54 protein-coding genes, 1 pseudogene and 1 riboswitch (2 of these 56 cut by a window edge) are annotated in these 57,671 nt (G+C 48.0%); of the genes and pseudogenes, 4 read left to right on the forward strand and 51 right to left on the reverse strand.

Translation table 11 applies throughout. From position 1 onward, the window contains the following. The 10 genes from brxC to BBD42_RS03785 form a co-directional block, all read right to left on the reverse strand. On the reverse strand, window positions 1–1,656 hold the beginning of the coding sequence (gene brxC / locus BBD42_RS03740) for a BREX system P-loop protein BrxC (protein ID WP_099517056.1). The gene continues 1,935 nt to the left of window position 1, outside the view; the window shows 1,656 of its 3,591 coding nt (coding positions 1–1,656); the start codon lies at window positions 1,654–1,656; its stop codon lies beyond the left edge, outside the window. Between the two features lie 12 nt (window positions 1,657–1,668). Continuing rightward, window positions 1,669–2,250: a DUF1788 domain-containing protein gene (locus BBD42_RS03745; RefSeq protein WP_099517057.1), complete on the reverse strand. Its 582-nt coding sequence runs from the start codon at window positions 2,248–2,250 to the stop codon at window positions 1,669–1,671. A 4-nt stretch (window positions 2,251–2,254) separates the two neighbouring features. Continuing rightward, the gene (locus BBD42_RS03750) at window positions 2,255–2,857 is read right to left on the reverse strand and encodes a DUF1819 family protein (RefSeq protein ID WP_099517058.1); all 603 of its coding nucleotides are present in this window, start codon (window positions 2,855–2,857) and stop codon (window positions 2,255–2,257) included. An 11-nt stretch (window positions 2,858–2,868) separates the two neighbouring features. Continuing rightward, on the reverse strand, window positions 2,869–3,087 hold the full coding sequence (locus tag BBD42_RS03755; protein ID WP_099517059.1) for a helix-turn-helix domain-containing protein: 219 nt from the start codon (window positions 3,085–3,087) through the stop codon (window positions 2,869–2,871). A gap of 205 nt (window positions 3,088–3,292) precedes the next feature. Beyond that, entirely contained in the window at window positions 3,293–3,421 is a 129-nt protein-coding gene (locus BBD42_RS32535; RefSeq protein WP_257790763.1) for a hypothetical protein, read from the reverse strand. A gap of 140 nt (window positions 3,422–3,561) precedes the next feature. Beyond that, window positions 3,562–4,881 (reverse strand): hypothetical protein, encoded by a 1,320-nt coding sequence (locus BBD42_RS03765; RefSeq protein WP_099517060.1) that lies wholly within the window; start codon window positions 4,879–4,881, stop codon window positions 3,562–3,564. 374 nt (window positions 4,882–5,255) lie between these two features. Beyond that, on the reverse strand, window positions 5,256–6,797 hold the full coding sequence (gene rlmD, locus BBD42_RS03770; RefSeq protein WP_099517061.1) for a 23S rRNA (uracil(1939)-C(5))-methyltransferase RlmD: 1,542 nt from the start codon (window positions 6,795–6,797) through the stop codon (window positions 5,256–5,258). A 153-nt stretch (window positions 6,798–6,950) separates the two neighbouring features. Then, entirely contained in the window at window positions 6,951–7,868 is a 918-nt protein-coding gene (locus BBD42_RS03775) for a diacylglycerol kinase (protein ID WP_099517062.1), read from the reverse strand. A 172-nt stretch (window positions 7,869–8,040) separates the two neighbouring features. Then, window positions 8,041–8,826: a sirohydrochlorin chelatase gene (locus BBD42_RS03780; RefSeq protein WP_099517063.1), complete on the reverse strand. Its 786-nt coding sequence runs from the start codon at window positions 8,824–8,826 to the stop codon at window positions 8,041–8,043. Between the two features lie 13 nt (window positions 8,827–8,839). Continuing rightward, window positions 8,840–9,130: a YerC/YecD family TrpR-related protein gene (locus BBD42_RS03785; protein ID WP_046231556.1), complete on the reverse strand. Its 291-nt coding sequence runs from the start codon at window positions 9,128–9,130 to the stop codon at window positions 8,840–8,842. Between the two features lie 353 nt (window positions 9,131–9,483). Between BBD42_RS03785 and BBD42_RS03790 the strand changes: the two genes are divergently transcribed. Then, entirely contained in the window at window positions 9,484–10,053 is a 570-nt protein-coding gene (locus tag BBD42_RS03790) for a hypothetical protein (RefSeq protein ID WP_150131504.1), read from the forward strand. Window positions 10,054–10,249: 196 nt separating this feature from the next. Here the strand turns inward: BBD42_RS03790 and BBD42_RS03795 are convergent, their stop codons facing one another. The 9 genes from BBD42_RS03795 to BBD42_RS03835 all read right to left on the reverse strand — a co-directional run bounded on the left by BBD42_RS03795 (window position 10,250) and on the right by BBD42_RS03835 (window position 20,171). Next, window positions 10,250–11,245, reverse strand: a complete 996-nt coding sequence (locus BBD42_RS03795) for an inorganic phosphate transporter (protein WP_099517065.1) — start codon at window positions 11,243–11,245, stop codon at window positions 10,250–10,252. Window positions 11,246–11,269: 24 nt separating this feature from the next. Continuing rightward, the gene (locus BBD42_RS03800) at window positions 11,270–11,881 is read right to left on the reverse strand and encodes a DUF47 domain-containing protein (RefSeq protein WP_056032854.1); all 612 of its coding nucleotides are present in this window, start codon (window positions 11,879–11,881) and stop codon (window positions 11,270–11,272) included. A 280-nt stretch (window positions 11,882–12,161) separates the two neighbouring features. Then, window positions 12,162–13,220, reverse strand: coding sequence for a DUF3048 domain-containing protein (locus tag BBD42_RS03805; RefSeq protein ID WP_099517066.1), 1,059 nt, complete (start codon window positions 13,218–13,220; stop codon window positions 12,162–12,164). Window positions 13,221–13,576: 356 nt separating this feature from the next. After that, a complete protein-coding gene (locus tag BBD42_RS03810) occupies window positions 13,577–14,398 on the reverse strand; it encodes an alpha/beta hydrolase (RefSeq protein WP_099517067.1) in 822 nt (273 codons plus the stop codon). A 119-nt stretch (window positions 14,399–14,517) separates the two neighbouring features. After that, complete coding sequence (locus BBD42_RS03815) at window positions 14,518–15,099, reverse strand: thioredoxin family protein (RefSeq protein WP_099517068.1); 582 nt, start codon at window positions 15,097–15,099, stop codon at window positions 14,518–14,520. Window positions 15,100–15,417: 318 nt separating this feature from the next. Further along, window positions 15,418–16,827: a sensor histidine kinase gene (locus BBD42_RS03820; protein WP_099517069.1), complete on the reverse strand. Its 1,410-nt coding sequence runs from the start codon at window positions 16,825–16,827 to the stop codon at window positions 15,418–15,420. After that, a complete protein-coding gene (locus BBD42_RS03825; protein ID WP_099517070.1) occupies window positions 16,824–17,573 on the reverse strand; it encodes a response regulator transcription factor in 750 nt (249 codons plus the stop codon). Before BBD42_RS03825 ends, BBD42_RS03820 begins: the two co-directional genes overlap by 4 nt. 20 nt (window positions 17,574–17,593) lie before the next feature. Continuing rightward, the gene (locus BBD42_RS03830) at window positions 17,594–19,012 is read right to left on the reverse strand and encodes an FG-GAP repeat domain-containing protein (RefSeq protein WP_099517071.1); all 1,419 of its coding nucleotides are present in this window, start codon (window positions 19,010–19,012) and stop codon (window positions 17,594–17,596) included. 52 nt (window positions 19,013–19,064) lie between these two features. Beyond that, window positions 19,065–20,171: a polysaccharide deacetylase family protein gene (locus tag BBD42_RS03835; RefSeq protein ID WP_237163361.1), complete on the reverse strand. Its 1,107-nt coding sequence runs from the start codon at window positions 20,169–20,171 to the stop codon at window positions 19,065–19,067. A 344-nt stretch (window positions 20,172–20,515) separates the two neighbouring features. Here BBD42_RS03835 and BBD42_RS32540 point away from each other — a divergent pair, with 344 nt between their 5' ends. After that, a complete protein-coding gene (locus BBD42_RS32540) occupies window positions 20,516–20,638 on the forward strand; it encodes a hypothetical protein (protein WP_257790764.1) in 123 nt (40 codons plus the stop codon). A 377-nt stretch (window positions 20,639–21,015) separates the two neighbouring features. Here BBD42_RS32540 and purD read toward each other — a convergent pair whose 3' ends face one another. The 12 genes from purD to purE form a co-directional block, all read right to left on the reverse strand. Beyond that, window positions 21,016–22,281 carry a phosphoribosylamine--glycine ligase gene (purD, locus tag BBD42_RS03845; protein WP_099517073.1) on the reverse strand — a complete coding sequence of 422 codons (1,266 nt, stop codon included), beginning with the start codon at window positions 22,279–22,281 and terminating at the stop codon, window positions 21,016–21,018. Window positions 22,282–22,296: 15 nt separating this feature from the next. After that, window positions 22,297–23,847 (reverse strand): bifunctional phosphoribosylaminoimidazolecarboxamide formyltransferase/IMP cyclohydrolase, encoded by a 1,551-nt coding sequence (gene purH / locus BBD42_RS03850; protein ID WP_099517074.1) that lies wholly within the window; start codon window positions 23,845–23,847, stop codon window positions 22,297–22,299. Window positions 23,848–23,916: 69 nt separating this feature from the next. Next, entirely contained in the window at window positions 23,917–24,543 is a 627-nt protein-coding gene (purN, locus tag BBD42_RS03855) for a phosphoribosylglycinamide formyltransferase (protein ID WP_099517075.1), read from the reverse strand. Then, a complete protein-coding gene (purM, locus tag BBD42_RS03860) occupies window positions 24,543–25,586 on the reverse strand; it encodes a phosphoribosylformylglycinamidine cyclo-ligase (protein WP_099517076.1) in 1,044 nt (347 codons plus the stop codon). The genes purN and purM overlap by 1 nt, the downstream gene beginning before the upstream one ends. 123 nt (window positions 25,587–25,709) lie before the next feature. Beyond that, entirely contained in the window at window positions 25,710–27,188 is a 1,479-nt protein-coding gene (purF, locus tag BBD42_RS03865) for an amidophosphoribosyltransferase (RefSeq protein WP_099517077.1), read from the reverse strand. Continuing rightward, window positions 27,173–29,416 carry a phosphoribosylformylglycinamidine synthase subunit PurL gene (gene purL / locus BBD42_RS03870; protein WP_099517078.1) on the reverse strand — a complete coding sequence of 748 codons (2,244 nt, stop codon included), beginning with the start codon at window positions 29,414–29,416 and terminating at the stop codon, window positions 27,173–27,175. The genes purF and purL overlap by 16 nt, the downstream gene beginning before the upstream one ends. Continuing rightward, the gene (purQ, locus tag BBD42_RS03875; RefSeq protein ID WP_099517079.1) at window positions 29,394–30,089 is read right to left on the reverse strand and encodes a phosphoribosylformylglycinamidine synthase subunit PurQ; all 696 of its coding nucleotides are present in this window, start codon (window positions 30,087–30,089) and stop codon (window positions 29,394–29,396) included. The genes purL and purQ overlap by 23 nt, the downstream gene beginning before the upstream one ends. Window positions 30,090–30,092: 3 nt before the next feature. Beyond that, window positions 30,093–30,335: a phosphoribosylformylglycinamidine synthase subunit PurS gene (gene purS, locus BBD42_RS03880; RefSeq protein WP_056030616.1), complete on the reverse strand. Its 243-nt coding sequence runs from the start codon at window positions 30,333–30,335 to the stop codon at window positions 30,093–30,095. 191 nt (window positions 30,336–30,526) lie between these two features. Further along, window positions 30,527–31,426 (reverse strand): phosphoribosylaminoimidazolesuccinocarboxamide synthase, encoded by a 900-nt coding sequence (locus tag BBD42_RS03885; protein ID WP_099517080.1) that lies wholly within the window; start codon window positions 31,424–31,426, stop codon window positions 30,527–30,529. A gap of 16 nt (window positions 31,427–31,442) precedes the next feature. Next, window positions 31,443–32,738, reverse strand: coding sequence for an adenylosuccinate lyase (gene purB, locus BBD42_RS03890; RefSeq protein WP_056030629.1), 1,296 nt, complete (start codon window positions 32,736–32,738; stop codon window positions 31,443–31,445). Between the two features lie 4 nt (window positions 32,739–32,742). Further along, complete coding sequence (gene purK, locus BBD42_RS03895; RefSeq protein ID WP_099521438.1) at window positions 32,743–33,927, reverse strand: 5-(carboxyamino)imidazole ribonucleotide synthase; 1,185 nt, start codon at window positions 33,925–33,927, stop codon at window positions 32,743–32,745. Next, the gene (gene purE / locus BBD42_RS03900) at window positions 33,927–34,412 is read right to left on the reverse strand and encodes a 5-(carboxyamino)imidazole ribonucleotide mutase (RefSeq protein ID WP_046231578.1); all 486 of its coding nucleotides are present in this window, start codon (window positions 34,410–34,412) and stop codon (window positions 33,927–33,929) included. The genes purK and purE overlap by 1 nt, the downstream gene beginning before the upstream one ends. A 213-nt stretch (window positions 34,413–34,625) precedes the next feature. Further along, window positions 34,626–34,725: riboswitch (purine riboswitch) on the reverse strand. A 314-nt stretch (window positions 34,726–35,039) separates the two neighbouring features. Between purE and BBD42_RS03905 the strand changes: the two genes are divergently transcribed. Both BBD42_RS03905 and BBD42_RS03910 read left to right on the forward strand, forming a co-directional pair. Then, on the forward strand, window positions 35,040–35,309 hold the full coding sequence (locus BBD42_RS03905) for a hypothetical protein (protein ID WP_150131505.1): 270 nt from the start codon (window positions 35,040–35,042) through the stop codon (window positions 35,307–35,309). 28 nt (window positions 35,310–35,337) lie between these two features. Then, window positions 35,338–35,943 carry a DJ-1/PfpI family protein gene (locus tag BBD42_RS03910; RefSeq protein WP_099517082.1) on the forward strand — a complete coding sequence of 202 codons (606 nt, stop codon included), beginning with the start codon at window positions 35,338–35,340 and terminating at the stop codon, window positions 35,941–35,943. 249 nt (window positions 35,944–36,192) lie between these two features. Here the strand turns inward: BBD42_RS03910 and BBD42_RS03915 are convergent, their stop codons facing one another. The 20 genes and pseudogenes from BBD42_RS03915 to BBD42_RS04010 form a co-directional block, all read right to left on the reverse strand. Continuing rightward, window positions 36,193–36,690: an SMI1/KNR4 family protein gene (locus BBD42_RS03915; RefSeq protein WP_099517083.1), complete on the reverse strand. Its 498-nt coding sequence runs from the start codon at window positions 36,688–36,690 to the stop codon at window positions 36,193–36,195. Continuing rightward, the gene (locus tag BBD42_RS32130) at window positions 36,687–38,984 is read right to left on the reverse strand and encodes an HNH endonuclease (RefSeq protein ID WP_237163362.1); all 2,298 of its coding nucleotides are present in this window, start codon (window positions 38,982–38,984) and stop codon (window positions 36,687–36,689) included. The genes BBD42_RS03915 and BBD42_RS32130 overlap by 4 nt, the downstream gene beginning before the upstream one ends. A 148-nt stretch (window positions 38,985–39,132) precedes the next feature. Further along, window positions 39,133–39,573, reverse strand: a complete 441-nt coding sequence (locus BBD42_RS03925) for a hypothetical protein (RefSeq protein ID WP_099517084.1) — start codon at window positions 39,571–39,573, stop codon at window positions 39,133–39,135. Window positions 39,574–39,658: 85 nt separating this feature from the next. Further along, the gene (locus tag BBD42_RS32135; protein WP_237163363.1) at window positions 39,659–41,719 is read right to left on the reverse strand and encodes a hypothetical protein; all 2,061 of its coding nucleotides are present in this window, start codon (window positions 41,717–41,719) and stop codon (window positions 39,659–39,661) included. 24 nt (window positions 41,720–41,743) lie between these two features. Next, complete coding sequence (locus BBD42_RS03935; RefSeq protein ID WP_099517085.1) at window positions 41,744–45,118, reverse strand: DUF5704 domain-containing protein; 3,375 nt, start codon at window positions 45,116–45,118, stop codon at window positions 41,744–41,746. A gap of 7 nt (window positions 45,119–45,125) precedes the next feature. Beyond that, window positions 45,126–46,418: an S-layer homology domain-containing protein gene (locus BBD42_RS03940; protein WP_099517086.1), complete on the reverse strand. Its 1,293-nt coding sequence runs from the start codon at window positions 46,416–46,418 to the stop codon at window positions 45,126–45,128. A gap of 148 nt (window positions 46,419–46,566) precedes the next feature. Continuing rightward, window positions 46,567–46,851: a hypothetical protein gene (locus BBD42_RS03945; RefSeq protein ID WP_099517087.1), complete on the reverse strand. Its 285-nt coding sequence runs from the start codon at window positions 46,849–46,851 to the stop codon at window positions 46,567–46,569. 359 nt (window positions 46,852–47,210) lie between these two features. Beyond that, the gene (locus tag BBD42_RS03950; RefSeq protein ID WP_099517088.1) at window positions 47,211–47,627 is read right to left on the reverse strand and encodes a hypothetical protein; all 417 of its coding nucleotides are present in this window, start codon (window positions 47,625–47,627) and stop codon (window positions 47,211–47,213) included. Window positions 47,628–48,033: 406 nt separating this feature from the next. After that, complete coding sequence (locus BBD42_RS31690; protein ID WP_172455380.1) at window positions 48,034–48,195, reverse strand: hypothetical protein; 162 nt, start codon at window positions 48,193–48,195, stop codon at window positions 48,034–48,036. 112 nt (window positions 48,196–48,307) lie between these two features. Next, a pseudogene (locus BBD42_RS32785) lies at window positions 48,308–48,502 on the reverse strand (CdiA C-terminal domain-containing protein); the annotation flags it as partial. A 507-nt stretch (window positions 48,503–49,009) separates the two neighbouring features. Further along, a complete protein-coding gene (locus BBD42_RS03965) occupies window positions 49,010–49,612 on the reverse strand; it encodes a pentapeptide repeat-containing protein (RefSeq protein ID WP_099517090.1) in 603 nt (200 codons plus the stop codon). A gap of 11 nt (window positions 49,613–49,623) precedes the next feature. Then, entirely contained in the window at window positions 49,624–51,846 is a 2,223-nt protein-coding gene (locus BBD42_RS03970; protein ID WP_099517091.1) for a hypothetical protein, read from the reverse strand. Between the two features lie 111 nt (window positions 51,847–51,957). Next, entirely contained in the window at window positions 51,958–52,248 is a 291-nt protein-coding gene (locus BBD42_RS03975) for a WXG100 family type VII secretion target (protein WP_099517092.1), read from the reverse strand. Between the two features lie 114 nt (window positions 52,249–52,362). Continuing rightward, window positions 52,363–53,337, reverse strand: a complete 975-nt coding sequence (locus BBD42_RS03980) for a hypothetical protein (protein ID WP_150131506.1) — start codon at window positions 53,335–53,337, stop codon at window positions 52,363–52,365. Further along, window positions 53,324–53,869 (reverse strand): hypothetical protein, encoded by a 546-nt coding sequence (locus BBD42_RS03985; RefSeq protein ID WP_099517094.1) that lies wholly within the window; start codon window positions 53,867–53,869, stop codon window positions 53,324–53,326. The genes BBD42_RS03980 and BBD42_RS03985 overlap by 14 nt, the downstream gene beginning before the upstream one ends. Window positions 53,870–53,887: 18 nt before the next feature. Next, the gene (locus BBD42_RS03990) at window positions 53,888–54,256 is read right to left on the reverse strand and encodes a hypothetical protein (RefSeq protein WP_099517095.1); all 369 of its coding nucleotides are present in this window, start codon (window positions 54,254–54,256) and stop codon (window positions 53,888–53,890) included. A gap of 8 nt (window positions 54,257–54,264) precedes the next feature. Next, on the reverse strand, window positions 54,265–54,774 hold the full coding sequence (locus BBD42_RS03995) for a hypothetical protein (protein ID WP_099517096.1): 510 nt from the start codon (window positions 54,772–54,774) through the stop codon (window positions 54,265–54,267). A 68-nt stretch (window positions 54,775–54,842) separates the two neighbouring features. Beyond that, window positions 54,843–55,343, reverse strand: coding sequence for a hypothetical protein (locus BBD42_RS04000; protein ID WP_099517097.1), 501 nt, complete (start codon window positions 55,341–55,343; stop codon window positions 54,843–54,845). Window positions 55,344–55,356: 13 nt separating this feature from the next. After that, window positions 55,357–57,438 (reverse strand): hypothetical protein, encoded by a 2,082-nt coding sequence (locus tag BBD42_RS04005; RefSeq protein ID WP_099517098.1) that lies wholly within the window; start codon window positions 57,436–57,438, stop codon window positions 55,357–55,359. After that, window positions 57,435–57,671, reverse strand: the 3' end of a protein-coding gene (locus BBD42_RS04010) for an ATPase, T2SS/T4P/T4SS family (RefSeq protein WP_099517099.1). It continues 1,611 nt past the right edge of the window; the window shows 237 of its 1,848 coding nt (coding positions 1,612–1,848); its start codon lies off the right edge, out of view; its stop codon occupies window positions 57,435–57,437. The genes BBD42_RS04005 and BBD42_RS04010 overlap by 4 nt, the downstream gene beginning before the upstream one ends.

The following is a 57,671-nucleotide window of genomic DNA, read 5'->3' on the forward strand; positions in this document are numbered from 1 at the left end:
GGTCAAGAAGATAAACTGATCGCCGTTTTTGATGATCAGCTTTTGTTGCTCCAGGCGGCGTAGGGAGGCATCCACTTTCTTCTTTGCTTCGATTTTATCCTGATCAATGTTCTGTAACATAATGGTTGTGATATTTTCCAGATTAGCCGGCAGCACATTGGGGATGTACTTGACCATAAACAGTACTTTCAGAACTTCTACATCGTAAGGCTGGAGCGCACCATCATTGCGTTCTGCGCTGTCTACAGCATCGGAAATCACCTTGCGGATATTGTGGTCAAGAAAGGTTTCGACCGTTTTATAAAACGCATCGAAAGGAATCAGAGTACCATCCTCGAAGTTCCTGTACTGCATGGCAGCTTCCTGAAACGCATTGAGCAGAGAGCGTTCTCCCTCAGATAAATGTTTGCCGGACGCACCATGGGTACGGATACCGCTGAACACCGCCTGCAGGAGATTGAACTGATACGGGATAAACGGATAAACATCAATGAAATCTCCCTCTGTGGAGTACAGACGTTTCTCTGGTGTATCCTGCGAAAACGTGATCAGATTTTTGAGAATGGCTGACTTATCAGCATACAAAAGCCGCAGCTTTTCAGCTGCTGCTACCGTTTTGGAAAGCAGCCTTTTCTTGATCACTTCGTCCACGTTTGCGGATGACAGGGAAAGGCGAGTGTCAAACCGACCGATGATCTTAGAAAAGTTATCCCGGTCAACCTTTGTGATGGAGTCAATATCCTGTTGGCTAGTAGCAACCACCCATGCCTGCCCACCGCATTCGTTCCCAAGGCTCTCTACTACCGATTGCAGGTTCAGCATAAGGCCGCTGTCGCTGCCAATATATTGTCCGATTTCATCGCACAGAAAAATAACAAAGTGTTTTTTACCTAGATTCTTTGACTTAGCCTCTATGTATTCCCTCACTTTACGAGCAAAGGCGCTAATATCGATGGAGTAATTTTTTTCTGCCTTGTCATACCAGCTCCGAGCCGCATCCTCACTCATTCTAGTGCTGTCGGCCAGCGCTTTCACGATGTTGTCTTCTTCAAAGTAGAAGTCTTCACGGGCATCAACCCAGTCATTGCCGGACAGTTCTTTGAATCGAGCACTGAAGGCATCGTACACACCATCTTTTATCATTTGGCGTTCCAGATCGGCAATCCACGGCATGCTGCCGCAGAAGCCCTGCATCTTGTTAAACACCTTCATAAACACCTTAACTATGGCATCTTTATTGATTTTTGAGTCGGCATCCGCTTCCGCATCAATGTTGAACAAAACCACATCGGCACTTGTATCTGCGGCAACCTGCATATCGGCCAAGACACGGGCATCAGCAACTTTTCCCTCAAAGAAATCAATGGCTCTCTTGCCGTCATACTCTTTGTCAGAAAGCAGATAAGAAAGGATTTTCAGAAAGTGGGATTTACCACTTCCAAAGAAGCCGCTAATCCAAACCCCCATCTTGTCCGTACGGTGGTGATTGCCTTTGCGGTAGTTCTCAAAGAATTTATCAAAGTGTTTATGCAATTCTTTGGTTACAACGTATTCATCCAGTTCTTGTGTGATCATTTCGGTGGAATCCTGACCGATTTTTACGACACCCTGAATTGGTCTGTCAATATGTTTTTGAAACATTTCATTGATTTTCATATCCTCTCACTCCTATCGTTCGATCAACTTAAACGCCCGATAATAATTATCGTCGGTAATCTCCCCAAACAGCCGTAGTTCATTCGTATAGTCGCCGGGGAAAAACATAACAAGTGCATTTTTATCAACACGGCTGTGCAGGTTATTCAGAATCGTGTGAGAGCGAATTACCGGCCACGCCTTTCCGATACCTGTAAGAAAAATGACGTCTCGCTCCGGCACAAGTTCTTTTGTGATTTTACCAATAATCAAATCACCGTCGAGGGTGAGCCGTAAAGTCTTCTTAATAGGATTAATAATCGCATCGCTCCCTTTGCTTTCCTCCATGGCAATGACTTTCTCCAGATAATTCTTTTCTCTTAGAACATCCAGCATGAGATCATACAAATCGTATTTCACTATGCGTACATCATCATAGAGGCTATTGATCCGATCAATCAGCGCATCAACATGGGAGCGAACAACCATTTCATCCTCCGCTTCGTAGTCAAAAATCCAAAAATTCACTTCGTTCGCCGTGCCTCTTCCGGTGCGAAAACTTTCACCCAAAATTTTAGGCTCAATTAAATCAAGACGCTTATTGAGTGGCATCATCCCTTTATTCCTCCAGAAGCATTGCTTTCGCGTAAATCGAGTTAGCTTCACCTAGCAATACACGTAGTTGTGGTTCACAAATCGGTTTCAGTATGAGTAGTGTGTTCCCATTGCGTTTAGCAAGACCTGCTTCGCAGAGAACATTCTTATAGGTGTTTTTAATTCGAACAAGATTGGTGCTTGTCCACTTGGCAACAGAATCGTTATTTTGCGCTTTACGTTCAATAAAGTTAATGAAGTCTTTATCTGCTAGTTCGCCTTGGCTATGATGATATCTGTCAGCGTATACTTCTCGCATATATTCAAAAAGCAATCGATCTGCCTTCATTAAGGACAGAAATGCAATAAACTTTGCATCCTCTTCATTTCCGTCAGCCACAACCTTAATTAGAGGCATGCTGATTGTTGAAAGACGCTTAAGCATGCGTAAAGGAACATCCCTACGGCGTTTCTCTTTTTCCAGTTGATAAATATTCTTTTGTAAAGACATCTCGACAATGTCTTCAGCTGTTCTTTTTTCACATAGGAGTATTGCCGTTCTACGCATTTCGTAAAACATAAACGGCATATCTTTAATAGACGATGTGTATGGTAATTCCTTAAACATGACAATCACTCCTACTTCTCATGATCATCGTCTGTTATCAATTCCATGACATCGCCAAAATCACAAGAAAGCGTTTTACAAATACGCCCAATCACTTCCATACTGACTGGCTGATTCTTGGATAGCTTGGCAAGCGTTGTAGTACTAATGTCAGCTAGTCCTAACAAATCTGTCTTTTTGAGATTTTTATCCAGAAGCAACTTCCACAGCTTAATATAGCTTACCTTCATGAGAAATCCCCCACATGCATAATAAACACATATTACTTGATACTTACAACATATTCAATGTTTTTTCACAAGAATACAAAGTTATTTCAGCGATATCAGAACTTTATTTTAGGAGTTTCTAGGACCTGCTAAAAATATGGCACCAAGTTAGAGCAGCGGTACAATCGTAGTTGACAGTCTTACATTATATATATCCGCACAGTCACTACAGCCTGCCTAATAACATTATTTTTTTAGAGTCAAACAAATCCCGATACACAACCTGCTCCCGGCTGAACGAAGCATCCATTACTTTGCCATTACCCGCATAAATGCCAACGTGAGTTATATCCATAAACCCTTTCATGCAAAAAAGCCGACTGCGCTGAACCTTCAAGTTCAGACAATCGGCTTTCCTGAAAAGTATATATATGAAAAGAGAACGCCTCCGAAGTTACAGGGGCGTTCTCTTGGATATTCTTATACTATTCACAGTTAGAATGATTCATTTTTTAAAATAATATTAAATTTGATAGGATGGGTTACAACATCCTCAATTTTCAAAAGAAATGAAAACATTAATGTTGCCTCAATTTTCCCCAATTCGGATTCATAATACATGTGTCCGTTAAAATTGAATCTTTCCATATTTTCAATATGACGTTCAATATTCCCTAAAAGAATGATATATTCATCTAAAAGATAATTGGATTTTTTTATCACAACACGACATTCCTCTAACAACTGTTTTACCTCTTCTATTGTCCTATCCCGATCCTTGTTCCCTTGGCTTACACAGTAAAACAATCCTAAAAATTTCTCATTATAGTCTCCATGTTCTGTCTCCGGTATAAAAAAGCAATAGTTATAGTCGAGGCTTTTATACTTTAATTCAGAACTAAATTCTCGTAGTTCCTTCGTTGATTGATAAATTAGACCTGTGTAACCACTACTCTCCAAAAAATCGGTAAAAAACTGAGGCAAAATATACTCTTCGATCACAGTAGATTCTTCTTTTTTAGGAAAAGTAAGGACTTGGAATAAAACACTATCACCTAGGAGTTTATCTGCGTTTCGTTTTGAAAAAGTAAATGTGTAATTGTTGTATTGAATTTGTGAACCCTGCAGAATCATGAGTCCAATAATTTGATTTAATGTAAGATCAATGGAGTTAGTGATATTATACATGCCTTTTCCCAAACGATAAAAATAACTGTAAATTGGGAAATACAAGGAGTAATTTAGTGAATCATATGGAAGATCAAGTTCAGCAAGAGTTGTAGGAATCGACTTGGCCAAATACAGCATCGGTCTTCCAGCCACACTAAACCGTTGGCTGGATACTAAATGCCGTTTAGAAAATGGGATATGAAACAACTCATGAATTTTATTAGGATCATAATTTCCAGTAGGCCTTGCCCTGAAGAGCATCTCAGCAAATTGCGCAGGGGCGTTCGATGAATAACCGGTTGTATTCACTTTAATGAATGAAAAAAGCTTGTTTCTTACATCAGGAGATTTTGTTATTACCGCTTGATAAATATCAATTAAACTATCGAATAATTTTTCAACATAAGTCGCCTTCGTCTGAAAGTCTTTCTGTACATCCTCACAAAAAGTTATATACAGGGGGTCACTGACCGTCATTTTATGGAATTCACAATCGCATTCAGTAACTGGCTGCAAAGTCTGGAAATGTTCCATGAATGAATTTTTATAGTATACTAACCTCTCAATGAAGGTATCCAAACCAAAAGACGCTCTCTTAAGCTTTTTTTGAAACGAATTATCAAAAAAACACAGTATACAAGACATGATAGATTATTCATCTCCTCGTAATAATTCATCTTGTCCGACGATAAAATCCTATCTTCACGGATATTTTTAATTTGAATCTTCATCGACATACTTTATACATATGTCTTGGCATTAATACCCCGGTTCAATTATTGGATATATATTGATATAGTATGGAGCATCCACCTGTTAAACTCAACCAAAAGAAATAAAATAGAACGCCCACTCAGGGACGCTCTTTACACTTCACTACATATCTACCCACTCGACGTCCAAATCTAAGTCCAAAACGACCGAAAACTCGATTTTGTCTTTGAGCAGCTTATTTTTGAAGTCGTTGCCGTCTGACGTGAACGTCATAAATCGCACTAAGTGTTGAAAACAAAGGATTTCTACGTATCGATTCGTTGTATTCCTATTACGCATTCCACATGCGTAGTCCACGGAAACATATCCACCGGCTGCACTTCAACCGCCCGATACCCGCCATCCTCCAGCACCCGCAAATCCCGCGCCAAGGTCGACGGATTACAGCTCACATAAACGACTCTCTCTGGCTGCATCGCCAGAATCGTCTCCAGCAGCTCTGGATCGCAGCCTTTGCGCGGCGGATCGACGACGATGACGTCGGGCACAATACCGCCCTCCTCGCGCCAGCGCGGAATGACGACCTCGGCAGGCCCTGCCTCGAACGTAGCATTCCCAATACCATTCAGCTCCGCATTACGCTTCGCATCCTCAATCGCCTCCGGCACGATCTCTACGCCGTAGACACGCCCCGCTTGCCGCGCCAGAAACAGCGATATCGTCCCTATCCCACAATAAGCGTCAATGACGGACTCCGTCCCAGTCAGCGCCGCATATTCCACCGCTTTGCGGTACAAGGCCACCGTCTGCAGCGGGTTCACCTGATAAAACGATCTCGCCGATATCGCAAAGCGAATGCCGTCCAGCTCATCATAAATAACGTCGCTGCCCCACAGCACCTTCGTCTCATCGCCAAAAATCACATTCGTATTCCGCTCATTCACATTTTGAACGATGCTCGTCACACCTGGCAGCTCCTCACGGATGCGCTCCACCCAGCGCTCAGCCTGCGGCAGCTTGCGTCCGTTCGTTACGAGCACGACCATCATTTCGCCCGTTACAAAACCCGTACGCGCCATCACATGGCGCAGCACGCCGCGTCCGCTCTCCTCATCATAGCCAGTTACGCCTAACTCGCGGCCAATCGCCTTCACTGCCCGCACAATTTCATCATTGCGGTCATGTTGAATCAGGCAATCGTCCATATCAATGATTCTGTGGCTACCGCGCGCATAAAAACCAGCAATCAGCTTACTCTCCGCATCATCACTATCAATAGCATGACCGCCTGTCATCATGCCAATCGGCACCTGCGCCTTATTCCGATAGCGCCAAGGCTCGTCCATCCCAATCGTCGGATGCACAATAACGGCCGCTTCCGCCGCTTTATTTTCCACAGAACCGCCTATTTGAACCTGTGCCTTCTCCGCTTCCCCAGCCACACTCAGCTTACCGATCCGCACCAGATTGTCCACCACATGCTGGCGTTTCCAGCTCAGCTGGGCGCCATACTCCATATGCTGAAGCTGGCAGCCGCCGCATTGCTTGTAAATGTCGCATGGCGGTTCAACGCGGTCGTCGCTGGCAACCAGCAGCTCCTGTAAGCGCGCATAGCCATACTGCTTCTTCGTCTTCATGACCTTAGCGCGCACGCGCTCACCAGGAAGTGCGCCCTGCACAAAAAGAGTATAGCCTTCAGCGCGGCCTACCCCTTCCCCGTCATGCGTCAGTCCGATAATATCGAGGACGACCTCTTCATTTTTGCTTACCGGCACATTCTCCGGCGGCTTCGACTGGGAACTGCTGCGCCCACGTCCGCCGCCACCTCTGTTATTCCTTCTGTTCATTGCTCTACCCGCTCCGCTCTATATCGCCATTAACGCAAGCAGGCCGCTAAGCGGCCAACTTTCTGCTCTTATTCTTTTTCACAAAATGACTCGCCATCATATACGAATCCCTGATCTTATCTATCCACTTCACGCTCACATAAATCCATTATACTACCGATAGGTCGACTCGCCCATCTCATCGGCAAAAATTCGCAAATGCGAAGGCAGTACCGAGAACGTAAACGGCAGCTTGCCGCCGTATTCGCCGTCGAGATTGATCTGCACGTAGTCTGGCGTCGTGACCTTCATCTCATTCGTGCGGAAATGGATAATATGCGGATCATTCATATGCTCCCCGCGCAGCGCGAGCGACACGAGGCGGATAAACTCCGGCAAATTGCATTTTCGCAGCAAAATAACGTCAAACAATCCATCGTCGAGCTTCGAGTCTGGAGCCAGCTTCTCAAACCCGCCAACCGAGTTGCTGTTGCAGATGAGAAAAAGCATAAATTCCTCATGAAAATCGCCAACGCCTGCGGCCTGGATTTTCAGCTCCGTCGGGCTGAGGCGCGTCATCTTTTCCATGCCCTTCATATAATACGCCAGCTGCCCAATCATCGTCTTGAGCTTGCTCGGCACATCATACGTGAGCTCCGTCATCGAGCCGCCACCAGCAATGTTGATAAAATAACGCTCATTCGCCTTGCCGACATCAATCGGGCGCGTATACTGCTGAATGATCAGATCGACCGCATATTCCCAATGCTTCGGAATGCCCAGTGCCCTAGCGAAATCATTCGTCGTCCCGAGCGGCAAAATGCCCAGCGGCGGCAAATTCGGCTTCTCCGCCAGCCCATTAATAACCTCATACAGCGTTCCGTCGCCGCCCGCCGCAATAATGAGGTCATAGCCGCGCTCCGCGGCTTCGGCCGCCGCAAGCGTCGCATCGCCTTCGCCTATCGTCGCATGGCAGCTCGTCTCGATGCCGCCGCGCTCCAGCCGCTGCAAAATATCTGGAAGCCTGCGCTTCATTTCTTCCCTGCCGGAAGAAGGATTATAGATCAATCTTGCTCTTTTATATGCTGACATCAGCGTGACCTCCAAGCCTTTTCCATTTTCCCATGTGTCGGCAGGCCTACCTATCGCCTTCGCGCATGCGTAATTCCTGTCTTTCGTAACCTTTCGTCTTTCGTGCCTTTCATCCTTTGTGCCTTTCATCCTTCGTCCCTATCGTCCCGTGCGTTCCTTCCACTTTCCCCTATTATAAGGCTTCCAGTCCCGCCAGCCAATCCGTCATATTCCGCACCAGCCAGCGCTCAATCGCCGGATCAGGCAGCATCGGCCTGCCGTTATAGCGATAGTCTAGTCCCGACAAGCGCTCCGGTATGACCTCATTCGTAAAATAGCCATTGCTCAAAAATAACGGCACGACGATAACCGTATCCTCCGGCCGTTCCACCTGCATGCCTCTCAACCGCTCAGCAGCCTGATCAGGCAGCAGCATAGCCGTTTCCGCGCGCGCGAAACCGCCCAGCTCGCGTATACGACCAGCTAGCGCATCGAGGCCTTGCTGCCAGCGCTCATGAAACACCGGCTCCTTGCTGCCGTGGCCAATTAATAGCAGCGCTTCGCGGCTCGGCTCCTCGCTGAGCGGCTTCATATTTTGCAGCAGCAGCTCGGCGATTTCTGGATCATCATTAATCGGCAAGCCCATATGAACATGCGCGTTCACCCGAAATGTACCCAGATCACCCTCAAAATCCGATATCGGCGCAAAGCCAAAAGCCTGCCCAATCTCATCGATATGCGTACTTCCTGATGAAATGAACAGCGGCAGCACATACAGCTCGTTTACGCCCTGCGCCTCCAGCGCATCAATGCCGTCCTGAATAACCCGACCTTCTATAATTTCAAGAAAAGACGAATACACGGGCACATCGGCCCGCTGCATCGTCTCTGTTGCCCGTTCTACTGCTTCATCTACAAGCTGCACCCACTGCGCATCGCGCGAGCCGTGGCTTATAACGAGAATGCCGGGTTTTTTCATGGCTTTCACGCACCTACCGTCCTAAACGTTCTAAAGCCATTTTATACCCGTCGTTGCCATAATTCAAACAGCGCTTCACCCGCGAGATCGTAGCCGTGCTCGCCCCTGTCTCCGCTTCAATCTGATTATACGTGCTGCCCTTGCCGAGCATGCGCGCTACTTCCAGACGCTGCGATAGCGACTGAATTTCATTGACCGTGCACAAATCATCAAAAAACACATAACATTCCTCAACGGACTTTAAAGTTAAGATGGCCTCAAACAATTGATCTACCGCTTTATCGTTCAGCTTTTTGAGCTGCATATTCTTCACTCCTCTAGTCTTCAAACCGGACTTCCAATGCTCACATTGTAGCTTTTTTACCCGTTTTTTTCAAGCATTACCGTATTCACGCTTTACAGAACAGAAGAGCTAACGTGGGGCATCTGCCGTTATTTTTCTTCAATACCCGTGACATTCGTCCAATCCTTACGTTTGCCTATGCCATAGACTAATACCAAGTGTACACCGCTTCACCGCCGCATTGGCGAGGGAGCCCGCGCTTCGCCATGACCGCTCTGCACAACGCGCCTCGTCTTCCACAGGCAGAGCCTTCCGCCATGAGGCACGGCATGAGGCACGGCGATTCGACTATAAAAAATCAAAGGGTGATCAGCGTGAATTATCGCAATAATCCCGGCGGCTATCCCCAATATCCCCGCTACCCGCATGCTCAGCAGCCGCAGCATTTCCAGCATCGCAGCAGCCGCCAGGGGCCGAGCCAGCTCAGCCCCGCCGTTAACCATAACGCCAGCGTATCCGGCCTACTGAATGAAAATGCGATTCCAGAGTTTCAGCCTCCGCTTCAATCGGTTCAAGCCGTACAGCCGGAGTCCCAAACTATCGTTCCAGCTACAGCAGCCGAGCTTGCTGAAACCGTAGCCCCTGCCAAAGCCGGCGGATTCTCGCTCGCTAATTTGGGAGAGATCAAAGGCTTTGTCGACCGCATAGGCGGCATTGACGGCATTTTGACCACGGTGACGAAGGTTCAGAAGGTGATGAGCAGCGTATCCCAGATGGCTCCGCTCGTGAAGGTGATTATGGGCTCCTTTGGGAAAAAAGGGGCCGATGACGACGCCACCGATGACGTGGAAGAGTTCGTCCCTAAGCGCAAGCGCCGCAAGTCCGGCAGCGGCTCTGGCTCAAGTCCCGCCGCCCGCAGACGCAGAAAAAAACGCCGGCGCTAAGCCCCGGCAGCGGAGGCAGCGCCGCTAACCGGCCTGCCTCCTCCGCCATGCGAAGCGAACAGCCCCGCATGGCGCGCCCCTCCTGCCAGCAGCAACCGCTGCTGGCAGAAGCTTTATTTTTCACCGTCCAGCCCTCCCCGCCCAACAAAAAAGCCCGCATCCATTTACGGACCGGGCTTCTAAACGCTATGCGAGCTTAAATGAACAACCAATCCATTGCCCAGTAGACGGCCATTGCCATCAGGACCGTGATCGGAATCGTAATGACCCACGCGACCAAAATGCGGCCCGCCATCGACCATTTCACGCTGGAGAAGCGCTTCGCGCTGCCTACACCGAGAATCGAGGACGTGATAACATGTGTCGTACTTACTGGCAAATGCAGCACCGTAGCCGTCAAAATAACGACAGCCGAGCCTACATCGGCAGCAAAACCATTGATCGGTTCGATTTTGAAAATCTTCGTACCCATCGTTTTAATGATTTTGTAGCCGCCGACGGACGTGCCAAGCGCCATCGCCAGAGCAGCGGACAGCTTAACCCATAGCGGAACGTCCAAACTATCTTGAACTCCCGCCGCAACGAGCGCGAACGTGATAATTCCCATCGCCTTCTGCGCATCATTCGTGCCATGCGAGAACGATTGGAAGGCTGCCGTTACGATTTGGCTGAAACGGAAGCCCTTGTTCACCTGATGCGGGCTCGATTTGGCGAAAATCCGCTTGAGCAGCCACATAATGATGAAACCAGCCGAGAAAGCAATCAGCGGCGATAAAATGAGAGCTTTAACAATATCTGTAAAACCAGAAGCATTAATCGTGCCAATGCCTGAACCAGCAATAACCGCACCAGCCAGCGAGCCGATGAGCGCATGGGACGAGGAGGACGGAATACCGAACCACCACGTAACCAGGTTCCAGATAATAGCCGATATGAGCGCAGCGATAACGACTTCGACACCATTCGGCAAATCAGCCGGATTCGCAACGCCGCTTCCGATCGTTTTGGCTACCCCGGTAAACATAATCGCACCGAGGAAGTTCATCACCGCAGCCATCAAAATCGCTACACGAGGCTTGAGCGCACGGGTCGATACCGACGTCGCAATCGCATTCGCGGTATCATGGAAGCCGTTAATAAAATCAAAACCGAGTGCCAGAATGACAACCGTCCATAAAATATATGAATCCATTAGAGTTGACTCCCACTTTCCGCGTTAGCTATTGCGCATAATAATCGATTCCAGCGTATTGGCAACATCCTCGCAATAGTCGGTCGTTTGCTCCAGCATTTCATAAATTTCCTTGCGTTTCATCAGCTCAATCGGATCGCTTACGTTCGCGAACAAGCTTGTAATACATACGCGAAGCAGATCATCGGCTTGATTTTCCAGCTCATTCAGCGCAATGTTCGGCTCACGAATCGCCAGCAGCTTCTTCTGTGTCAGCAAATAAATGGCTTTCTTGATCTGATGCGCGCAGCGCAGCAAAATGTCGCCAAACAGCTGAATGTACTCATCCTTCTCCTTGATGTTGTACATTTCGAAACGCGAAGCGCATGCCTCGATTCCATCCAGCACATCATCAAGCGAGGTCGTCAGCGCCATAATATCTTCTCGTTCAATCGGAGTGATGAACGTTTTGTTCAATTCCTTCAAAATCGTGTGCACATACTTGTCGCACTGGCTTTCGTATTCCTTCATCGTCTTGGCGAAAGCAGAGACATCGGACAAATCCGACAATCCGTTTGAGAAATATTCAACAGCGACAACGAGCGCATCGGCCATTTCTTCAAACGTTTTAAAGAAAATATCTTTTTTCTTGAACATCGTAATCCCCTTTACCGGCTGGATGTTTTGTTTGGGCATTTTGTCGACCTTTGGTGGATAAGCCCAGAATATCTTAACACAGTTTACTTTAAAATTGTTAACGGAATATTAACGTTCATGAAAAAAATTTCTTTTTTTCAATCCAAGCAGTCATAACGTTCATTTCCTCCGCTTCCAAAACAAAGGCGCCGCCTCGTAAAGAGACAGCGCCTAAGCTTATATTGCCACGGGCACGGAAGCACTCTTCACCTGCTAAAAGTGTTTCCGAACCGTGCTTTTTTTACCCATACATCACATGATCAGCAATCGATTTCGTATTCGGGACAATGTGGAAAAAGGTTTTGCCCGGCACCAGAGCCAGCTCCTTGCCATCCTTCACGATCCGGATCATATTGTCCGGCGCCCGTACCCACGACGCCTCCGTCATCCGGCCCTGCTGGAACAGCATCGCATCTCCGCCCGCTTGCAAATCAACCGCGAGCCTGCCTTCATTGTCCAGCGTCTTGTGGCTTGCAGCCAGTACGACCAGATTCGAAGCCGCAAGCTGCTCATTATTGTTAAGGTCAATATGCGCTTCATCGTTGATGGAACGCTTATATAGCTTGCTCGCCTCATCATAGGCATAAGAAACCTTATAATCCTTCAGCGTAAAATGAATCGTGACCGCCGTCGCTGGCGTCGTCGCCTCGGCTGCGCCATTCTCGGCAAACACATAGGCCGGCACCGCTGTGTCCTGCTTGTAATTTTTCTTCTCCGCGCCGGAGCGAAGCTTCTCTAAGTCCGAATACAGATTATGCGGCGCCTTGCGCTCCTTGCTCCGCCAGAAATACGCACCCGCATTCGATATTTCATCCAAATACGGCTTCTTCTGCTGCTGCAAAATCGCATATGCGTCATTGCTTCCACCCGCATGCGCAAGCACAGCACCATAGCTCTCGCCAATATTAATCAAATAAGGCCGAATGCTGCGAATCGGGCCAAGCGAATCGGTTAAGGCATCCGTGCTTTGGAACACGGCAACGAGCCTCGTAATACCCCCTTCTGCAAGCACCTCCCACACGACGTCGGCATTCGACAATCCCGATTGTGGGCGAGCCGGCTTCAAGTTGTTGATCATAACAGCAATTGGCCGCTCCAATGCTTCTGTCTGACGACCAACTCCCGTTAATGGCGCTTGATATGGCAGTGCCCCCGGCGATACGCTAGGACTTGGCAAAGCGCTTGGCTCTGGCGAAGCGGATGGAACCGCTTCCCCCTTACTGCCTCCTGCACATGCCGCAAGCAGTACAAGCAGCAGCAGAATACTGGACGTTAAACCGATTCTTTTTCCCAATTTCATGAATGATACCCGCCTTTATCCGAATGATCCAAGATGAAACGGCTGTTGACATCCTTTTGGGGCGCAGCGCGTTTCAATCCGAGAAATATAAGCATTTATTAAGTTAAAACTTACAAATGCCTATATTTTTATAATTTCAAATCTATCCTCTAGCGTGATAGATAACATGACAATTTACGCAACAAAAAGCTCGCAAAAGCAGCTTTGCTGCCTTTTCTACCTTTCTACTATACCACAGGATGATAGAAGGAGTAACAGATTAAGCAAAAACAGGACCTGCCCACGCGTGAGTCCCGCGTGACAGGTCCTGCCATAAAGCCGGATGCCGCCGTAAGCGGCACTACTTTTTTTCCAGTTTAAATGCTCCAGTGATGCCATTCCTGCTGCTTCTTATCTAGTCCCTCCAGCCATTCGGAGCTGATGCGAATCGCTTCCTCCTGATGCTGGCGGTTGGAATACGTATGCGACGCCTGAAAAATAATTTCCTTGTCGCACAGCCCCTCGCTGCGGGTCCAGAACACCTTCTGATAAAGGAAGCTGTAGTCGACCGGTATTAGCTCATCACTCGTGCCATGAACGAGCAGAACGTCGCCGGAGAAGCGTGTTGCCGCCTGGAACGGCTGATGCTCAAGCAGAGAGTCGAAGAAGACGGGCTTCAGCGTAAAACCGGAATAATCAACGGAGCCGGATTGTACCGCTTCATCATAGCCCTTTCTGCCGACAATTCGGACAATATCATTGAAGGGATAAGCAACTGGCGACCATAGAAGGAGGCGCTTGACCCGTCTATCCTTGACGGCTGTCATAATGGAGACGGCTCCGCCTAGGCTATGTCCAAGCAATACAATCCGGCGCGGGTCGACGCATTCCATGCTCGTGATGTAGTCAAGCGCTGTGCGCGTCTGATCGACCATGCTGTCGAAGCCAAGCGAGCCGTAATCGCCATTGCTCTCGCCGCAGCCGCCATAATCGAAGCGGAGCACATACGAGCCTTGGGCTGCAAGGGCGCGGGCTGCTTTGACAAACAAGCGGTCCACACCGATGCGGCTGCCAACAAAACCATGGCAAATAATGATCGCCTGCCGTTTGCAGTCGTCGTTCTTCTTCTCATCCGTCGGATAATGCAGCGTAGCTGCCAGCTCCAATCCTTCATGGCGCAATACCAGATGCTTCTCCATGTCCAAAACCTCCTGCCGTTTCCATACAGCGTCTTAATTATATTAATTCCTACCCGAATACTTTGAATTTATTAAAGTCATAATAGCACCCGCAGATGCTGCTGTCAATCCGTTATTTTTTATACTAGATCGCAAGCTTCAACCGGCATCCAGTGCTCATCCTGTCCATCCCATTTGACGTTGCAGCCAATCGGATTGGTGTACGGCACCGACACCTCCTTGCCCAGCGTATGCTCGGTAAGCGCACGCTCCAAATCATAAACCGTTACTTTGCTCGAATCTTTAGGCTGGTCGACTCCCCGGCCCGTATAAACCAGCTTGCGATCTTTATCAAAAACATAAAAGTGCGGCGTACGCAGCGCCCCATAAGCTTTGGCTACCTCTTGCGTGTCATCGCGCAAATACGTCCATGGAAACTCCAGCTCTTTCATTCGCTCCACCATATGCTCGAAGGAATCATGCGGCTTTGTAGCAATGCTGTTCGCATTAATGCCCACGAAAGCAACGCCCTTTTCCTTAAACTTGATGGCCGTCTTGCGCGTGAGCTCGTCCGATCCAACGACATAAGGACAATGATTACAGGTGAAAAATACGACCAGCGTGTCCGCATCGGCAAAACTCTGCAGCGAATAGCTTTTGCCATCCGTCGCCGGAAGCGTAAAATCTGGTGCTTGCTGACCAATCTGAACAGTGAAAGACATATAAATCCCTCCCAGTATGAAATGACCATCCCCTATATTGTACCACAATTAGGCAAAGCTTTTTCTGATGGTCTAACTGCGCTTCGGACATATTAATGAAAAGCAGCAAGTTATGATTCAATTAGGCAGCTCTCGTGGCCGCCAAGGAAGGAGTGGAGCTTATATGCCTGCATGGATCGTATGGCTAACTGAACACTGGCTTTCCGTTATGCTAACGTTTGGTGTCGTCGTTGCTGTCGTCTGGGTCTTGCTTAACCGCAATCAGCTGTTCAGCAAAAATTAGCCGCCCGGGAGGGCGGCTGATAAAACACATTTTGGCTATGTTGCTGGTTTGTCCTGATGGCTGATCGGCAGCTTGATCGTGATTACTGTTCCAGCACCACGCTCGCTATCTATTTTCATCTCGCCGGCATGCAGCTCGGTAATTTCCTTGCAGATTGCGAGCCCAAGCCCGCTTCCGCCCTGCCCCGTGTTCGCCTTATAAAACTTCTCCGTCACATGGGGAATATCCTCAGCCTCGATGCCGCAGCCGGTATCGGCAACTGTCAGCAGCGCAAAGTTCTCGTCAGGCGTAATGGAGATCGACACGCGAATGGTGCCGCCTGCTGGCGTGAACTTGAACGCATTGTCGATCAAATTAATAATAACCTGCTTCAAGCGATTCGCATCCGCATACACCATCACCGGCGATTTGCCTAACGTGACGAGCAGCTTCACGCCCGTCTGATCCTGCCGGACACCAAGCTGGGCGGCCGTCTCCTTCACTGGGCTGTTGAGATCCAGCAGCTCCGCATGAAGCTCCATGCTTCCTGCCGACAGCTTGGAGAAATCGAGCAAATCCTCCACAAGCCCCGACAAGCGCAGCGTTTCATGGCTAATAATTTGCAGCCCCAGCTTCATTTCCTCATTATCAGCCGGATCGCCTTCCTTCAGCGTCTCGCTCCAGCCTCTAATCGACGTAAGCGGCGTTCGCAGCTCGTGGGAAATAGAGGAGATAAAATCATTTTTGAGCTTCTCCCGATGATTCAGCTCCACGACCATCGAATTGAACGTTTCCGCCAGCTGTCCAATTTCATCATTGCTTCGCTTCGTCGCCCGCCTCGTCCAGTCACCATCGGCCATATATCTTGCCGCACGTGTCAGCTCGCGAATAGGCCGCACAATACGCTGCGCCAGCCACAGGCTTAAGCCCAGAAACAGCAAAATAACTGCCAGCCCTACGAATGCCGTCATGCGCAGCAGCTGGCTTACCATATCGTCCACGGCGCTGATGGAAGCCGAATAACGCAGCAGGGATACGACATGCGTATCGTTCCAGACCGGTATCGTAATCGACGTGACCCGTTCCTTGTAATAAGGATCATTGCCCTGCCAAATATCCGTATTCCCGTTCATCGCGGCCTGCACGTCCAACGTATTGTAATGTATATCTTCCACCAGCCCGTCGGAGTCCATGCGCACGTTGCCGTACACATCAAGCAGTTGAAGCCGGGTATCGCCCTCCACCATATATTGCAGCATGTAATCGGCTTGATCATGCATTTTCAGCGAAGCCATCGTCCGGTTATGCGTGGCAAGGGCAGACACAGCCCGCTGCTTAACCGAGCTTTGTGCGCTGCCATAATAATAGTTGGTAATCAGTGTAGCAAAAAGTCCGCCGAGCACGACGACAACGAGCGCAATCAGCAGCAAATAGCTCCACACGATTCTCGTCTTGAGACTGTTCATCCGCTGCTGCCCCTTCTCCAGCGGTAGCCAAAGCCCCACACTGTTTCGATGAAAGCAGGCTCAGAGGAATTGTCTTCAATTTTTTGGCGCACCCGCCTAATGTTTACGTCAACGACCTTAAGGTCGCCCACATAATAACGGCCCCAAACCTCGCTCAAAATATCATCGCGGCTGACGCTTTTGCCTTCCCGCTCCATTAATAGCCGCACCAGCGTCCATTCGGTCGGGGTCAAAATAATTTCCTCATCGTTTTTCCATAGCTTGCGCGCAGATACCGACAGGCGGAATGGCCCAATGGTCAGCTCATCATCCATTGCCTCCTGCACGGGAGCAGCCGCTGCCAGCTCTTGGCTAGCCACCGCCTGAAGCAGCGCAGCACTCGGCTGCATCCTGCGGTAGAGCGACTTGATGCGGGCAATCAGCTCTCCTGGGCTGAATGGCTTCTGCACATAATCGTCGGCGCCAAGCTCCAGCCCGTGAATTTTATCCTCTTCCTGCGACTTCGCGGTCAGCATAATAATGCCCATGCTCGGAAATTTGCTGCGCAGCTGCTCGCATACCTCAAAGCCGCTAATAGTCGGCAGCATCACATCAAGCAGCGCAATATCAAATGGTCCCTCCGAATCAGCCAAAGCGAGCGCCGTTTCACCGTCGCCTGCTTCCGTCACTTCCATCTCATTGCGTTTGAGATTAATGCGGACAAAGCCGCGAATCGCTTCTTCATCTTCCAGCAGCAAAATACGCATAGGTCCACCCACTTTTTCCATTAGTCCGGCCTCGGTACCAGCAATTCCGGCAGTTGATCCTTGTTCAGCTGCATCGCATAAAACAGCTGGCGATCACTGATATCCATCGTTCCTGGCGGAGCAAGCTGCTGTGCAAAAATGTACACCAAGCCCGCATAATTGAACACGACATTGTAAGAGCGGTCTGTCTCCTTCCACTCTTCCTGGATGCTGCCCCATTTCGTTAATGGAACCGCATATAATGTGCCAATCTCGGTCTTGTAGCCGGTTTTTTCATTCCAATATTCAAAGGTGACGAGCCCATATTCCCGGTGGACTTCCGGGCTTCTCAGCGTATAGCGGCCCTTCCACTGATTCGGAATCGTAAAGCTGATTTGGTAGCTGTTACTCGTAAACTCTTCCTTGATCGACTTGAAGCCCTTGTCTCCATCCCATTGCAGCCACTCGTTCACCCACAGCATGCCGGCATAAGGGAGATCCGGATAGCCTGCTGGCTCTTTAGGCCGCGATAGCTCGATAATGCCATCACCGTTAATATCTTCATTTTGCGTCGGCGTTCCCGACACGAGCGCATTTCCATATTCGCCCTGCTCGGATAACGCAACAGGCCGCAGCTTGCCTTTTTCCCATACATACATAAACGTATACATCGAATGGGCGCCTACCGCAGCTTCCAATACGATACCCGTATGCCGCTCGGAAATTTTGCCAATCAGCAGCCGGTCATAGTTAATGACATCATTGCTAAGATCGAGCTGCTGGAGCGCATGAAGCTTGCCCTTTGTCCATTCATATACCGTCAGCTTATAGTTCGGCAGCTGCACTTCCTGATTCGCCCAATCCCCCGTAACGACCGCCAGCTCCAGCTTTCCATCTCCGTTCAGATCGCCTGCTTCCGCGTACAAATAAGGCAGGGAATCCTCCGGCTCAAGCACAAGCTTGCCTTCCTCATTGCGCACTGGCGTTTGGCTAAGCGAATACAGCTCGACCATATTGGAGCCATCATAGGAGCCGATCCAGCCGACGGCCAAATCGAGCTTGCCATCCTTGTCATAATCGCTTACTTTCATCCAGTCCATGCGCATCGATAAAGGCTGCTGAATCGTATAATAAGGCTTCCAGGTGTTGCCCCGGTAGCGGAGCAGCATTAGCTCAGGAGAGCTGTATTCATTGTTAAAAGAAACGAGCGCCTCGTCTATGCCATCGCCATCTACATCGAGCAGGCGCACGGCGCCAAGGTTGTCATCCCGCATCGGAAGCGCAAGCTGCGCATGAGGCGGCAAAGCTTTCTGCACAGCCTGAACGAGTGCCTGCTTGTCCGAGGCGATAGTAGGCTTTTCAAGCAAATCCGCAGGAGCCGCCGTATAACGGCAGCCTGTTGCTAATAAACAAAGCAAGGCGGCTGCAAGCAGCGCCCCGCTTATTTTGGATATAAACAATCGCTTAAGCCTCCTTAGACATACGGCCCGAAGGCAAATCGGAATTAAGGCATTAAGGCATTTCGTCAATCGTAACAAACGTATAGCCTTTCTTCTGCAAGCTATCAATGACGTCTGGCAGCATGTCTACCGTGTTTTTAATCCCTTTGCCTCCAAAAGAATGCATCAGTATTATACCACCCGGCTTCGTATGCTCGCTAATGTTCTTCTTCATCACAGCTACAGACGTTCCCGCCCAGTCACGGGTATCTACATTCCAGCTTACCAATTCTCTTCCTTTATCCTTCATTAGCTGCTTAACGGTGCTATTCACAGCTCCATACGGGGCGCGCACCAAATTTGGAGTAAAGCCGACTACATCTTTGATCAGCTTATCCGTCGTGGTGATTTCATCCCATATTTGATTCTTGGTCAGCTTCGTCAAATCTTTATGATGAGTCGTATGATTGCCAATCGTATGGCCTTCGTCCACTATGCGCTGAAGCACCTCGGGGTCCTTCTTCACTTGAACGCCGACTACGAAGAAAGTTGCTTTAATGCCCTTCTTTTTCAGGATATCCAAAATCGCTGGTGTATAACGGTTATCTGGCCCATCATCAAAGGTTAAGGCGACAAGCTTCTGCTCCTTATCCGGCTTGCTTGTTTCCTTCTCTCCTTGCGGAGACGCCGAAGGCGTTGGCGTAGGAGACGGCTTGCTCGTTGGCGTAGGCGAGCTTGAAGGCTTAGTTGTATATGTACTGGACGTTACGCTTTTTCCCGGTTTGGAACCTTCTCCTTGCGTTTTTCCGCCAGTGCTACTGGTTGTGCCTGATGTACCGGAACCATTCGAAGTACCGGATACAGCGTCCGTTCCTTTCTGAGGGGAATGGGAATCATCAGTGCTCACCGGATGGCTTGCCGTGTCTGTACCGCTGCTTGTTCCTTCCGACAACGTCGGATGGTTAATATGGATAGTATCCTCGGATGAAGTGCCCTGCTGGATGTTTGCGCTGCCCTCTTTGCCAGGCATAAGAACCTCCAGGCTCGATGAAGCCTTATTCCCGCAGCCGCCAAGCCATAAGGCTAGTGCTACAAGCAGAAAGCTTGCAATTGCTAGTTTTCGTTTTGTTCTCTTGCGCGTCTTCATGCTGCTTACTCTAGTTCGTGTGTTATACTTCATCCGATTCACCCTTCTATTCCCTGCTGATAGATTTATCTTATCGCATTCATAGACGCAGTGCGTTACAAATTAGTTACACCTTTCGCCCGCATTTGACAGCAAAATAACCTCCCAATTGCATGCTATAATGAACCTCTAGAATATGGAAAGGAGACGCCTATGAAAATAAGACTATCAAACAAGCTAGTATTGGCTGTTCCCGTTGCTATCGTAACAAATAGCACTATACAAGTAAAAAATGGAGCGACTTCGGCTCTCGTGTTACTAGAGCGTGAATGCAAAAGCAAGCGATTCAGCTCCTGATTATAGCCACCGCCATACTCTTGGTTTCAGGGGCTGGCCTCTTGAACAAAGTTAGACAAGTTAGACTTGGCGGACACAGCAGCCGCTATTTCAACCAAATCAAGGGTTATGGCATCGGGCTGCGGACTCAGAAGAAGCTAATGCGCTTTCAAAAGCCATTTTGACGATATAATGAGGGGAATAACGGCGTCCCTGTCCGCGTGCGGCCTCAAATCGGATTGAAAGCCAGAATAGCGGAACCTCAGTCCTTCAAAAAGAGCAGTGAGCTTCCGAGCTGATGGCCTCGGCCACAGCAGTCTCTGCAACAGTGCTTTTACCCGCAGCGGACTCAGCGATATTCGCATAATGGGATTGTATAAACCATTAAATCGGCAGAGAAAATGGGCCTCGAATAACGCTAAACAAAGAATAGAGAGCCGACTCCGGTTTGCACACATACCCTAGTAAATCCATGATTAAATTAAAAAAAGCCGCACATAGGCGGCTTCAAGCTTTATAAATTTATTTCATATTAGGAATGACTACGTAGGTGAAAAGAAGCTTAAACCAGCGCTTTCGCCGCAATATCCGAACGGCTCTGCATGCCTTCGAAATGAATAACGCCCACCGCATCATAAGCACGAGCACGCGCTTCTGCGATGTCACGGCCGCGGCCGACAACGCCTAGCACGCGTCCGCCACTCGTTACGAACTGGCCGTCCTTCTCAGCTGTTCCAGCATGGAACACAAGCGCGCCTTGCGCTTCGGCTTTCGCCAGCCCTTCAATGACGCGGCCTTTCGGATACGAAGCCGGATAGCCTTCGGAAGCCATAATGACGCAGACCGCTGCTTCATCGCTCCACGTAATATCAAGCTGCTCCAATCTGCCGTTTAGCGAAGCAAGTACGATGTCGACAAGATCGGTTTCCAGACGCGGAAGCACAACCTGTGTTTCCGGATCGCCCATGCGTGCATTAAACTCAATCGTTTTCGGGCCATCCTTCGTAATCATCAGTCCGGCGAACAATACGCCGCGGAACGGGCGGCCTTCGCTGACCATCGCTTTCGCCGTTGGAATAATAATGTTTGCAATCGACTCGTCGATAATCGCCTGATCAATATGCGGAAGCGGCGTATAGGTGCCCATACCGCCCGTATTCGGGCCTTTATCGCCGTCGAAAATCGGCTTGTGGTCCTGTGCCGGCACCATCGCCCGCACCGTCTCGCCGTCTACAAACGCAAGGATGGACATTTCCTGTCCTTCCAAAAACTCCTCGATCACGATTTGGTTGCCCGCATCGCCAAACACTTTGTCCAGCATCGCTTCTTTCAGCGCCTGCTGCGCTTCTTCCATCGTGAATGCCACGGTTACGCCCTTGCCTGCTGCAAGCCCATCCGCCTTAATGACAATTGGCGTCTGCTGTGTCTGCAAATAAGCGGAAGCCGCTTCATATTCGGTGAACGTCTCATATTTAGCTGTCGGAATATTGTATTTCTTAAGCAAATTTTTCATGAAAATTTTGCTGCCTTCAATTTCCGCCGCCGCTTTATTCGGTCCGTATACCGGAATTTGATGCGCTTCGAACGCATCGACGATGCCGTCCGCGAGCGGATCATCCGGGCCGATGAATACGAGATCAACAGCCGCATCCTTCGCGAACTCTACCAGCTCGTCAAATTGATTGACAGCCAGCGGCACGCATTCCGCGAGCTGCGCAATGCCCGCATTGCCCGGCGCACAATAAATGTGCTGAACCTTCTCGCTTTTTTTCAGCGCCCATACGACCGCATGCTCCCGGCCGCCTCCGCCTACTACTAAAATCCGCATCTTGTCAGCTCCTTCTTAATGCTTGAAATGACGAACGCCAGTCAGTACCATGGCAATGTTGTTTGCATTTGCTGCGGCAATCGATTCGGCATCTTTAATAGATCCGCCCGTTTGGATAATCGCCGTAATGCCAGCTTTAGCTGCCAGCTCAACGGTATCGCCCATTGGGAAAAAGGCATCCGATGCCAGTACAGCGCCAGCGGACTGCGCACCAGCCTGCTCGATTGCGATGCGAGCAGCGCCTACGCGGTTCATTTGGCCTGCGCCTACGCCAATCGTCATATTATTTTTCGCCAGCAAAATCGCATTCGATTTCACATGCTTCACGACTTTCCAGCCGAACAGCAATTGCTTGAGCTCTTCCTCAGTCGGCTTGCGATCGGTTACGAATTGCAGGTCCGCTTCGGTCAGGCTGCGAACATCGCTTTCCTGTACGAGCATGCCGCCGTCAACCGTCGTCACGAGCAGCTCAGGCTTGCGGTCAGCCGCAGCAACGGAAAGCTCGCCGAGCTTCATGAGGCGAATGTTTTTCTTTTTCGTCAAAATATCAAGCGCTTCCGGCGTAAAGTCCGGGGCAATAATAATTTCAAGGAATATTTGGCCCAGCAGCTCAGCTGTATCTGCGCCGATCACGCGGTTCGCCGCAACGATGCCGCCAAAGATGGAAGTCGGATCAGCCGCATACGCTTTTTGATAGGCTTCATGAATGTCAGTGCCCGTACCTACGCCGCAAGGATTCATATGCTTAACGGCAACTACGGCCGGCTCATCAAATTCCTTTACAATCGCGAGCGCAGCGTTTGCGTCATTAATGTTATTGTAGGACAGCTCTTTGCCGTGCAATTGCTCAGCTGTCGTAATGTTGCCTGCCGAAGCGAGCGGCTTGCTGTAGAAAGCAGCCTTCTGGTGCGGGTTTTCGCCGTAGCGGAGATCCTGTACTTTTTCGTAAGTAACAGTATAGCTTTCTGGAAGCTCTTCGCCTGTCTGCTTGGACAAATATTCAGCAATCAGCGTATCGTAAGCAGCCGTATGGCGGAATACTTTCGCCGTCAAGCGCTTGCGCGTTTCAAGCGTCGTGTCGCCGCCTGCTTTGACTTCTTCCAGCACAGCCGCGTAATCCGCCGCGTCTACGACAACGGTAACGAATGCATGGTTTTTCGCAGCAGAGCGCAGCATTGTCGGACCGCCGATATCGATGTTTTCAATCGCATCCGCATATTCCACATCGGGCTTCGCAATCGTCTGCTTGAACGGGTACAGATTCACAACAACGAGGTCGATGTAGCTGAGGCCCAGCTCTTCCATCACCTTCTGGTGTTCTGCATCGTCGCGCACAGCGAGCAGGCCGCTATGAACAGCAGGATGCAGCGTTTTGACGCGTCCATCCAAAATTTCCGGGAAGCCCGTTACATCGGAAATGCCGATGACCGGAATGCCCTCTTTTTCCAGCAAGCTGAACGTTCCGCCTGTCGAAATAATTTCTACGCCTTGGCTTGCCAGCTCACGCGAAAACTCCACAATACCCGTCTTATCAGATACGCTGATTAATGCTCTACGAATAGCCATTCCACAAAGCCCTCCTTTTTGTCTTAACCCGGTTACGCTCTAACCACTTTTATCACTATGAAAGCCCAATCACTCAGCTTGCTTGTTCACATCAATCCGCACCAAACGTCCGTCCAAATGCACCCGTCCGCCAGCAATTTGCCGCACAACCTGCGGAAGCAGCTGCTGCTCGGCCGCATGAATGCGTACCGCTAGCTCGCCTTCTGTCTCGCCGTCTGCAATTCCGACTGCCTGCTGGGCAATAATCGGGCCGCTGTCGAGGCCGCCGTCCACATAATGCACGGTGACGCCCGTCAGCTTTACGCCGTAATCAAGCGCCTGGCGAATCGCATTAATGCCGGGAAACGCTGGCAGCAACGAAGGATGGATATTGATCATCCGCCCATAGAAAGGCTCTACCAGCACGGGCGTAATAATGCGCATATAACCTGCCAGTACAATAAGCTCAATGCCACGGCGCTCAAGCTCCGCCAAAATCACGCTGTCATGCGCTTCGCGCGACGGATAGTCCTTCGGCTTAAAAACGAACGTTTCTACGCCAGCCTTGCGCGCCCGCTCGATAACCGGCGCAGACGGCTTATCACAAACAAGAAGCTCGATAGTTGCATCGAGCTCCCCCTGCCATGCCGCATCGGCCAAAGCTTGAAAATTTGTGCCTTGACCAGATGCAAATACGGCTATACGCTTCGCTGCCATTACACCGTCGCTCCTGTAAACGTGACGATGCGGCTGCCTTCCGTTACGGTTCCAATGCGGTAAGCTTTCTCGCCAAGCTCATTTGCTACGCGAAGCGCTTCTTCCGCTTCATCAGCCGGTACAACAACTACGAGGCCAATTCCCATATTAAACGTCGTGAACATGTCACGATTCGTAATCGAACCTTTTTCCTGCATGAGGCCAAAAATGTTGTGGATCGGCCAAGAGCCGTATTCAACATTGACGTTCACGCCTTCCGGCAATACGCGCGGAATGTTCTCGATGAAGCCGCCGCCAGTAATATGCGCCATGCCCTTCACCTTCACTTGCTCAATCAGCTTAAGCGCCGATTTCACATAAATGCGCGTTGGCTCGATCAATACATCGCCAAGCTTCGCGCCATCAAGCTCTGCCAGCTCCTGATCAAGCGCATAACCGCTTTCTTCCAGCAGCAATCTGCGAACGAGCGAATAGCCATTGCTGTGAATGCCGCTTGACGCAAGGCCAATAACTGCGTCTCCGGGCGCAATGGTCGTGCCATCGATGATTTTTTTCTTATCGACAACGCCGACCGTAAAGCCCGCGATATCGTATTCGTCGCCTTGGTACATGCCCGGCATTTCGGCAGTCTCGCCGCCGATCAGGGCGCAGCCTGCCTGTACGCAGCCGTCTGCAATGCCTTTAACTACCGCTTCGATTTTCTCCGGCACAACTTTGCCGCAAGCGAGGTAATCGAGGAAGAACAAGGGCTCAGCGCCTTGTACAATGATGTCGTTGACGCACATGGCAACCGCATCGATACCGATCGTGTCATGCTTGTCCATTGCAAAAGCCAGCTTCAGCTTTGTGCCAACGCCATCGGTTCCTGATACGAGCACCGGCTCCTCATATTTATTCTTGTCTAAGCCGAACAGGCCGCCAAAGCCGCCAAGATCTGTCAGCACTTCAGGACGGAACGTCTTCTTGACATGCTTCTTCATTCTTTCGACCGCTTCGTTGCCAGCCGCTATATCGACGCCAGCTTTTTTATACGCTTCTGCCACATCGTTCAACCCCTTTATCGTAGCCGCCAAGCCGGCACGCCTGAACCAGGCGTGCACGCATGCAGCACTATTAATCCTAATTACACAAGCAAAGCTTTATGCTGCAGCCAGACTGCCTTAAGTCTAGCAGCTGCAGCTTTTGTCCGATTCCTCATCCACAGGCGTCGGGTAATCATTATCAAAGCAGCCAAGGCACATGCCGCGGTTATAAGCGCCGTCATTGCCGCCAACCGAATCAATAAAGCCGCTGTCGCTAAGGAAGGACAGCGAATCTGCATTGATCAATTCGCAAATTTCCTGCACGGTGCGGGAAGAAGCAATAAGCTCATCGCGGCTTGGCGTATCAATGCCGTAGTAGCAAGGGTTTTTGAAAGGCGGCGATGTAATTCGCACATGCACTTCCGTCGCTCCCGCCTCACGCAGCATATTGACGATCCGGCGCGACGTCGTGCCGCGAACGATCGAGTCGTCAATCATGACGACGCGTTTGCCTTCTACGACTTTGCGCACGGCAGACAGCTTCATCTTCACGCCCTGCTCGCGCAATTCCTGCGAAGGCTGGATGAACGTACGTCCGGTGTATTTATTTTTGATAAGTCCAAGCTCATAAGGAATGCCCGTCTGCTCCGCATAACCGATTGCTGCGGAAATACTGGAATCCGGCACACCCGTTACGATATCAGCATCGACGAACGATTCCATCGCGAGCTGCTTGCCCATCCGCTTGCGCGCGGAATGAATATTGATTTCATGAATGTCGCTGTCAGGACGGGCAAAATAAATATATTCCATCGCACAGGTCGCCCGGCGCGTCACTTCTGCATAACGATCCTCTTTCATGCCATCCTGATCAAAAATAAGCAGCTCGCCCGGCTGAACGTCACGCAAATATTCGGCACCAATCGATTCAAAGGCGCACGACTCGGAGGAAAACACATAACCGTCACCGATGCGGCCGACCACGAGCGGACGAAGTCCGTTCGGATCAGAAGCGACCAGCAGCTTGTCGTTCGTCATAATCAGGAAAGCGAAGCCTCCAACAATACGTTGCAGCGCTTCTTTCGCTGCCGTCACAAAATCCTTCGGCGAGCGGGCGATCAAATGCGCAATAACCTCGGTATCGCTCGTCGTCTGGAAAATAGAGCCCAGGTTTTCCAGCTCCTTGCGGATTTCCGGCGCATTTACGATATTGCCGTTCGTCGCTACCGCAAGATCGCCATCGCGATAGCGGAAGATCAGCGGCTGCGCATTCGCCAGCTTGCTCTCTCCCGCTGTCGAATAGCGCACGTGGCCGATGGAGCGATCGCCAGGGAGCCCCGCTAGGCGCTCCTTGTCGAATACTTCCTTGACGAGTCCCATGCCGCGGTGATAGCTGAACCGATTGCGGTCCGTCGTATCGACGGTGCAAATGCCGGCAGACTCCTCGCCGCGATGCTGCAGCGCATGAAGGCCATAGTAGGAAAGCGATGCTGCGTCTGCATGGTTAAAGACACCGAAGACGCCGCATTCCTCGCGCAGCTTGTCGAAGAAATCTTCTCTACCGCCGCCTTGATTATAATAATCGCCTGACCAAAGCTTAGGCTGCTTTATTTCATCAGACATGGAATCGCATCCTTCCAGACCTTCTCCAGTTGTTGTACCGGCGCCTGAATGCCGGATTTGCCGTTGATGCTGATCGAAAGAGCAGCTCCTTTTACCGAACCGATTGCCGCGTGGGCAACGCCTTGCTCAGACAGCAATGCTTGCAGCGCTGCTGCTTGCTCCGGCTTCGCCGACAGCAAAATACGCGATTGCGATTCGCTGAACAATGCATGATCAGCGCGCAGCTCTGTATTTACATTAACTTCTGCACCAAGCTTGCCGCTTATGCAGGATTCTGCCAGCGCAGCCGCAATACCGCCTTCGGACAAGTCATGCGCCGAAGCGACCAAGCCGCTTTGAATCGCGCTCAGCACAGCGCCGAGCATCTTTTTCTCAACAGCTAGATCAATAACCGGAGGACGGCCTTCGTTCACGCCTTGCAGCACGTATTGCAGCTCGCTTCCGCCCATTTCGGCTTTCGTTTCGCCGACGAGAATGATAACGTCGCCTTCGTTTTTGAAGCCTTGAGTCGTAATATGATCGATATCATGAACGAGACCTACCATGCCGATAACCGGCGTCGGGTAAATCGCGCCTTTTGCATTTTCGTTGTACAAGCTGACGTTGCCGCCGATAACTGGCGTTTCCAATACGCGGCAAGCCTCGGACATGCCGTCTGCCGATTTCTCGATCTGCCAGAATACATCCGGCTTCTCTGGGCTGCCGAAGTTCAGGTTGTCCGTAATGGCCAGCGGCTCTGCACCGGAACAAACGATGTTGCGCGCAGCTTCCGCTACGGCAATGCGTCCGCCCACTTCTGGATCAAGGTATACATAACGGCTGTTGCAGTCCGTTGTCATCGCGAGTGCCTTGCGTGTACCGTTAATCGTAACGACTGCTGCGTCCGAACCCGGTTGTACCGCTGTCGACGTACGCACCATGTAGTCGTATTGATTGTAAACCCACTCTTTGCTGGCCACCGTTGGCGAAGCGAGCACTTTCTCAAGCGCAGCTGTCAAATCCGTTACTTCTGGATAAGCCGTTGTATCGATTGCAGCATTTGCACTGTAATAAGCAGGCTCCTGCGAAGGCTTGTCATAAACCGGACACTCGTCAACGAGCGCTGTTACCGGCATATCTGCCACTTGCTCGCCTTGGTGGAACAAGCGGAGACGTCCGTCATCCGTTACTTTGCCGACTTTGGCGCAAATGATGCCCCAACGGTCGAAAATCTCTTTCGCCTGCGCTTCATGCTGCGGCTCTACAACGAAGAGCATGCGCTCTTGCGATTCGGATAGCATCATTTCGTAAGGCGTCATGCCTGTTTCGCGCTGCGGCACTTCATCAAGGTACAGCTCAAGGCCGTTGCCGGCTTTCGAAGCCATTTCGGCGCTGGAGCAAGTTAGGCCAGCTGCGCCCATATCTTGAATACCAAGCACGATGCCGGAATCGATCAGCTCTAGTGTCGCTTCCATAACGAGCTTCTCCATAAATGGATCGCCGACTTGAACCGCCGTACGCTTCTCTTCGGATTCCTCGGACAGCTCGACCGAAGCAAAGGTTGCGCCGTGAATGCCGTCGCGGCCAGTTGCCGGACCGACATAAAATACCGGGTTGCCTACGCCTTTAGCGACGCCGCGCTGGATTTTATCATGATCGATGAGGCCCACGCACATCGCGTTAACAAGCGGATTGCCCTCGTAGCTCTCATCGAACATCACTTCGCCGCCAACGGTCGGAATGCCGATACAGTTGCCGTAGCCAGCGATGCCGCTAACGACATTTTCAAACAAATATTTAACGCGCTCATTTTCAAGACGGCCAAAACGCAAGCTGTTCATCAAAGCAACAGGACGTGCGCCCATGGAGAAAATGTCGCGGATAATGCCGCCTACACCTGTAGCTGCGCCTTGGTAAGGCTCAACCGCGGATGGATGGTTATGCGATTCGATTTTGAATACGACCGCTTGATTGTCGCCAATATCCACGATACCTGCGCCTTCGCCTGGTCCCATCAGAACTTTAGGTCCAGTGATCGGGAATTTTTTCAAAATCGGCTTGGAGTTTTTGTAAGAGCAATGCTCCGACCACATGACGCTGAATACGCCGATCTCCGTATAGTTTGGCTGGCGGCCAAGAAATCCGCAAATCAGCTCATATTCATAATCCGTTACGCCGAACTGCGTATAAATCCGCTGATCCGCGATTTGTTCCGCTGTCGGTTCCTTAGCTGTTAACTGCTGCGCCATGCTGTTCCCTCCATGCATTCAAAATCGATGTAAACATTTTTTTGCCGTCCTCTGAACCGAACAATTGGTTGATTGCACGCTCTGGATGCGGCATCATGCCGACTACGTTGCCGCGCTCGTTGCTCACGCCCGCGATGTTCGATACCGATCCGTTCGGATTGGTGTCGCCCGCATAGCGGAAAATAATTTGCTTGTTCGCTTCCAGCTGTGCCAGCGTCGCGTCGTCGCAATAGTAGTTGCCTTCTCCGTGGGCGATCGGGATGTTGATAATATCGCCTTGCGCATACTGATTTGTGAACGGGTTGCCATTGTTCACCACTTCCAGCGGCGTCTGATGGCAGCGGAATTTGAGGCCGCTGTTGCGAATCAAAGCGCCTGGCAGCAAGCCTGCTTCCGTAAGAATTTGGAATCCGTTGCAAATGCCGAGGATAAACTTGCCTTCCTCCGCCGCTTTTTTCACTTCATTCATGACAGGAGCAAAACGCGAAATCGCGCCGCAGCGCAGGTAATCGCCGTAGGAGAAGCCTCCTGGCACCAAAATCGCGTCAAAACCGGAAAGATCCGTCGATGTATGCCATACATACTCTACCTTTTGGCCAATCGCTTCCTCTACCGCCTTGTAACAATCAATATCACAGTTGGAACCTGGAAAAACCAGAACCGCAAACTTCATCGCCTATCCCTCCAGCTCAAAACGGTAATCTTCAACGACCGTGTTCGCAAGCAGCTTCTCGCACATTTCCTTGATGCGCTTCTCCGCTTCGCTGCGGTCGATTGCGCCCAGCTCTAGCTCCAAATATTTGCCGATCCGCACTTTTTCCACTTCGGCAAAACCCATCGAATGCAATGCTCCTTGTACAGCTGTTCCTTGCGGATCAAGTACATTTTCCTTGATTGTTACGTAGACGGTTGCTTTCATTGTTGGCCTCCTGATAATGAAAATAATAATGTAGCGTTCACGCTGCTTCGCTTTTCTTCTGCTTTAGGCGAGCACCCCACAGGCTCCCTCCAGCAAAATCGCTTTGCTTTTATCGTTTTGCTTGTATCGCTGTTGATCTATCTCTTTAGCTTTCACTTGCTGGCTTCAACGCTGCTGCCTGTGCGAAAAAGCTAGTAGCTTTCCGCATCTGTCAAGCGGCGGTAAATATCCTGATACCGCTTCGTCGTCTCTTCGACAACCGCTTCCGGCAGCGGATCTGGCTTGCTGTTCTTGTCCCAATCCGAGCCGAGCAAATAGGTGCGCACCGGCTCCTTGTCCATGCTGTCGATCTCGATGTCATAGGCGTAATTGCCCTCTGCCCAGAAGCGCGAGGAATCTGGCGTGAAAATCTCGTCAATGAGAATCACTTTGCCGTCAATCAGGCCGAATTCGAATTTGCAATCGGCAAGAATGATGCCGCGCTCGGCGCAATAAGCGTGAGCGAACTCGTAAAGCTTGATGCTACGGTCGCGCAGCTCTTCGGAAAGCTCGGCGCCAACCAGCTCCTGCATCCGCTCAAACGGGATATCCTCGTCGTGGCCGACGTCGTTTTTCGCCGCTGGCGTAAAAATCGGCTGCGGAAAACGCTCATTTTTGCGCATGCCTGCCGGAAGCTCGATGCCATTGATCGCAGACGTTTGCTGATATTGTCTCCAGCCGCCGCCTGTGATATAGCCGCGCACGACACATTCAATATCAATACGCTCCGCTTTGCGAGTAACCATAATCCGGTTGCGAAGCAGCTCAGGCTCCGTAATAAGCTCGCCCAGCTTGTCCACATCGGTATGCACGACGTGGTTCGTCTGGATCGAAGCCGTCTGCTCAAACCAGAAAGCCGACAGGCGGTTGAGCACATTGCCTTTCTCTGGCACAGCCGGGTCAAGCACATAATCAAATGCCGAAATGCGATCCGTTACCACGATCAGAAAATGCTCGCCCAGATCGTAAAGCTCTCTAACCTTCCCCTTGTACAGCAGGGGCGCTTTCACATACGGCTCAGCAGTGGACAAGCTTTGAGATATTGCAGTCATTCGCCAGTAAGCCTCCTTAGTTCAATCCAAGACGGGTGAAAATCGTATCCACATGCTTCAAATGCCATGTCGGGTTAAAGCAATCGTCGATCTCTTCCGTCGACAGAAGCTCGGTAATTTCCTTCGTCGATTCAATAATGTCGCGGAATTGGCGCTGCTCTTCCCAAGCCTGCATGGCACGCGGTTGAACGGTGTCATATGCCTGCTCGCGGCTGAAGCCTTTGTCGATCAGCTTCGTCATGACGCGGCCGGAGAACGGCACGCCGAACGTACGCTGCATGTTGCGCTTCATATTTTCAGGGAATACTTGCAGATTGTTGATAATGTTGCCCAGACGATTCAGCATGTAGTTCAGCAGCATCGTAGCATCCGGCAAAATAACGCGCTCTGCGGACGAATGGCTAATATCGCGCTCATGCCACAGCGGAATGTTCTCGTAAGCCGTGAGCATATGTCCGCGAATAACTCTCGACAAGCCGGAAATGTTCTCGCAGCCGATTGGGTTGCGTTTGTGCGGCATAGCCGATGAACCTTTTTGGCCTTTGGCGAAAGGCTCTTCCACCTCGCGGAATTCGCTCTTCTGCAAAGCGCGGATTTCCGTAGCGAACTTGTCCAGCGACGAAGCAACGAGCGCCAGTGTGCCCATGTACTCCGCATGGCGGTCACGCTGCAGCGTTTGCGTCGAGATTGGCGCAGCTTTCGTGCCCAGCTTGTTGCAGACGAACTCTTCTACGAAAGGATCGATGTTCGCGTAAGTGCCGACAGCACCGGAAATTTTGCCGTATTGCACGCCATCAGCTGCATGGAGGAAACGCTCCAGGTTGCGCTTCATCTCTTCGTGCCACAATGCCATTTTGAGGCCGAAGGTAGTTGGCTCAGCATGAACGCCATGCGTACGTCCCATCATCGGCGTATCTTTGTACTGAATCGCCTTCTCGCGCAAAATCGAGATGAAACGCTCAATATCCTTTTGCAAAATCGCATTGGCTTGCAGCAGCAGGTAGCCCGTTGCCGTATCTACAACATCCGTCGATGTCAGGCCGTAATGCACCCATTTGCGCTCAGGGCCAACCGTTTCGGATACAGCGCGCGTAAAGGCGATAACGTCATGGCGCGTATCCTGCTCGATTTCATAAATGCGGTCGATGTTGAAGCTCGCGTTTTTACGAAGCTCTTCCACGTCCTCCTTCGGAATAATGCCCAGCTCCGACCAAGCCTCGCATGCGCAAAGCTCAACCTCCAGCCATGCTTGGAACTTATTCTCCTCGGTCCAAATCGCTCTCATTTCCGGTCTGCTGTAACGCTCTAACATGTAGCTACTCCACCTTCCAAATTGTTGTTTCATCTATCCATTGCAGCGCTGCTTCCACATCAGGAGCAAGCACGTTAATGTGGCCCATTTTTCTTTTGTGAACGGCGTCCTTCTTGCCGTACAGATGCAGCTTCGGCGTTACACCAAGGCGCTCTGCCGCTTCATCCCGAGTGCCAAAACGCTGAATGACCGGCTCTACATGCTGGCCGAGCACATTCACCATTACGACTGGCGTCAGCAGCTCCGTACGGCCAAGCGGCAAATTGCATACCGCCCGCACATGCTGCTCAAACTGCGACGTATGTGCCGCTTCCATCGTGTAATGTCCGCTGTTATGCGGCCTTGGCGCCAGCTCATTCACATACAGCTCACCGTCAGCCGTCAAAAACAGCTCAACGGCGATTAATCCGACAGCGCCCAGCCCTTCGGCGATTTGCATCGCCAGCTGCTCCGCTCTGCGCTGAATGCCCTCATCGATCCGTGCCGGTACAATCGACAGATGCAGAATGTTATCGATATGGATGTTTTCCGACGCAGGGAATGCTGTAACCTCGCCCTGCGGGCTGCGCGCTGCAATGACCGACAGCTCTTTTTCAAAGGAGATGAATTTCTCCAGTACCAGCTCGGTTCCAGCTCGGCTAAGCGTTTCGTACGCCTCGTCGATCTCTTCGGCGGAGCGGATGACCCATTGCCCTTTGCCGTCATAGCCGCCCGTCGCTGTTTTTAATACACATGGCAAGCCTAAACGTTCAGCTTCTATATGAAGCTCCTCGCTGCTGCGAATTTCGCTGTAAGGGGCAACCTTTACGCCCGCCGCCTCAATCGCCCGCTTCTCCCGCAGCCGATGCTGCGTCGTATAAAGCAGCTTGCTGCCTTGCGGCACATAAGACTCCTTCATCAGCATTGCGGCAACTTCCGCATTCACATTTTCAAATTCATACGTAATGACATCCGAACGCTGCGCCAGCTCGCGCGCTGCCTCATGATTGTCATAAGCGCCGACTACTTGGTCCGCGACTTGTCCGCAAGGCGAATCCACCGCAGGATCAAGCGCGACGAATCTGTAGCCCATTGCGCTGCCTGCGAGCGCCATCATCCGGCCCAATTGCCCGCCGCCGAGTACGCCGATTGTGCTGCCTGGCAGCAGCGTGCGGATGTTATCCGGCCGCTGCTTGTCTGCCTCAGCCATCATAGCGTCTCACTGCTTTCCAGCACTTCCTGCTTAACGCGCTCGCGCCGTGCGATCACGCGTGCCTGAATGTCCGGATCGAATGCCCCGAGCATCTGAGCAGCCAGCAGTCCGGCATTCGTGCCGCCTGCATTGCCGATCGCGACAGTCGCAACCGGAATGCCGCCAGGCATTTGCACGATGGACAGCAGCGAGTCTAGGCCGCTGAGATTCGACGATTTGACAGGAACGCCAATAACCGGCAGCACCGTTTTGGCGGCGACCATGCCGGGAAGATGTGCAGCTCCGCCAGCCCCCGCGATAATGACCTTAAGTCCGCGCTCCGCTGCCGTTTCCGCATATTCAAACATTAAATCGGGCGTTCTGTGCGCCGATACAACCTTTTTCTCATAAGGAATTTGAAGCTCTTCCAGCACATCGCAAGCCAGTTTCATTGTATCCCAATCCGACTTGCTGCCCATGATGACGCCTACCTTCGCAGACATGCGTTCAAACCTTCTTTCATCTATATAATATGAAAACCATATAAAACCGTAACCGAAACTTTCCTTATTCTCTAAACTGCCCGATTCCAACAGAAAAATCCCGACAGCTACCGTAAGAGTATTAATCATACGTATGCTGCGGGACCCGAGCCAAGCGCACAGCGCAGCCTCCCGTCTTCCGGGAACCGCATGGCGCTCTTTATGCCTGAAGTAGGTCGCTTCAAGCTTGCTCGTAGTCCGAAAATTGTGGTTTTCGGGTAGAAACTTTCGGGCCAATCCCCGAGATTATACGAGACCAACACTATAATGAACGGATTGCTCCGCTTCTGACCTCTTCCAGTTTATCTAATCCCCACGGGGCTGTCAACAAAATACGAACGTTAAAAAGAGTAGCTTTTATTAAAGTTCGTTTTTGGCAGGTAAAATATCATAATATGACAGGAATTTACTCGGGATTACGCACAGACAGCTATAAGAGAAGTGGATTTATGGGAGAAATATTCGCAGTGCTAAGCCTATTTGTCTAGAGGAGTTTCCTAGAGATCGCAGAATAACACAGTAACAGATTCAAATAACCTCCAAGGAGAGCTTGGGGCAGTCACGCTTGATTCTCGTAAAAAAGTGGTTTTGCACAAAAATATCGCTTGGTCTAATGCCCTCTCCATCTATCATCAAATTGCCTATCTTGGAACTTCAAAACAAGTCATTCGCAAACTTGATCTATCCGAGAGCTCTACCGCGCCAGAAACGCTCGATCCCGTCATGCTGCCATTGCCAGACAACGCTTCCGATATGTCATGGTCGCCTATGCAAAATCAAATCGTTTACACGACCGACGCACAACCAAGCGGAAATGAATTTAGAGTGATTAATGTTCCAGATGAGCTGCTGCAATAATATAGGAAGAAGCGGAGGAAATACAGCAATGGAAAATTACAAAGTGGGCATTCTTTTGTTTAATGAGGTGGAGGTGCTTGATTTTGCCGGCCCTTTTGAGGTTTTTGCAGTAACAACGCTGAACTGGGGACAGGAGGATGCCTATCACCCGTTCCAAGTATCGACAATTTCTGAAAATGGGGCGCTTGTGACGGCGAAGAATGGCCTTAAGGTGACCCCCGATTACAGCTTCGCTGATGCTCCTGTATTTGATGTCCTCGTTATTCCTGGCGGCATGGGCACACGCCACGAGATTCATAATAAAGTGCTGCTTGCGTGGATTAAACAGCAGAGCGAACAGGTGAAGTGGATGACTTCTGTCTGTACGGGAGCGTTTCTGCTTGCAGAAATCGGCTTACTGAACGGCAAGCGGGCGACGACACACTGGGCAAGCATCGAACGCATGCGGACGCAGTTCCCTCAGACGACAATCGTCGAAAATGTAAAGTATGTAGATGAGGGGAATGTCATTACCTCGGCTGGCATTTCCGCAGGCATCGAGATGTCGCTGCATATGGTGGGTCGGATTTTAGGCCCACAGGCCGCTAGAAATACGGCTAGATCGATGGAGTATGACGGACGGTACGAGCTATAGCTGACATTAACCTCACAGAATAAGTTTAGAGCTGCGTCTAGAAATGGACGTGCAACACCTGCTGAAAAACGAAGACTATTACGGCATGTCCGTCTCTCCAATCGGCAAAAACAGGCTGCTGGATAAGATTTTTTAATTGGTTTTATCAAATTCAAAAGACCCACATGAGGAGCCTTTTTCTAGGAGTCCTTCATGTGGGTCACTATTCATTAGATCGCTTATTTAGATGCTAGTACCCTTCTGGTACGTTTAATCTTGACTTTCGCGTAATTTTCCCAAAAATGCTGTGAAGGACTCGGCAATATAGAAAATGTTCCTTCTTGCTGTCTCCTCCGCCTGTTCCTCACTCATACCTTCATTATTTATTAAAACAGCCTTTTCTGCGGCACCTTCATGATTCCAAAATACAACCGATGGGTTTTCATTATTTTTTTGGTAATCGAAACAGATTAAATTCCCACCGGGATCAAAGGCAAAAGGAATTACCTTCTCAGGAAGTGTATCCACATAATCATGGAACACATTGACGATAAATTCATCATCATCTTGATCATAGGTTATTAAGTTTCCGAACACTTTTTCCTTTCCCGCTACTTCAAACAATTCCGGGCTAACACGCGCCCCGTTATTTTCCAAAACACATTCTATATAATCAACAGGAAATTCCACTCCTAATTGCTGAGCCGCTGCTTCCACTGCTTCTTTTGTTACTGGTTCATCTGGCGATCTCCATTTAATATTGCTCATCTAATCCCATCTCCCCACAACGAATTTCCACCTAAATGATTTACTTTATGCGTAGTCGATACTACTAATTGCATTTTACCAGGAACCTGATGGTGGTGCCAGGTTAATCCTTTTATTCTAGCCTCACCGTTATATATATCTTGAAGTTGTTTAGCAGTAAACAGTTCTTTCGAGACGCTGCCATTCTCTATGGCCTCTTTTAAAGCATTTGTACATGCTTTAAATTGCTTTTCATCCGATAACACGAACATATCCTTGTCTAATTTCATTTGAAATTTCACGGAATCTCCCTTGAATATAGGAAATCCAAGAACGTCATAATCAACACCCTTCACGTGCGTACCTCCTGCTAATGATTTGTTCAGAATATTATTGCTAGGCGAATCATTTAAATAATTATCAACTAGTCCTACTACCTCTTTAAATTCTTCAATACTATCATAGCCGTATTTTTTAATTGTAGTATTATCTACAACCTTCAGAAAGTCCTCAATGCTATCATAGCCTTTAGGAACAACCGATCTATTTATCAAGTTCCCTTGCTTGTCGTAATCACTTCGTATTACTTCATCTATTTCAGTCCTATGAACAGTACTCCCTTTTCCCTCAGCCTCTTTCTTGAGTCTATCCATCTCTTCCAGATAGCGCTTCTGAACTTCTGTTTTTGGGACATCTATGGACGAATTCCCTTTTGAAAAGTCATCTATCCATCGTATTCCTTCAGGTGTTACAACCTGAGGGTTCAAATTAATCCCTAGACCTTTTTGTCCCCCAGCAGGTGCAGCCTCAGGAATCTTCGGAGTATTTAGCTTAAGCCCTACTTCTGGCTTCACCTTGAATGGGGTCACTAGACCAGCAACACCCAACACATCTAGCAAATGCTCTTTCGAGCTTGGATCTTCCGGTGCAAATGCCCCTTTAACCGTTCCCCATATACCTAGACTTAAATAATCCGCATAAGCAGACACTGACTCATTCCGATTCGCCGTTCGATCTTCATGTTCCTTCCAAAACGCTCCAGGTACACTGATCAAGCCCATCGTCGCGTTATTAAAAAAGTCATAAACGGAGTCGTTACTCTTGTTGGCACGTTCAACATGAGCATTATACAAATCTTGCCCAATTTCGGCAATACTACTTCCCATCTTCTTAATGGATTCCCATTCCACCGTACCCTGAGCCTTTAGCTTCTCCCATGCTATTTCATACGTACGAAGCAAATCCTTACCATACTTCTCCGTTACTCCCTTTGTTTCCTCTACTTCCGGCTTCTTGAGCGGCGTGTCATATCGGCTTAATGCCTGCATGCTCTGTAAAACCGTGAGCAAATTTGTCATACCGCTTTTCACTTGCCCCTGCTGCGCATCATTTACAAGGCCGATGGCGGCATTTTTAAGCGTTTGCTGCAGCGCATGAATTTCCTTGAGCTGCACCTTTGCCAGTTCACCCATCGGACCCGGCGTTTGCGCCATCATCACCATAAATAAATAACGTGCATTGTCTGGCAGCGGCACCCGCGTTGTCATGTCCCCTTCCAGCGCAAACGACGGATCATAGTCACATGCCAGCAGCGGCACCTGCTTGAAATAACTCGTCATATTCACGTTGGGGGCAAAATAAATTTCCGCTACGCCTAGCGCCTTCAGCTTCTCCCGGCTGATTTCCGCCTGCTTGTGCATCTCCGCCATTAGCAAATGATTCCCAAACTGCTTGTACACCGCATACGCCGTTTGCGCCTTTGCTATCAGATCCCGCTCGGCAAATATCGCTTCCAGCTTCATTTCCGCATCCAGCTTCTCCGCCGCAGTCGCTCCTTGCAAGCCTGCGACCCGCCGCAGTTCCTTCACCAACGGATCGCTGGACCAGCGGTCCCGACTGGCCTGCGGCAATATCCGGTCGATTAGATTCGTCACCATCGGACGGAAAGCGACAGGCACGGGCGTGTAGCTGCCACCGCCTGTCGTCCCTACCCGCTTCAACAGGTCAAAACGCTCCAGTCCGCTGAGTCCCTTCGCCAGCTGCTTCGCTTCCTGCGCCGCTTCCGCCTGCACTCGCTCGATGCCCTTCAGCGCTTTGCTGATCACTTCTGTCATCTGCTCCGCTTCCTGCGTTAAACTCGTCAGTTGCCTTTGGATCTGCTCCAGACTCCCGAGTACTGGCAAGGGGCGATCCCAGCTCGCGATCTTCCCGCTCACGCGCCGCCGAAGCGCATCTGTGTCTGCTCCGATTCGCACAATCTGCTGCTGCAGGCGCTTCACTTCATCGGGTTTAAATACAACCTGCTTACTTGCCATTTCACACCTCCTCGTTTATTCTCTCTATCTCCCCGTGCCTTGAAAATCATTGCGCACCGAGAAGCTCGATTCAAACATCGCTAAATGACCATACTGTCACGTATGGCCAAGCTTTATATTAATAAATCTATTTCTAGAAAAATAATCTTCATTTATTTCTTGCAACAACAAAATTAGCAAGAGCCTCTTTACTTTGCAAAATATTGTTACTTATAAAAAGCAAAAAATCAAACTCCTCGGGATCAGAATCATACATCACCATTCCTGGATCAATATATGGTTCATATATAATTTCACAAATCAAATCGTTTTGGTTTATAAACTGAAACTTCCTCGTTTTTTTATCAATATAGATATTTGAACATTCGAAATTACTTTTACAAATTTTATATTCTTTATTATCTATCAAAAAAAATGCATCATCTTTTTTCACAAAAACACCTACCAGAGCTTCATTTTCCGCAAATCCTGAAATCCCCTGTTCTTGTCTATCAACTGCTTCTTTATCTACAATCCTATAGTCACTCCCACTCCAAATTGTATATTTTTTGTACTCCGAATAATTTCGTAATATGATTTCATTACTCATAAAACCAATCCTTTCAAAATTAACTGAATTAACCTTTGTATTTTAAAAATCAATAAATTGAGTTAACTATTGTTAGTAGTTAATATTAATGATCGATTCCTAACAATGTATTAATAACTTCATCTTTCCTCATTGCACCTTCAATGACCGCATTCCACACTGCTTTATCAGAAACTTCAGGATTAATTTTTTCCATCTTTATCTTAATGTTTTGGAATAACCAATCTGCATCAGGCCCAATTGGATTACCGTATTTTTTAATATTCCGTTTTTCCAGTTCAACTACTTCTTCTGCTGCCATAGCTTTTCTAGCTGCAACCTTGTCATGATTTCTCATCTCTACAACAGTTTTAGCTATTTCTTCGGCAGATGAACCATTAGCTTTCATATCAGCTATTCTAGCCTCTATTTTGTTAGTTTGCTCTAAATATTCTTTTCTGATTATCTGATTATCTTTGGCTTTATTAACATCTTTAAAATCAATGTTTGAATAAGCCGTCCCTTCTTTAGGCAGATACCCATATGCACCTGAAGGATCAGGATAAATGTCATCAAGTACCTTTGGTTTTACTTTTTCAATTGGAATCCCCTCTCCAGTTGCTCCAACACCAGTTTTAACCTTCACCTCAGGTGAACTATCAGGAATCTTCGGAGTAGACGGCTTATGCTCTACTATTGACTTCCCCTTGAATGGAGCCATGAGACTAAGAATACCCAACACATTTAACAAATGCTCCTTGGAATTCGGATTTTCCGGGGCAAATGCTCCCTGTACCATCCCCGTTAGACCCAAGCTCAAATAATCCAAATATGCAGACACCGATTCATTCTTATTCGCCGTCCGATCAACGTGCTCCTTCCAGAATGCTTCGGGCACACTAAGCAAGCCCATCGTCGCGTTGTTAAAAAAATCATAGACCGAGTCATTGCTCTTATTGGAACGTTCTACATGAGCATGATATAAATCCGTTGCCACTTCAGCTATGCTATTTCCGGTTTGCTTGATTGCAGCCCACTCCACTGCCGCTTGGTTTTTCAAAAAGGTCCAGTTCAGTTCAAGTGTCCGCATCGCATCCTGTCCAAACTTCTCCAGTACGCCCGGTTTTTCCTCGACGATGACTTCCTTTGGTGGAGGGTCGTATTTGCTTAATGCCTGCATGCTCTGCAAAATCGTCAGCAGCTGCAGCAGCCCGCTTTTCACTTTCCCCTGCTGTACATCCGTTACTAATCCGCCAGCAGCGTCCCGAATCGTTTGCTGCAGCTGATGAATTTCTTTGAGCTGTACCTTTGCCAGTTCACCCATCGGACCCGGCGTTTGCGCCATCATCACCATAAACAAATAGCGTGCATTGTCTGGAAGCGGCACCCGCGTCGTCATATCCCCTTCGAGCGCAAACGACGGATCATAGTCACATGCCAGCAGCGGCACCTGCTTGAAATAACTCGTCATATTCACGTTGGGGGCAAAATAAATTTCCGCTACGCCTAGCGCCTTCAGCTTCTCCCGGCTGATCTCCGCCTGCTTGCGCATCTCCGCCATCAGCAGATGATTCCCAAACTGCTTGTACACCGCATACGCCGTTTGCGCCTTTGCTATCAGATCCCGCTCGGCAAATATCGCTTCCAGCTTCATTTCCGCATCCAGCTTCTCCGCCGCAGTCGCTCCTTGCAAGCCCGCGACCCGCCGCAGTTCTTTCACCAACGGATCGCTGGACCAGCGGTCCCGACTGGCCTGCGGCAATATCCGGTCAATCAGATTCGTTACCATCGGACGGAAGGCGACAGGCACGGGCGTGTAGCTGCCACCGCCTGTCGTCCCTACCCGCTTCAACAGGTCAAAACGCTCCAATCCGCTGAGTCCCTTCGCCAGCTGCTTCGCTTCCTGCGCCGCTTCCGCCTGTACCCGCTCGATGCCCTTCAACGCTTTGCTGATCACTTCCGTCATTTGCTCGGCTTCCTGCGTCAAACTCGTCAACTGCCTTTGGATCTGCTCCAGACTCCCGAGCACTGGCAAGGGGCGATCCCAGCTCGCGATCTTCCCGCTCACGCGCCGCCGCAGCGCATCTGTGTCTGCTCCGATTCGCACAATCTGCTGCTGCAGGCGCTTCACTTCATCGGGTTTAAATACCACTTGCTTACTTGCCATTTCACACCTCCTCGTTTACTCTCTCTATCTCCCCGTGCCTTGGAAGTCATTGCGCACCGAGAAGCTTGATTCAAACATCGCGATATCCCCGTATTGAAAGCGATACGTCTGACCGCTATAACTCACACTGCTCAGCGGCTGTCCTTCAATTTCCCACATATTCGCCATTGGCGCGTCATACCGGATTTCCGGATTCGCCTTGCGCTCCTGCTGGTAGGCACTCAGGTCAAAATGAACCATCAGGTAGCCATTTTTCAAAAACGCCGCTTCGCTGCCATTTAGTGCCCCGCCGTTTTGCCTCGCGACCTCTAAAATAGTCGTGCCCTTCGGCAGCACATACGGCGCGATCGGCAGGCTGTACTCCCCATACCATCGCTGCACACTCCGCATCGCTTGCACCGCATTCACACTTGCCGGTACTTGCGGGCCGCTTGGTCCCACTAGCGTACGGGACGCATACGGCAGCTCTTCCAAGCCGTAACCTGCACTAATGACCGTTTTCCGCGTAATGTAGTGCTTCCAGAACTTCTCCCATGAAGCGCCAAACCGATTCGCTGGCGACAAGAGATAATCATATTCATAGCTCGCCGCTTGGCTCAGCGAGGTCGTCGTCACCCCGCGCAGCAAATCCGCCAGCTGATATGTCCGGCTGTACAGCTCCTGATCCCGTGCCGACCCGACTTTAATCAGCTTGTTCCGTGGACCGGATACGTCGTAGTACAAGTCGACTTCTTGCGCACTTCCTCCCTGCTTGCTCACAAACCAGAAGCTCGGCTGGATCTGAATGCCCGCGTCCTTGCCGCTGTAGCTGCCGATGGTTTCAAAATAGAATGAGATCGGGTACCCATTATGTGGCACTGTGGCCGCTTCCCGTGGATGCGAGCCCGGTCGAATCGGCAGCAGGCGTAAAGGCTGGCTTGCTAGAACCGTCTCTTCCCGGTCCTTCGTCCGTCCACCGGATTCATAGACGTAGCCCGAATGCTGCTTCGAGCCTTTCGCGGTGCGAAACACTGATTCATAGCGCAGGTCGCCTATATCGGTGATGGTAAAATCCGAAATGCGGCCTTGCACCGTAAAGAGCAGCGTGCGGCTTGCTCCGTAGTTCGCGAGATCGCCATTGAAATCGGTCTGATAGGCCGATGAACCATCTGGCGTATTAATCGCCCACGCCTGCGTCACCGCATCGTAATTCCCTTCTGGTACCCAGACTGGAATCCGGTACGTTTGCTTCGCTGCCCCAACGGGATAATCGATCCACGTTTGTGCGGGATAGAAGGTGCTGCCGTGGTACACATCAAACGGGAATACAATCCGTTTGTTTCGTGTATATCTCGCATAGTCCCGGTTGCCGTAGCCAAGCTGATTCAAATGCGGCGCTGTCTCGTCAAAGTCGACGGAAAACTCCCGCCCCAGCACAAGCACCGTTCGCGCCATATTCGGAATGACGCTCTGGTCAAAGCCGCGGTTTTCATCCGGCGCTTCAGAATCGTTGACCACGGGGGTATGGACGGTCACCGTGTTGAGTCCGTCAATCGGGAACGTTTGAACATCCCCTTCGCCATTGATCGTCAGCAAGCTATCGTACGACAGGATGCCATCACTCGGCTCATCCCGGCTGTTCGCACGGGTACCGGGTATGATCAAGCCGCTCTCATAGAGGACATCTTCTCCGATCTCCTCGGCTTCCACGATATCGATTGTCTCTGGCGTTTCATCGTCCTGCTGCACGTCGTCCATGATGACGGAGCCGTCGAAATCCAGACGGTCATTCCATACCTTGATGCGCCCTACCTGCTCTTCTGCTTCTTCGGTCCAGTCCTCCGACGGCACGCTCGGGCGGCTGCTGCCGCCATCAATCGTTTCCCCTGCCAGCACTTTCGCACTGTACGGCGGCTTCTCCATATGCTCATCCGTCACGCCCCTTTGTACATCTGGCGCGGTGTAGCCGCTTGGCAGCAGCGTGATTGCCCCATAAGGCAGCGCATATTGGTTCAGCGTCGCTTGCTTGAGTCCCCATGCATCGAACGTCGTGATCTCCCAGTAGGCAAACGGCCGTTCCACGTCATATATATTCGTCACCGTTTCCGTTTCCTGATGGGGAACCGTTCTCGTTCTCGGGTTGCCATCCGCATCTTCACCATCCGATTCCTCGGTTTCCCACTTTAACGTGTACGTTTTGGTAACGGGAATTTTAAACGTACAGGTTCCTATTTCCTGATCAAATGTATAGTCAAAGAGATACGCTTTGCCGAATACATTTGCATACAGCGCGTCACTGCTCGGAATCCCCTTGCTCACATCAAATTGCTCTGCTCCTCGCGCATCTGCCCGAATCTCGCCTCGGGCATCCGGCGTTATGGAGGTTTGGCTACGGCTTAGGCCCGGCTGTGGAACGCACATGTCGGAAGCCTCGCAGCTTTCTCCAGCGCAGCCCACTCTAATTACGCGACTGGCAATGAGGTCATATCCGTCCTTTTGCCAGCGCACCGTTATTTTCGCTGTACCCTCACGATGCGCTTCAATGGTTCCGCTTGGGGTCACACTGACAACAGCGGAACGGTCTGAACTCCAGACCGCTGAGGGCGGATTGACTGCATACCACGTATCTGAGCCCTCAAATCCTTGCGTCAACACTTCACCACGCAGCAAGGTACTTTCACCGACCTGGGTAATCTCATCCCCTACAATTCGTATTTCTTTCGTTTGCTTGTCCTCGCCTCGCCATGTTATTTTTGCTCTAAACTCATATTCGACGGTATATTTAGTTGGTGTGCCTGGCGTAGTCACCGAAAAAGGGGTTTGAGTTGTATAACTAGGACCACCCGTTTTGACTTTAAACACTAGCTTCTTACTCAAATCTCCATTAGGCGCAAGGCTTTCTCCTTCATAAGCATCATCAGTCGCATCATCTACAAAGCTATGCTCACTTGTATTCGTAGAAATATACCATTTCACTAAATCATCTTTTGCATGTTGTACATTATTAGCATCTTTGAAAACAGTTGGAGCATAGGGCTCCATATCCGTTACACCTGTAAAGCTCGTAATAGCAGGATAAGGATTATTGGTTGAGCCAATATTCCTTGCATCCACATAAGGGTCATAACCAGCACTTCCCGCCTCTTCAGATCCTGCTCTAAAATAACCATTATCCAATTGATACCATACCACTTTAGGATGGACGTCTTGAATATTGATGACAGGGTAGGTCTTCGTTTGTTTCCGAGTAGGGCCAGCCGGATTTACAGTTGGCGGAGCTGCAGTTGGAACTGCTGGGCTAGCCGTGATTTGAGTTCCTGCGGCAGCGGCACTCCACTCCTTCAGCATCCATCCAATAGTTACAAGGAGACTTATCCCGCATAAAACCTGCAAGCCTTTTTTTAAAACTATAGTTTTCATGCTTCACCTACCTGTGGAATTCCACAATGCCCCATGTGCCGTCCGCTGCCTTTATATCAATTCCCGAACCAGGATATCTAGAGCTTTGCCAAAACTTAATCGGCTTCCCTACTTGCAGGAAATCGGAGAACTTTTGATAGGTTTGTAGTGGACCAAAACGATTAGGTACAGTTGTATAACCATACACATCAAACAAATCTTCCTTACTATGAATTCTGGATCCTGCTATCCAATCAAAGGAATTTGAATAGGAAGTGGGATCGGCAAATTCTACTGCCGCCGTTACCGTAACTTCCGTATAGATACTAAAAGAATCCCCTTGAACACGAATAAACATGTCTGCAAAAATACTCCGATCCTCACTGCCTAGTGGCTGTGAATTATCCACAACAATAAAACGATTCATAACCATCGTGCCTCTGTTATATTTCAACGCCAAATCTTTCCCCATTACATCATAGATGGTAGCTGGCTTCTTACTTAGCGATATCCCGCCTGTCGCTTTACCCAAGCTGATAGCGTTCGTCCCATACACGCCAACTTCCCTTAGCTCGTTTAAACCTTTGTAACTCTCAGCTTTGCTTCCCTCTATTTTTAAATATCTATAAATCATTACAGCCACTTCCGCACGTGTGGTCGTATCGTTTAGCCCAAAGCTGTCATCCGGCTTCCCTTTCATCAGTCCTGTTCCGCGTGCTATCGCTATGTACGGTACTTGAGTCTCGCTAATCCCAACTTTATACGTTTCCGTAAATGGCAAAAGTGTACCCTCAACTTCTTTTAGTGCCGTTGCAAAGCTTTCCTCACTGCGAACCAGACCTTGCGTGAACCACTTCGCCATATCATATCTAGTCATCGCTTGATTGGGATTAAATTTCCCGCCCGTTGCATCACCGGATTTAATAAAGCCCGCTCCAACTGCACTATTAATGGCACTCGCTGCCCAGTAACTGCTAGGCACATCCGAAAATCCAACCTTGCTGCCGTCATTTTTATTGTTCGTAATACGCACCAATACGCTAGCTAATTCTGCTCGTGTAATCAGTCCATTAGGCTTAAACGTTCCGTTTGCATACCCTTTTAAGTAACCATCTGCTACTGCCTGCTTAATCGTTGCCTCAGCCCAATGCCCCTTTATATCTGTAAAAACAGGAGCTACAGACGCACTTGCATATATTTTCCTTACACCTGGCTGGCTTGATTCACTGCTTTCTTGTGCTTTAGCTTGGACGGCTCCACTTGATACAAGCATTCCTGCTACTAGCACCCCTGCTGCTATGTTTATTTTGTATTTATTCATTGTTACATTCTCTCCTTCTGAGCTCTAATGAAATGGTCCCATACAAAATCAAAAAAAGAGCCTATACCGCAAAATCTTTTTCCAGCAAGCCCTATTGCGCCATAGCTGACTTAAGTTTGGGGGTAGGCTCTAGTTGTTGAAAAATCTTTCAATGGTTGGATAGCTTTATCATAAACAATTCAATCATTTGCTCTACTTTTTTTATGGTTAAATTTCTTCTGCCATGTAAATAAATAATTTTTTTGATCTCTTCCCAGTTGCGAAGCTCATCAATCTCTTTAATTTCTTGACACAATCCATCTACTTGAAAAGGTAATTCACGCTCTTCGAATTCATCCATTAATTTATCTAGATCAGCATAATCCATACTCCAGTTAAAATAACTTTCAATGAAATACTTTAGATTTTCGTATTTTCCTTGTTCAATGCTCATGCACTCCTCTCCTTATTGCAATGAGGGAACCATTCTTATAGTTTTTATCAGAAGTAGTTATCTATTCTTGTCCAAAGCTTTCAAGAAATTTTCTTATTCTAGTTAATTTTAATGTATTGAGCAAGCCAACATTTAAACATGCCCATAGAGGCACCATATCAAACCTATGCATAAACCTCTCTATTTGCTACTCCATATAGAAAAATTTCATCACTGCAAAACTAAATACTTTACGGTTACCAAATGTATGCCTCTAATGGCTCAAGCACTTAGCTTTCGGCACTGGTGCCATTAAGGCAAATGCAAACATAGCAGGCAATCATCGCCTTCTATTTGACTGAAATTATCATCGCTAATTTTTAGGCTGAGCCTAAATGAATCTTATTTTTTATTATATTGACATAGCCTTCCTTCTGTTCATCGAACATCCAAACATCTGCTAAATCTATTAAGTTGTTCTTTTCAACATTTACAATCATTCTATCTAATTTACTCTTATATGCTGAGAGCATTTCCGAACTAACAGATGATAACTTTTCCATTAACCCCATTGAATCAATATCAGCATAGAAAGTTGTCTTTTGTTCATCAATCCTTTCAAAAATTTTAAACGTCGCTAAATCTGTAAAAACATCCTGCCTTATACAACGAATCAAATCAAAGTTCGATAACTCAGAAAGACATTTGCCTGTAATTTCTAAGTGCCATAGAGGTAGTGACATATCAGAAAACTGTGTTGCATTTTGTACTACACTTTCATATTCTTCATTAGTCAATTACTCTATAAATGTCTTTTTCTATTAATCATATACATATTCAATTAAGCCAACCGCCGATATACCTATTATTTAATCATTTTTAATAAATATAGTTCCCATTGAAATTACAATACTCACGACCATCAAAAATACCTAAAGATATATAATTTAACCAAAAATTATTATCTTCTAGATAAATACGCTCCTTAGTGAAAAAGCACAATTCATTATCGCCGTTTGACAAAAATAACGCGTTAGAATGGTTTTTCTTCATCAAATTAAACACAAGTAATAGCACAAACTCATATGTTTTATTGTTATATTCGTTATTTATAAATCGAAAGTTTAGTACACTTTCATACACAAATTCTTTTTTTAAGAATTGCGTGTCATAAGCGTTATATGGATATTCTCCCGACTCCATTTAATAAAGAACCAAACCTAATTTCTCTCTAAACTGATTAATTTCAATACCTTTAGATAGTTTTATTGTTTCAATATCTTCTAGTCCCATATTTTTCAGTTCTTCAATCAGAAGATGTTCATTGATTTTTTTCTCAATTTTGAGAGAATACTCAATAGCCATTAGACAACTCCTCAATGTTTAATATGCAAAACTATACTGCAGCTAGTTGAACATAATTCATTCATGGAAAAAGATGAAAAATACTACCTTTACTATCAATAGCAATTAATTCTTAAAGACCAGGTATTGGCCAATCGGATAGCTGTTTTTTTAAAGCATTTATATCCCCTGTCCAATCTGATAGATTTAAAACTACTTTTTCAGTCTGACCTTCTAAAATCTTCACTTGTACGTTTGAGGCAATATTTCTTGGAGAGGTTTTGGGTTTTGGTGAATAGCAGTCAAAAATTTCTCCCTCTATTTTATAATCTGAGTTTTTAGAGTATTTTCGACTTTTGGATTTTGTTCAATTTTAAATCCGTTTTTAGCTAATATGTCAGCAGCTTCATTTTCACGTTCTAAAGATCGTATGTTATCTAGATCTGGATCGTTGTAATTCACCTTTGTTTTAGTCCCCGTAGGACTAGAGTTTGAATCAGGGAGGCCACTAGGCTTAGTCCTCTCCCCCAATACCTCCTGCCATCGCCATGAGGCCGCCCACTAACATCACGGTATCGCCCGTTACTTTCCCGAACTGATAGCCCACCGTATCCTTACCCACTCCGCTTCCTTCATTATTACTCTCTACTACAAAAACATTCATTTCAATTTAGATGAAGACCGCCCATAAAGGCTTGTCTTCTAATTTTGAACAATAATAAACCACATCAAGTCGTTACACTCGAATGTGGAATATTAGTTCAATTCGATTTACATATGTTAGATATGTTTTTGGTTGAATTATTTATTATTTCGGTACCGGTAGCCAAACAGCTTAACCACTTACTATACATTTTTCTAACATCCATTTTTTTGCTTCATCTGATTTCAACAAAACTGGTTTCTCCAACGTACCGATATTAATACTTTTAATATGAGCTTCTTCTATACCTTTGATATTTATCAAAGTTACTCCGTTTAATAAAGTTTCTTCAAATGTCGCTACACTTATATCTATATTTTCTAGTCTTGCCCAACTAAAATCCGTTAAGTAAAACGATACATTAATCAAATTACAATCTACTAAATATGCATTTCTAAATATTGCTTCCCAACAATCACCTTTACTAAATCTACTACTTTTAATGACGCAGTTAGAAAAATCTGTATATCTGAGATCTGATTTATAAAAATCACATTTATCCAAATATGCATTTTTAAATGTTGACGAGGCTAATAATGATGTGTGAAAATCAATATTTTCCAGTTTGAGATCATCAAAAGTACAATCTATTAAATATGCTTGTTCAAGCAATATATTGGATAAATCAAAACTTCTTAAGTCCGCTTCATCTAACTTTAACATTTCTCCTTCTTTACCAGTTGTCTCAACCCACTTTTTATGCAAATGAAACATACTAAGAATATCTTCTTCCATTTTCTCACTCCTTAAGGATACCATACTATTCTATTTGCTATTCCTGCTTCATCAATAGCTTTCTTCAGTTGTTCAATATGCTCAGGCACCATTTTTTTTGTGTCAATAATCACGTTATTTCCTTTAGAAAACTCTTCATATATTTTTTGCATACCATTTTTAATAGAAAAGGCGCCCTTTTTGGGATTTGTTATAGGAACTCCATTCCTACCACTTGGATATGATTCAAAACTTTTCACGTCCCACTTTAAGCCTGTAGCGGTATCAATAAACTCTGCTCCCTTTTCTGCTTGGGGATCACGAATTATTTTTCCTAAATCGCCTCTTGCTTCTAATGCTAATCCAACATCTCTTTCATTTACATTTTTAGGTTCTATTTTCCCACCACTTGAAGGATCTCTTGCTAAATCCTCCAATTCTTTTTGATTTCTTCCTCCAGTATAGTTTCCTGCTTCATCATATAGATTGGGCTTACTTCCTTTACCCGTCCCCCCAGTATCAATCTTAGGAACATCAATATCCCCTTTGCCTTTCGATCCATTATCGGACTTCCATATATTAGAGAACAAATCGCTGACGTCACCGGGGATGTTTTTTGCGCTTTGAACAACTACAGTGCCTCCGCCGACCAAGAGCCCCCAGCTTGCTACTTGGATGGGAGCTCCAGCAAAACCACCAAGTCCAAATCCTGCTGCATATAGAGCCGTCCCCCCTACTTCTCCGCCAACACCTCCTGCCATCGCCATGAGACCGCCCACTAGCATCACGGTATCGCCCGTTACTTTCCCGAGCTGATAGCCCACCGTATCCTTAGCCATTCCGCTTCCTTCATTATTACTCTCAACTACATACTGCGCCAGACCAAAAAACATGGCATCATCCACCGCGGCTACGAATCCCCCGCTGAAATCATAAAAGCCCTTTTTCCCTTGATTTAGCGCTGGCTCCACACCGGCATATATTTCATTTAACCAGGCATCAGCTTGATTATAGCCTTCTATTACGATTTGCTTACCGCTTGTTAACCCTTCACTAAGCAAATTCTCTAACTGCGCTGCTTTGTTCTGGAACCCATCTATCACCTCTTTTCCTTCTGCTTGAATTTGCTTCCATCCGTCTGCTAGGTTCTGCTTTGTCTGCTCGACGGTTTGTCTCCAGAACTTCTCCAGAGCCCCTTCTTCCTTAGCACCTGACTTTGGCACCTCAGGTTCCTTTGGCTGAGGACCATATTTACTTAAAGCTTGGCTCGCTTGCAATATCGTCAACAGGTCTTTTAAACCGCCCTTAACCTGACCTTGCTGCACATTTGCGACTAAGCCGCCAGCAGCGTCCCGAATCGTTTGCTGCAGCTGATGAATTTCTTTGAGCTGTACCTTTGCCAGTTCACCCATCGGACCCGGCGTTTGCGCCATCATCACCATAAACAAATAACGTTCGTTGTCTGGAAGCGGCACCCGCGTCGTCATATCCCCTTCGAGCGCAAACGATGGATCATAGTCACATGCCAGCAGCGGCACCTGCTTGAAATAACTCGTCATATTCACGTTGGGGGCAAAATAAATTTCCGCTACGCCTAGCGCCTTCAGCTTCTCCCGGCTGATTTCCGCCTGCTTGTGCATCTCCGCCATTAGCAGATGATTCCCAAACTGCTTGTACACCGCATACGCCGTTTGCGCCTTTGCTATCAGATCCCGCTCGGCAAATATCGCCTCCAGCTTCATTTCCGCATCCAGCTTCTCCGCCGCAGTCGCTCCTTGCAAGCCTGCGACCCGCCGCAGTTCCTTCACCAACGGATCGCTGGACCATCGGTCCCGGCTGGCCTGCGGCAATATCCGGTCAATCAGATTCGTTACCATCGGACGGAAGGCGACAGGAACAGGCGTGTAGCTGCCACCGCCTGTCGTCCCTACCCGCTTCAACAGGTCAAAACGCTCTAGTCCGCTGAGTCCCTTCGCCAGCTGCTTCGCTTCCTGCGCCGCTTCCGCCTGCACTCGCTCGATGCCCTTCAACGCTTTGCTGATCACTTCCGTCATCTGCTCCGCTTCCTGCGTCAAACTCGTCAGTTGTCTCTGAATTTGCTCTAGACTCCCTAGCACCGGCAAGGGGTGATCCCAGCTCGCGATCTTCCCGCTCACGCGCCGCCGAAGCGCATCTGTGTCTGCTCCGATTCGCACAATCTGCTGCTGCAGGCGCTTCACTTCATCCGGTTTAAACACAACCTGCTTGCCAGCCATTTTCCCCCTCCTTATAGCAAATTAAGTATAAAAATAGCTATGCAAAATTTGCATAGCTATTTTTATATAATCTGCATGAGTTGTCTAAATACTAGTTTTTCAAAATAGCATTTAGAATTTTTGAGAGCTGATAACGTTATTGGAAAGCTCTTCGTATTTGTTCGATACGTTAATCATATGCTTGGACAGTCCTTCAAGAGCTTCACCAAACTTTTTGAATGTTGGCTCCATGCCGCGAACCTGATCCATAAAATCTTTAGCTGCTTTATCGCTCCATACGGATTCCAATTGATTGATCGTGCCCATAACACTTGCTAGAAGAGCATCAAATTGCTCTTTTTGACCATGTACCTTTTGGCCTTGACCTTTCAAACCATCATAACTCAGTCTAACCTCTGCCATTATGAACACTTCCTTTTCATATAATTACTTATTTTACTTCTTTTGTATTATAATACAAAAATACTTTTTTATCTACACTTTTATTTTATTTAATAGAAATATTTCCTTTATGTTTCAGCATTCATTCAAAAAATAACCCTTTCTAACCGCTTCTTCCGTATCGTATATCGTTTCTATTACTGTTATTCCAGTTGACGGCACGCATTGCTCAGGATACGCATTATGCTTGCCGCTTGAAGCAATTGTGCCAACCCATGGCTTCCGTTGAACGACAGCACTGCCTGCGAAGGAATAAGCATCCAAGCGCTCCCCACCTGGCAGAGGATACCCTTGAATAAATGCCATAAATCCCATGTCTTTGATCGACTGCTGATCAATGCCCTTAGGCAAAGTAAACTGTACAGAAAGCCCTAGACGCTTGGCAATCTCCATATGCCTGTTAATGGCTGTCGCCATATCTTGTTCGATCAAGGACGTAATCGTGCTTTGCCTGATTTCTTTAAACTGCTCGATGGTAAGAAGCGGCGCCAGATTCGTCTGCACACTAAGAGACTCATAGTCTCCTTGATAAAAACGATTTTGGCCCTTGTCGTAGACAAGCGCATTGTTATCCATAGTGAAATAAATGGTATTGCCATTTCGCAGCTGATACAGAAAGGAGCGTGCAGGCCAGAAAACCGAAGTCAGCTCCTGACCCCCTTCATAGCTAGCCGTGTCATCCAGCGTCACCATGACATATCCGTTATAACGAATCATGACTAGGGCAGGGATATGCAGCTTCAGGTTTTGAATAGCTACGGCATTATTTTCAATGCCAAATTTTAATGCCAAATTTTCATAAAAAACATTGATCATCTCTTGATCCAGATCCAATTGCTTTTCCTGCTGATATCTTACCGATACTGTTGTTTGCTGCGATTCCAGACGGGATAAATAGGCACCCGTATCGTCAACCGCAGCTTGAAAATCGTTTGTATATCGCCTATGCATTTCCTCGTTAAAGCTCTCTAAATCTTGCTTGGCATCATTTAATACAACTAGAGGAATAGCAAGCACAAGAAATAGAAGCAGCACGCTAAGGGGCCTCATTTCTTACCATCCCCCCATACTTGATGTTGATGGGAACATTTTGACTTTTAAATAAGAAGGTACGAAAATTAGATGCTAGCGTCGTCCCTTTAAGGGAAAGACGCACATTAAATAAATCTCCCACGAACATATTAAAGCGGCGATTCGGATCATCTTCGGCCAAAGCGGCGTTGCCGTATAACCGATTCAATATTTCTTTTGTATAATATCCGTCATATCGAACATTAAAGCTGTTCTGAAACGTTGAAAAATCATTTGGGTCGGTATAGTTGGGCTGCAGATTTTTTTTGTAATATTCAAGCTGAACCTCAAATACGCCATATGATGCGTCTAGTGAAGAAAGGAATATTTTATAATCGTATAAGTCCACATAGCCCTTCGAGCGTACCGTGTCCACAAATTCAATGGCCGCTGCATTTGCACGCTGCTTAATTTCCTCTTCAACGTTTTCAGACTGACGATAGGCAGGATATATAATGAAAGCAAATACAAGTAAAATGACGACCACGATTCCCTTTAATGCGTCAGCCACACTTGTCCCTCCTTTCCATCAGTGACTGGCGCGAACTGCTGTAATTTTGCCATTCGTTCTCGTTACTGATAAGGTATAGCTTAATCCGGACACCCCTCGAAGATCGATTTCCTCAATATCCGTATCCGCATCCACTCTAATGCCATCAATCGATAACGTGTACTCCCCATTCAGAGCAAAAGGCACCATACCAATGACCTGGTCTCCGCTAATATGGCTCAGGTTTCCTGTACCTTTATATAAAGCTGAAGAAACATAAGGTGTAGTCGAATCAAGGATTGGCAATTGCTCCAGCTGATTACTCTCATTTTTCAAAAAGATAAAGCCGCCAATCATAAAGAGGAACCATGCGAACAAGGTGAATAAAAATTGACGTGTTGTGTTCATGAGTCAACCTACTTTTGAGAAAATTCTATTAAACGAACTTCTCCATTTTTATCTTTATAGGTTTTTGAAACAAATACCGCTGTGGTGTTGATATAATAAACACTATTCGTTTGATCCTGCATAGTTGAAACGTCCACTTGTCTTTTCGTATCGTAAGAACATGCCTTTGTAGATAAGTCCACTAACAGATCTGATCCTGTTGGAATTGAGTAACAAATTGTATAATTGTTTTTGGCATAAAACCCCGTTCTATTTTCACCTGTATCAATGTAAACAGAAAATTGCGGACGACCACTATAGCGTGTAGAAGCATTAATAACATCTTGGCCTGACACGTCTTTATTATCATAGCTGCTGAATTCTGCCTGATTAATAAGCTTCGTCTGGGCGAGCGTCTGCTCTTGCGCCCGGTTGAAATACCCGTTAATTACAAGATAAATACTTACAGCTGCAGCTATAATGAGAATCGTAACGATAACTCCAATAACCCACTTTAACCCTGTTGAAATATTTTCCATTTCACTCATCCTTTATAAATATAATGGCCTTGATTTAATCTTTCATTTAAGAGCTATCTGCATTAGCCTTATTGCGACCGAAAATAAATAGCTTGAATTGTATTGTTCGCATCTTTAATTAGCGTAGCTCGGAACCGGGACTGGGGAGAGATATAATAGGAGCTGTAATTGCTCGTCAAATCATCCTCATCCGCGTAACAATTGTAGGAAGTCCCCTCTTCAACTTGTCCAGATGAATAATTAAAGTTTCTGCAGGCACTCGATATTTCGTCCGGCCTCATTCCAAAATTGGTGTACGTCCCATTTTTATAAAACTGAACATACAGAACAAGTCCCTCATGCGTCGCATATCGTCGATAGGCGGTTACAATTTGCGAACCGCTCACAAGCTGATTGTCATACGCTGAGTATTGCTGCTCCGTTAACTCTCTCGCCTGAGCAGCAGCCTGTCCATTCGCAAGCTGCAGCACTGGCTGCGAGGCACTCCATAAAAACATGCCGGATGTAATAATCGCCAGCGTAATAAGTATGGATATCGTTGTTTTCAGGAATACCGATATATTTTCCATCGCATTCCCTCCTCTACATCTTGCTCGTTAGTATCGTTAAATCGCTAAGCTGTTTAAATGCCATGTAAGCAAAAGGAAGCAATAAATATAGAGCAAATGTCGCCTGTATAGGCAGAAATCCAAACATTTTTCCCAGCGTGCTCTTCGTACTAATTGTCTTCTCATAATGTTCCTTGCGCTGATCCATAGCAAAGGCTCTTTCTGCCTCCATATCATCAAAGGCCTCTTTCACAGGAATCAAATCTGCTGCAACCTGCAAACGATCGGCCAATCGTTCCAATGGCACAAAGCGCGCATCGTCTTTCAATTGCTCTATCGCTCCCCATGCTCCCGCTTCATAATCCAGCATGCACCGCAGTAACTGCCTTTCGAAAATGTAACTATAGCGATGAAGCCATTCAATGATTTCGTATACGCTAATATTCGGGAAATTGGATAGCATCATAGACAACGTATTAAATCCATCCACTTCATTTTGCATTTCCCATTTCCTAATTTGCTTGCGAATAACCAAGTAGGCATCAGGAGCGTAGAAAAAGGCCAGCGCTACGCAAAAGGCAATCATTAATTCATACCATTTATAGTATTCGCTCTTGTATGCCTCTACCCGTTCCATAAGGCCAGCGGCGTATTTAGCTTCATCCAAGCCTTCCGGCAAGTAGTTTTTATCTTGGAGGTTTTTATAAATATAGGCCGATGCTTCATCTGGAGAAACATCTTTAGCTACCAGCTCGCCAACCAGCGAATTTTCAAATCGGTAACGCTCCTCGCTTAGCAATCTTTGCGATTCAGGCTGGTTACCTCCCGTAGTAATGGCTATATTCGGTTCCAGCACGTTATGCTTAATCGTCTGGTGTATGGAAACCTGAAATACGATAATCACCAAAAAGGCGACTACAGAAACGATTATTTTTTGCAGATAGTAAGCGTGAATGGTAAGCGAAGAGTTGGCTTCTTTCAGTTTATTCAGCGCCTTTAAATGAAGAGAATCGTGTTCAGCAGGCGTAATCCGCCCAACCATCTGCTTTACCCCTTTTATTTTCAGCAAACGATTTAGCCATTTTCCCTCATCTTTAACAGCCTGTGCATCTCCATCTACACCCTTCAAAATCCGCAAGGCAATAAAGGAAGTTGCGAAAATGATATAGAGCAGGATTAGCGAATACAAGCCCCAAGCGGAATTATAATAATCGGAGACAATCGGAAACATGCTTTCAGCCCAGTTGCGAATTGGATCAAGCATAAAAATAGGCGAAACGGCCACAAAGACAATACCAGCCAATAAACGGTCAATTCGTTCTCTGCGATTAATATCCAGATGAATTTCTTCACGAATATTTCCGAGCATCGCTAAATAAATCGATTTTTCGCCTTTGTGTATATCTACATCGCCATACTCGCCGATTTTGTAGCTGACACCTGCCAGCTGCTTCATGTACCGATTTGGCGCCGTATCATAATATTTCTGCAGCTCGTCTTGAGGATCAACAGCACTTAATATGCTGGCGATTCGCCTCGCATGCTCTGCAACAATCGGCTTTGAGCGCTCTGCAGCATTTTCCAAACTAACCAATACCATATGGGTTTGATGATACTGATGCCTGATATCCAAAATCATCGAAGACTGATCATATAAAATTTGTTTGCTTAAACGGCCGATAAAAATATCGCTCAGCACACCGCTTAAATAAACGGAGACCAGCACAATCGACATTCGGCTGAACCATGAGGAAGTCCATAAGAAAGACACAATACTAAGCAATAGCACACAAGCCATTATGCCTATAGTCAGCGCTGCCGCTTGGCTTCTGATCACCGTGTCATTACCTGCATGTATAACCGTCAATCTCACTCTCATGCGATGAAGCACGCTTCGCACAAAAGGAATTTCATCCAATATAGGATAAGCAGCCAGTGCCAGCTCCAGCCATTTGCGTTCTTTGGGCTTAGAAGGGAGCAGCGCCTTTAATCTTCTCTGTTCCTTATATTGCGAGCCCTTCAGCTTGTTTTGAACCCATACATAAACCGCTAATAAGGCTAAAAGCAAACCAACTGAAATCAAAATGATGATCAGCAATATGGATTGCAAACTCATGCCGCTTCCCCCCAATGGGCCAATAAAAAGGCTTTAAAGCTTTCGGCATCATCATGATCCATATTTTTGAGCATTTCTTCCGCTTTACGCGCCGTTATTCTGTCCTTCACCACGTACTTATCATTTTCCCAAACAATAACATCTCTATATTGATAGGATTGCCGATCTGTAACGCGGCCGAAATATTCGGTCATCGTATCCATAAAAGCATCCAGCTTGTCGGTTACATTTTC

Origin of the sequence: Paenibacillus sp. BIHB 4019 (genome assembly GCF_002741035.1) — a bacterium.
In the GTDB taxonomy this organism is placed as follows: domain Bacteria; phylum Bacillota; class Bacilli; order Paenibacillales; family Paenibacillaceae; genus Pristimantibacillus.

Bases quoted from the DNA above. Each gene is read 5' to 3' on its own strand.
- BBD42_RS03745 (WP_099517057.1), bottom strand. From the start codon at position 2,250: ATGATGCCACTCAATAAGCGTCTTGATTTAATTGAGCCTAAAATTTTG.
- BBD42_RS03750 (WP_099517058.1), bottom strand. From the start codon at position 2,857: ATGTTTAAGGAATTACCATACACATCGTCTATTAAAGATATGCCGTTT.
- BBD42_RS03755 (WP_099517059.1), bottom strand. From the start codon at position 3,087: ATGAAGGTAAGCTATATTAAGCTGTGGAAGTTGCTTCTGGATAAAAAT.
- BBD42_RS32535 (WP_257790763.1), bottom strand. From the start codon at position 3,421: ATGGATATAACTCACGTTGGCATTTATGCGGGTAATGGCAAAGTAATG.
- BBD42_RS03765 (WP_099517060.1), bottom strand. From the start codon at position 4,881: ATGTCTTGTATACTGTGTTTTTTTGATAATTCGTTTCAAAAAAAGCTT.
- rlmD (WP_099517061.1), bottom strand. From the start codon at position 6,797: ATGAACAGAAGGAATAACAGAGGTGGCGGCGGACGTGGGCGCAGCAGT.
- BBD42_RS03775 (WP_099517062.1), bottom strand. From the start codon at position 7,868: ATGTCAGCATATAAAAGAGCAAGATTGATCTATAATCCTTCTTCCGGC.
- BBD42_RS03780 (WP_099517063.1), bottom strand. From the start codon at position 8,826: ATGAAAAAACCCGGCATTCTCGTTATAAGCCACGGCTCGCGCGATGCG.
- BBD42_RS03785 (WP_046231556.1), bottom strand. From the start codon at position 9,130: ATGCAGCTCAAAAAGCTGAACGATAAAGCGGTAGATCAATTGTTTGAG.
- BBD42_RS03795 (WP_099517065.1), bottom strand. From the start codon at position 11,245: ATGGATTCATATATTTTATGGACGGTTGTCATTCTGGCACTCGGTTTT.
- BBD42_RS03800 (WP_056032854.1), bottom strand. From the start codon at position 11,881: ATGTTCAAGAAAAAAGATATTTTCTTTAAAACGTTTGAAGAAATGGCC.
- BBD42_RS03805 (WP_099517066.1), bottom strand. From the start codon at position 13,220: ATGAAATTGGGAAAAAGAATCGGTTTAACGTCCAGTATTCTGCTGCTG.
- BBD42_RS03810 (WP_099517067.1), bottom strand. From the start codon at position 14,398: ATGGAGAAGCATCTGGTATTGCGCCATGAAGGATTGGAGCTGGCAGCT.
- BBD42_RS03815 (WP_099517068.1), bottom strand. From the start codon at position 15,099: ATGTCTTTCACTGTTCAGATTGGTCAGCAAGCACCAGATTTTACGCTT.
- BBD42_RS03820 (WP_099517069.1), bottom strand. From the start codon at position 16,827: ATGAACAGTCTCAAGACGAGAATCGTGTGGAGCTATTTGCTGCTGATT.
- BBD42_RS03825 (WP_099517070.1), bottom strand. From the start codon at position 17,573: ATGCGTATTTTGCTGCTGGAAGATGAAGAAGCGATTCGCGGCTTTGTC.
- BBD42_RS03835 (WP_237163361.1), bottom strand. From the start codon at position 20,171: ATGAAGTATAACACACGAACTAGAGTAAGCAGCATGAAGACGCGCAAG.
- purD (WP_099517073.1), bottom strand. From the start codon at position 22,281: ATGCGGATTTTAGTAGTAGGCGGAGGCGGCCGGGAGCATGCGGTCGTA.
- purH (WP_099517074.1), bottom strand. From the start codon at position 23,847: ATGGCTATTCGTAGAGCATTAATCAGCGTATCTGATAAGACGGGTATT.
- purN (WP_099517075.1), bottom strand. From the start codon at position 24,543: ATGGCAGCGAAGCGTATAGCCGTATTTGCATCTGGTCAAGGCACAAAT.
- purF (WP_099517077.1), bottom strand. From the start codon at position 27,188: ATGTCTGATGAAATAAAGCAGCCTAAGCTTTGGTCAGGCGATTATTAT.
- purL (WP_099517078.1), bottom strand. From the start codon at position 29,416: ATGGCGCAGCAGTTAACAGCTAAGGAACCGACAGCGGAACAAATCGCG.
- purQ (WP_099517079.1), bottom strand. From the start codon at position 30,089: ATGAAGTTTGCGGTTCTGGTTTTTCCAGGTTCCAACTGTGATATTGAT.
- purS (WP_056030616.1), bottom strand. From the start codon at position 30,335: ATGAAAGCAACCGTCTACGTAACAATCAAGGAAAATGTACTTGATCCG.
- BBD42_RS03885 (WP_099517080.1), bottom strand. From the start codon at position 31,426: ATGACTGCAATATCTCAAAGCTTGTCCACTGCTGAGCCGTATGTGAAA.
- purB (WP_056030629.1), bottom strand. From the start codon at position 32,738: ATGTTAGAGCGTTACAGCAGACCGGAAATGAGAGCGATTTGGACCGAG.
- purK (WP_099521438.1), bottom strand. From the start codon at position 33,927: ATGGCTGAGGCAGACAAGCAGCGGCCGGATAACATCCGCACGCTGCTG.
- purE (WP_046231578.1), bottom strand. From the start codon at position 34,412: ATGTCTGCGAAGGTAGGCGTCATCATGGGCAGCAAGTCGGATTGGGAT.
- BBD42_RS03910 (WP_099517082.1), top strand. From the start codon at position 35,338: ATGGAAAATTACAAAGTGGGCATTCTTTTGTTTAATGAGGTGGAGGTG.
- BBD42_RS03915 (WP_099517083.1), bottom strand. From the start codon at position 36,690: ATGAGCAATATTAAATGGAGATCGCCAGATGAACCAGTAACAAAAGAA.
- BBD42_RS32130 (WP_237163362.1), bottom strand. From the start codon at position 38,984: ATGGCAAGTAAGCAGGTTGTATTTAAACCCGATGAAGTGAAGCGCCTG.
- BBD42_RS03925 (WP_099517084.1), bottom strand. From the start codon at position 39,573: ATGAGTAATGAAATCATATTACGAAATTATTCGGAGTACAAAAAATAT.
- BBD42_RS32135 (WP_237163363.1), bottom strand. From the start codon at position 41,719: ATGGCAAGTAAGCAAGTGGTATTTAAACCCGATGAAGTGAAGCGCCTG.
- BBD42_RS03935 (WP_099517085.1), bottom strand. From the start codon at position 45,118: ATGAAAACTATAGTTTTAAAAAAAGGCTTGCAGGTTTTATGCGGGATA.
- BBD42_RS03940 (WP_099517086.1), bottom strand. From the start codon at position 46,418: ATGAATAAATACAAAATAAACATAGCAGCAGGGGTGCTAGTAGCAGGA.
- BBD42_RS03945 (WP_099517087.1), bottom strand. From the start codon at position 46,851: ATGAGCATTGAACAAGGAAAATACGAAAATCTAAAGTATTTCATTGAA.
- BBD42_RS31690 (WP_172455380.1), bottom strand. From the start codon at position 48,195: ATGGCTATTGAGTATTCTCTCAAAATTGAGAAAAAAATCAATGAACAT.
- BBD42_RS03965 (WP_099517090.1), bottom strand. From the start codon at position 49,612: ATGGAAGAAGATATTCTTAGTATGTTTCATTTGCATAAAAAGTGGGTT.
- BBD42_RS03970 (WP_099517091.1), bottom strand. From the start codon at position 51,846: ATGGCTGGCAAGCAGGTTGTGTTTAAACCGGATGAAGTGAAGCGCCTG.
- BBD42_RS03975 (WP_099517092.1), bottom strand. From the start codon at position 52,248: ATGGCAGAGGTTAGACTGAGTTATGATGGTTTGAAAGGTCAAGGCCAA.
- BBD42_RS03980 (WP_150131506.1), bottom strand. From the start codon at position 53,337: ATGAGGCCCCTTAGCGTGCTGCTTCTATTTCTTGTGCTTGCTATTCCT.
- BBD42_RS03990 (WP_099517095.1), bottom strand. From the start codon at position 54,256: ATGAACACAACACGTCAATTTTTATTCACCTTGTTCGCATGGTTCCTC.
- BBD42_RS03995 (WP_099517096.1), bottom strand. From the start codon at position 54,774: ATGGAAAATATTTCAACAGGGTTAAAGTGGGTTATTGGAGTTATCGTT.
- BBD42_RS04000 (WP_099517097.1), bottom strand. From the start codon at position 55,343: ATGGAAAATATATCGGTATTCCTGAAAACAACGATATCCATACTTATT.
- BBD42_RS04005 (WP_099517098.1), bottom strand. From the start codon at position 57,438: ATGAGTTTGCAATCCATATTGCTGATCATCATTTTGATTTCAGTTGGT.